The 49,036-nt window shown below is 73.4% G+C and carries 48 protein-coding genes and 1 tRNA gene; 14 read left to right on the top strand and 35 right to left on the bottom strand.

The window, feature by feature from the left end; all coding sequences use genetic code 11:
• Window positions 1-230 precede the first annotated feature (230 nt).
• The 4 genes from ABT299_RS40095 to ABT299_RS40110 all read left to right on the top strand — a co-directional run bounded on the left by ABT299_RS40095 (window position 231) and on the right by ABT299_RS40110 (window position 4,911).
• Window positions 231-914: an LppX_LprAFG lipoprotein gene (locus ABT299_RS40095; RefSeq protein ID WP_433238343.1), complete on the top strand. Its 684-nt coding sequence runs from the start codon at window positions 231-233 to the stop codon at window positions 912-914.
• Window positions 911-2,431, top strand: coding sequence for an MFS transporter (locus ABT299_RS40100; RefSeq protein ID WP_500253952.1), 1,521 nt, complete (start codon window positions 911-913; stop codon window positions 2,429-2,431). The genes ABT299_RS40095 and ABT299_RS40100 overlap by 4 nt, the downstream gene beginning before the upstream one ends.
• Before the next feature lie 221 nt (window positions 2,432-2,652).
• Window positions 2,653-4,053: a WS/DGAT/MGAT family O-acyltransferase gene (locus ABT299_RS40105; protein ID WP_500253953.1), complete on the top strand. Its 1,401-nt coding sequence runs from the start codon at window positions 2,653-2,655 to the stop codon at window positions 4,051-4,053.
• A gap of 255 nt (window positions 4,054-4,308) precedes the next feature.
• Window positions 4,309-4,911 (top strand): Rv1733c family protein, encoded by a 603-nt coding sequence (locus tag ABT299_RS40110; RefSeq protein ID WP_190858625.1) that lies wholly within the window; start codon window positions 4,309-4,311, stop codon window positions 4,909-4,911.
• 7 nt (window positions 4,912-4,918) lie between these two features.
• Here ABT299_RS40110 and ABT299_RS40115 read toward each other — a convergent pair whose 3' ends face one another.
• The 5 genes from ABT299_RS40115 to ABT299_RS40135 form a co-directional block, all read right to left on the bottom strand.
• Complete coding sequence (locus ABT299_RS40115) at window positions 4,919-5,392, bottom strand: MarR family winged helix-turn-helix transcriptional regulator (protein WP_190868827.1); 474 nt, start codon at window positions 5,390-5,392, stop codon at window positions 4,919-4,921.
• Window positions 5,389-6,858: an MFS transporter gene (locus ABT299_RS40120; RefSeq protein ID WP_433138921.1), complete on the bottom strand. Its 1,470-nt coding sequence runs from the start codon at window positions 6,856-6,858 to the stop codon at window positions 5,389-5,391. The genes ABT299_RS40115 and ABT299_RS40120 overlap by 4 nt, the downstream gene beginning before the upstream one ends.
• A 92-nt stretch (window positions 6,859-6,950) precedes the next feature.
• On the bottom strand, window positions 6,951-7,787 hold the full coding sequence (locus ABT299_RS40125; RefSeq protein WP_190868825.1) for an ABC transporter ATP-binding protein: 837 nt from the start codon (window positions 7,785-7,787) through the stop codon (window positions 6,951-6,953).
• Window positions 7,788-8,825, bottom strand: coding sequence for a FecCD family ABC transporter permease (locus ABT299_RS40130; RefSeq protein ID WP_500253954.1), 1,038 nt, complete (start codon window positions 8,823-8,825; stop codon window positions 7,788-7,790).
• The gene (locus ABT299_RS40135; RefSeq protein WP_500253955.1) at window positions 8,822-9,760 is read right to left on the bottom strand and encodes a FecCD family ABC transporter permease; all 939 of its coding nucleotides are present in this window, start codon (window positions 9,758-9,760) and stop codon (window positions 8,822-8,824) included. The genes ABT299_RS40130 and ABT299_RS40135 overlap by 4 nt, the downstream gene beginning before the upstream one ends.
• Window positions 9,761-10,024: 264 nt before the next feature.
• On the opposite strand from ABT299_RS40135, the gene ABT299_RS40140 reads away from it, so the two are divergent.
• Both ABT299_RS40140 and ABT299_RS40145 read left to right on the top strand, forming a co-directional pair.
• Entirely contained in the window at window positions 10,025-11,053 is a 1,029-nt protein-coding gene (locus ABT299_RS40140; protein ID WP_500253956.1) for an ABC transporter substrate-binding protein, read from the top strand.
• A gap of 46 nt (window positions 11,054-11,099) precedes the next feature.
• Window positions 11,100-11,942 carry a siderophore-interacting protein gene (locus ABT299_RS40145; RefSeq protein ID WP_190868821.1) on the top strand — a complete coding sequence of 281 codons (843 nt, stop codon included), beginning with the start codon at window positions 11,100-11,102 and terminating at the stop codon, window positions 11,940-11,942.
• 21 nt (window positions 11,943-11,963) lie between these two features.
• On the opposite strand, the gene ABT299_RS40150 is transcribed toward ABT299_RS40145, so the two are convergent.
• Together ABT299_RS40150 and ABT299_RS40155 are read right to left on the bottom strand one after the other, a co-directional pair.
• Window positions 11,964-12,605 (bottom strand): response regulator, encoded by a 642-nt coding sequence (locus ABT299_RS40150; protein WP_500253957.1) that lies wholly within the window; start codon window positions 12,603-12,605, stop codon window positions 11,964-11,966.
• Window positions 12,593-13,759: a sensor histidine kinase gene (locus ABT299_RS40155; protein WP_190868819.1), complete on the bottom strand. Its 1,167-nt coding sequence runs from the start codon at window positions 13,757-13,759 to the stop codon at window positions 12,593-12,595. The genes ABT299_RS40150 and ABT299_RS40155 overlap by 13 nt, the downstream gene beginning before the upstream one ends.
• 96 nt (window positions 13,760-13,855) lie before the next feature.
• Here ABT299_RS40155 and ABT299_RS40160 point away from each other — a divergent pair, with 96 nt between their 5' ends.
• The gene (locus tag ABT299_RS40160) at window positions 13,856-14,032 is read left to right on the top strand and encodes a hypothetical protein (protein ID WP_190868818.1); all 177 of its coding nucleotides are present in this window, start codon (window positions 13,856-13,858) and stop codon (window positions 14,030-14,032) included.
• Between the two features lie 58 nt (window positions 14,033-14,090).
• Here the strand turns inward: ABT299_RS40160 and ABT299_RS40165 are convergent, their stop codons facing one another.
• Window positions 14,091-14,630 (bottom strand): DUF6939 family protein, encoded by a 540-nt coding sequence (locus ABT299_RS40165; protein WP_500253958.1) that lies wholly within the window; start codon window positions 14,628-14,630, stop codon window positions 14,091-14,093.
• Between the two features lie 161 nt (window positions 14,631-14,791).
• Between ABT299_RS40165 and ABT299_RS40170 the strand changes: the two genes are divergently transcribed.
• Window positions 14,792-15,595, top strand: coding sequence for a hypothetical protein (locus ABT299_RS40170; protein WP_500253959.1), 804 nt, complete (start codon window positions 14,792-14,794; stop codon window positions 15,593-15,595).
• A gap of 4 nt (window positions 15,596-15,599) precedes the next feature.
• Here ABT299_RS40170 and ABT299_RS40175 read toward each other — a convergent pair whose 3' ends face one another.
• Both ABT299_RS40175 and ABT299_RS40180 read right to left on the bottom strand, forming a co-directional pair.
• Window positions 15,600-16,076 carry a hypothetical protein gene (locus tag ABT299_RS40175; protein ID WP_500253960.1) on the bottom strand — a complete coding sequence of 159 codons (477 nt, stop codon included), beginning with the start codon at window positions 16,074-16,076 and terminating at the stop codon, window positions 15,600-15,602.
• A gap of 55 nt (window positions 16,077-16,131) precedes the next feature.
• On the bottom strand, window positions 16,132-16,518 hold the full coding sequence (locus tag ABT299_RS40180; protein ID WP_500253961.1) for a VOC family protein: 387 nt from the start codon (window positions 16,516-16,518) through the stop codon (window positions 16,132-16,134).
• 64 nt (window positions 16,519-16,582) lie between these two features.
• Here ABT299_RS40180 and ABT299_RS40185 point away from each other — a divergent pair, with 64 nt between their 5' ends.
• Window positions 16,583-18,568, top strand: a complete 1,986-nt coding sequence (locus ABT299_RS40185; RefSeq protein ID WP_500253962.1) for a hypothetical protein — start codon at window positions 16,583-16,585, stop codon at window positions 18,566-18,568.
• Between the two features lie 132 nt (window positions 18,569-18,700).
• Here the strand turns inward: ABT299_RS40185 and ABT299_RS40190 are convergent.
• A tRNA-Asn gene (locus ABT299_RS40190) sits at window positions 18,701-18,773 on the bottom strand.
• A gap of 140 nt (window positions 18,774-18,913) precedes the next feature.
• Between ABT299_RS40190 and ABT299_RS40195 the strand changes: the two genes are divergently transcribed.
• On the top strand, window positions 18,914-19,198 hold the full coding sequence (locus ABT299_RS40195; protein ID WP_190867738.1) for a YtxH domain-containing protein: 285 nt from the start codon (window positions 18,914-18,916) through the stop codon (window positions 19,196-19,198).
• Here the strand turns inward: ABT299_RS40195 and ABT299_RS40200 are convergent.
• From ABT299_RS40200 to ABT299_RS40245, 10 genes are all read right to left on the bottom strand, one after another.
• Window positions 19,195-19,689: a hypothetical protein gene (locus ABT299_RS40200; RefSeq protein WP_190867740.1), complete on the bottom strand. Its 495-nt coding sequence runs from the start codon at window positions 19,687-19,689 to the stop codon at window positions 19,195-19,197. The two genes, ABT299_RS40195 and ABT299_RS40200, sit on opposite strands and share 4 nt — an antisense overlap.
• Before the next feature lie 17 nt (window positions 19,690-19,706).
• A complete protein-coding gene (locus ABT299_RS40205; RefSeq protein ID WP_433238388.1) occupies window positions 19,707-21,026 on the bottom strand; it encodes an MGH1-like glycoside hydrolase domain-containing protein in 1,320 nt (439 codons plus the stop codon).
• A 115-nt stretch (window positions 21,027-21,141) separates the two neighbouring features.
• Entirely contained in the window at window positions 21,142-21,951 is an 810-nt protein-coding gene (locus ABT299_RS40210) for an HAD family hydrolase (RefSeq protein ID WP_190867744.1), read from the bottom strand.
• Window positions 21,948-23,060, bottom strand: a complete 1,113-nt coding sequence (locus tag ABT299_RS40215) for a cysteine protease StiP family protein (RefSeq protein ID WP_500253963.1) — start codon at window positions 23,058-23,060, stop codon at window positions 21,948-21,950. Before ABT299_RS40215 ends, ABT299_RS40210 begins: the two co-directional genes overlap by 4 nt.
• Window positions 23,057-24,514, bottom strand: coding sequence for a phosphoribosyltransferase family protein (locus ABT299_RS40220; protein WP_500253964.1), 1,458 nt, complete (start codon window positions 24,512-24,514; stop codon window positions 23,057-23,059). The genes ABT299_RS40215 and ABT299_RS40220 overlap by 4 nt, the downstream gene beginning before the upstream one ends.
• Window positions 24,511-25,716 (bottom strand): HpcH/HpaI aldolase/citrate lyase family protein, encoded by a 1,206-nt coding sequence (locus tag ABT299_RS40225; RefSeq protein ID WP_500195101.1) that lies wholly within the window; start codon window positions 25,714-25,716, stop codon window positions 24,511-24,513. The genes ABT299_RS40220 and ABT299_RS40225 overlap by 4 nt, the downstream gene beginning before the upstream one ends.
• 99 nt (window positions 25,717-25,815) lie before the next feature.
• Window positions 25,816-26,394, bottom strand: a complete 579-nt coding sequence (locus tag ABT299_RS40230) for a TerD family protein (protein WP_190867753.1) — start codon at window positions 26,392-26,394, stop codon at window positions 25,816-25,818.
• 232 nt (window positions 26,395-26,626) lie between these two features.
• On the bottom strand, window positions 26,627-27,748 hold the full coding sequence (locus ABT299_RS40235) for a DUF475 domain-containing protein (RefSeq protein WP_190867755.1): 1,122 nt from the start codon (window positions 27,746-27,748) through the stop codon (window positions 26,627-26,629).
• A gap of 61 nt (window positions 27,749-27,809) precedes the next feature.
• Entirely contained in the window at window positions 27,810-28,388 is a 579-nt protein-coding gene (locus tag ABT299_RS40240; protein ID WP_190867757.1) for a TerD family protein, read from the bottom strand.
• Between the two features lie 35 nt (window positions 28,389-28,423).
• On the bottom strand, window positions 28,424-28,999 hold the full coding sequence (locus ABT299_RS40245) for a TerD family protein (RefSeq protein WP_190867759.1): 576 nt from the start codon (window positions 28,997-28,999) through the stop codon (window positions 28,424-28,426).
• 156 nt (window positions 29,000-29,155) lie between these two features.
• Between ABT299_RS40245 and ABT299_RS40250 the strand changes: the two genes are divergently transcribed.
• Window positions 29,156-30,406, top strand: a complete 1,251-nt coding sequence (locus ABT299_RS40250; protein WP_500253966.1) for a molecular chaperone DnaJ — start codon at window positions 29,156-29,158, stop codon at window positions 30,404-30,406.
• An 84-nt stretch (window positions 30,407-30,490) separates the two neighbouring features.
• On the opposite strand, the gene efeB is transcribed toward ABT299_RS40250, so the two are convergent.
• The 5 genes from efeB to dnaG all read right to left on the bottom strand — a co-directional run bounded on the left by efeB (window position 30,491) and on the right by dnaG (window position 36,814).
• Complete coding sequence (gene efeB / locus ABT299_RS40255) at window positions 30,491-31,765, bottom strand: iron uptake transporter deferrochelatase/peroxidase subunit (RefSeq protein ID WP_190867763.1); 1,275 nt, start codon at window positions 31,763-31,765, stop codon at window positions 30,491-30,493.
• Window positions 31,762-32,889: an iron uptake system protein EfeO gene (gene efeO, locus ABT299_RS40260; RefSeq protein WP_190867766.1), complete on the bottom strand. Its 1,128-nt coding sequence runs from the start codon at window positions 32,887-32,889 to the stop codon at window positions 31,762-31,764. The genes efeB and efeO overlap by 4 nt, the downstream gene beginning before the upstream one ends.
• Before the next feature lie 106 nt (window positions 32,890-32,995).
• Complete coding sequence (locus ABT299_RS40265) at window positions 32,996-33,466, bottom strand: YbjQ family protein (protein ID WP_190867768.1); 471 nt, start codon at window positions 33,464-33,466, stop codon at window positions 32,996-32,998.
• 190 nt (window positions 33,467-33,656) lie between these two features.
• Window positions 33,657-34,802 carry an RNA polymerase sigma factor RpoD gene (gene rpoD, locus ABT299_RS40270; protein WP_208270801.1) on the bottom strand — a complete coding sequence of 382 codons (1,146 nt, stop codon included), beginning with the start codon at window positions 34,800-34,802 and terminating at the stop codon, window positions 33,657-33,659.
• 71 nt (window positions 34,803-34,873) lie between these two features.
• A complete protein-coding gene (gene dnaG, locus ABT299_RS40275) occupies window positions 34,874-36,814 on the bottom strand; it encodes a DNA primase (RefSeq protein WP_500253967.1) in 1,941 nt (646 codons plus the stop codon).
• A gap of 185 nt (window positions 36,815-36,999) precedes the next feature.
• On the opposite strand from dnaG, the gene ABT299_RS40280 reads away from it, so the two are divergent.
• A complete protein-coding gene (locus ABT299_RS40280) occupies window positions 37,000-38,274 on the top strand; it encodes an ABC transporter ATP-binding protein (RefSeq protein ID WP_190867775.1) in 1,275 nt (424 codons plus the stop codon).
• Window positions 38,275-38,311: 37 nt separating this feature from the next.
• Here the strand turns inward: ABT299_RS40280 and ABT299_RS40285 are convergent, their stop codons facing one another.
• The 7 genes from ABT299_RS40285 to pdxR all read right to left on the bottom strand — a co-directional run bounded on the left by ABT299_RS40285 (window position 38,312) and on the right by pdxR (window position 46,141).
• The gene (locus ABT299_RS40285) at window positions 38,312-39,832 is read right to left on the bottom strand and encodes a sulfatase family protein (RefSeq protein WP_347257117.1); all 1,521 of its coding nucleotides are present in this window, start codon (window positions 39,830-39,832) and stop codon (window positions 38,312-38,314) included.
• On the bottom strand, window positions 39,829-40,824 hold the full coding sequence (locus tag ABT299_RS40290; RefSeq protein ID WP_500253974.1) for an aliphatic sulfonate ABC transporter substrate-binding protein: 996 nt from the start codon (window positions 40,822-40,824) through the stop codon (window positions 39,829-39,831). Before ABT299_RS40290 ends, ABT299_RS40285 begins: the two co-directional genes overlap by 4 nt.
• 2 nt (window positions 40,825-40,826) lie before the next feature.
• Window positions 40,827-41,654, bottom strand: a complete 828-nt coding sequence (locus ABT299_RS40295) for an ABC transporter ATP-binding protein (protein WP_500253968.1) — start codon at window positions 41,652-41,654, stop codon at window positions 40,827-40,829.
• Window positions 41,651-42,451 (bottom strand): ABC transporter permease, encoded by an 801-nt coding sequence (locus ABT299_RS40300; protein WP_500253975.1) that lies wholly within the window; start codon window positions 42,449-42,451, stop codon window positions 41,651-41,653. The genes ABT299_RS40295 and ABT299_RS40300 overlap by 4 nt, the downstream gene beginning before the upstream one ends.
• Window positions 42,448-43,419 (bottom strand): hypothetical protein, encoded by a 972-nt coding sequence (locus ABT299_RS40305; RefSeq protein ID WP_500253969.1) that lies wholly within the window; start codon window positions 43,417-43,419, stop codon window positions 42,448-42,450. The genes ABT299_RS40300 and ABT299_RS40305 overlap by 4 nt, the downstream gene beginning before the upstream one ends.
• Entirely contained in the window at window positions 43,416-44,588 is a 1,173-nt protein-coding gene (locus ABT299_RS40310) for an ROK family protein (protein ID WP_500253970.1), read from the bottom strand. The genes ABT299_RS40305 and ABT299_RS40310 overlap by 4 nt, the downstream gene beginning before the upstream one ends.
• A gap of 143 nt (window positions 44,589-44,731) precedes the next feature.
• On the bottom strand, window positions 44,732-46,141 hold the full coding sequence (gene pdxR, locus ABT299_RS40315) for a MocR-like pyridoxine biosynthesis transcription factor PdxR (RefSeq protein ID WP_387033197.1): 1,410 nt from the start codon (window positions 46,139-46,141) through the stop codon (window positions 44,732-44,734).
• An 82-nt stretch (window positions 46,142-46,223) separates the two neighbouring features.
• On the opposite strand from pdxR, the gene ABT299_RS40320 reads away from it, so the two are divergent.
• Together ABT299_RS40320 and ABT299_RS40325 are read left to right on the top strand one after the other, a co-directional pair.
• Window positions 46,224-46,838, top strand: a complete 615-nt coding sequence (locus tag ABT299_RS40320; RefSeq protein WP_500253971.1) for a TIGR03086 family metal-binding protein — start codon at window positions 46,224-46,226, stop codon at window positions 46,836-46,838.
• Window positions 46,835-47,236, top strand: coding sequence for a hypothetical protein (locus ABT299_RS40325; protein ID WP_500253972.1), 402 nt, complete (start codon window positions 46,835-46,837; stop codon window positions 47,234-47,236). The genes ABT299_RS40320 and ABT299_RS40325 overlap by 4 nt, the downstream gene beginning before the upstream one ends.
• Here ABT299_RS40325 and ABT299_RS40330 read toward each other — a convergent pair.
• Complete coding sequence (locus tag ABT299_RS40330; protein WP_190867785.1) at window positions 47,200-47,577, bottom strand: MerR family transcriptional regulator; 378 nt, start codon at window positions 47,575-47,577, stop codon at window positions 47,200-47,202. The genes ABT299_RS40325 and ABT299_RS40330 overlap by 37 nt on opposite strands.
• Before the next feature lie 34 nt (window positions 47,578-47,611).
• Window positions 47,612-48,496, bottom strand: a complete 885-nt coding sequence (locus tag ABT299_RS40335) for an alpha/beta fold hydrolase (RefSeq protein ID WP_500253973.1) — start codon at window positions 48,494-48,496, stop codon at window positions 47,612-47,614.
• Window positions 48,497-49,036 lie beyond the last annotated feature (540 nt).

Raw genomic sequence — 49,036 nt, forward strand, 5'->3', positions numbered from 1 at the left:
CCGTCGCGATCGCGAGCGAAGCCAAGTTCGAGCTTGCGAGAACTTGATCGCGCAGCGAGCCCCCAGGGCGAGTCGGAGCGATGCAGCGATCGCACACATCGCCCGCCGAAGGAAGGCCGTCTAGCGGCCTGACGCCAAGGGCAATGCCGATCAACTCGTACTCCGGGACTAGGGGAAGTCAGACCTGGTGCCGAGTGACTGGCGGGGTGACCGGTCGGTAGGGTCCGCGTATGTCCAGACGATTCCTCGGTCTTGTCCCGCTGTCGCTCGTGCTGCTGGCCGGTGCGTGCGGGGGCGGCGGGTCCGACAAGCCGGCGCCGAAGGCGGACTTCGACGGGGCGCAGACGCTGAAGCGGTCGGCCGGCGCCATGGCGGACCTGAAGAGCGTCGCGTTCACGGTGACGTCGGACGGCAAGACGCCGATCATGGTCAAGGGCGGCGACATGAAGCTGCTCCGGGACGGCGACGCGCAGGGGACGCTGACCCTCGAGCAGTCGGGCCAGAACGTCGAGGCGAAGGTCGTCGCGAAGGGCGACACGTTCTACCTGGACGCGGGGACGGGCGGCTGGCGGAAGCTGCCGAAGTCGATGGCGTCGGCGGTGTACGACCCGTCGGCGGTGCTCGACCCGAACCGGGGCATCGCCAAGCTGCTGGGCTCGCTGCAGGCGCCGAAGGCCGAGGCCGTGGAGAAGGTGGACGGCAAGGAGGCCTACCGGGTCGCGGCGACGCTGCCGCAGGACCAGGTCGGGGGGCTGATCCCGGGGATCGGCGACGATCTCGCCGGGCAGGTGTGGGTGAGCAAGGCCGACGGGCGGCTGCTGAAGGTGCGGGGGGCGTTCCCGAAGGGGCAGGGCGCCGTGGTGATCACGTTCACCGACTTCAACGCCCCCTACAAGATCAGCGCTCCGAAGTGACCGCGCGGCGCGGGATCGCGATCGGGGCCGGCGGCGCGGTGGTGCTGCTGGCCGCGCTGGACGCCTACGTCGTGACGACGATCCTGATGCCGGTGGTGAAGGACCTGGGCGTCCCGGTGAACCGGCTGGAGCGGATCACGCCGGTGCTCACCGGGTTCCTGCTCGGGTACGTGGCGGCGATGCCGCTGCTCGGGCAGCTGTCGGACCGGTTCGGGCGGCGGCCGCTGCTGCAGGCGTGCCTGGTGTTCTTCGCGGCCGGGTCGGTGGTGACGGCGCTGGCGCAGGACGTGCCGGTGCTGACGGCGGGGCGGGTCGTCCAGGGGGTGGCGGGCGGTGCGCTGCTGCCGGTGACGATGGCGCTGGCCGGGGACCTGTGGGACGAGCGGCGGCGTCCGGTGGTGCTGGGCGCGGTGGGCGCGGCGCAGGAGCTGGGGAGCGTGCTCGGACCGCTGTACGGGGCGGGGATCGCGGCGGCGCTGGAGTGGCGCGCGATCTTCTGGATCAACGTGCCGCTGGCGGTGCTCGCGATCGTGGCGGTGCAGCTCACGGTGCCGGGCGGGCGGCCGGAGGGGCCGCGCCCTGGCGTGGACGTGGTGGGCGGGCTGCTGCTGGCGGCGGGCCTCGCCCTGCTGGTCGTGGGGGTCTACAACCCGGATCCGGAGAAGTCGGCGCTGCCGTCGTGGGGGCTGCCCGTGATGGCGGCGGGCGTCGTGGTCCTCGCGGTGTTCGTGCTGTGGGAGGTCAGGGCCCGGACGAGGCTGCTGGACCTCGGCGGTGTGCGGCGCGGGCCGCTGCTGGCGACGCTGGGCGTGAGCTTCCTGTCGGGGGCGGCGCTGATGGTGACGCTGGTGGACGTGGTGCTCGTCGCGCAGACCGTCCTGAACAAGGACGAGACCGAGGGCGCGCTGCTGCTGACGCGGTTCCTGGTGGCGCTGCCGGTCGCGGCGGTGGCGGGCGGGGTCGTCGCGCGGCGCGTCGGCGAGCGGTGGCCGATGGCGGCGGGGATGCTCGTCTCCGCGGTCGGTTACGTGCTGATCGCGGGGTGGCCGGCGGACCTGGCGCACGCGTCGTACGGGCCGCTGCCGCGAATGGACGTCGACCTCGTGGTGACGGGGCTCGGGCTGGGCCTGGTGATCGCTCCGGTGTCGTCGGCGGTGCTGGCGTTCGTGCCGCCGGCGCGGCACGGGGTGGCGTCGGCGGCCGTGGTGGTCGCGCGGATGATGGGGATGCTGCTCGGGATCTCGGCGCTGTCGGCATGGGGCTTCCACCGGTTCCACGTGCTGACGGCGCATCTGCAGCCGCCGCTGCCGTTCCTGATGTCGAAGGCGGAGTTCGCGAAGGAGATGACCGTGTACAAGGCGGCGGTGCGGGACGCGCTGCGGGCGGAGTACCGGGAGATCTTCTGGATCACGGCGGGGATGTGCGTGCTGGGCGCCGTGCTGGCGCTGGTGGCGGGGGCGCGGCGGGACGGCGCGGAGCCCGCGGCGGAGCCGGCGGAGAGCCTGGCCGCGCGCTGACCTCGCGGTTCGCCCGGGACGCAAGAGCCGGAGAAGAAATGGCCGGATCCGGCCATGCTCGGCTGCCACATCGCTCACACCGGGCGCGTTGTTCCCGTGGTTCGCGCGGCGCCTGGTTAGCGTGACTTGCTCCGCCGCCCGCGCCCCGGCGGCCCGGCCGGTGGCGCTTCCCCCCCGACCCCGCGGAACCGCGGCAGAAAGACGGTGAGCCCGTGCATCGGATGAGCGGACTGGACGCCAGCTTCTACCTCCTGGAGGACGAGAACACGCCCCTGCACGTCGCGTCGGTGGTCGTCTTCGAGGGGCCCGCGCCCTCGTACGGCGACGTGGTCAGGACGATCGCCGCGAAGCTGCCCCTCGTCCCCCGGTACCGGCAGCGCGTGCGGGGCGTCCCCCTGCACCTCGGACGGCCCGTCTGGGTGGACGATCCGCATTTCAACATCCTGTACCACGTCCGGCACACCGCCCTCCCGGCGCCGGGCAACGACGAGCAGCTGCGCAACCTGTCCGGCCGGGTCCTCGCGCAGCGCCTCGACCCGGCGAAGCCGCTGTGGGAGATCTGGCTGGTCGAGGGCCTGACCGGCGGGCGCTGGGCGATGATCGCGAAGGTGCACCACTGCATGGTGGACGGCATCGCCGGCATGGACCTCGCGACCGTGCTGTTCGACCTGTCCCCCGAGTTCGAGCAGCCCCGCGAGACCGAGCCGTGGGAGCCGGACGCCGAGCCGTCCGACCTGGCGCTGCTGGCGGACGCCGCGCGCCGCACCGTCACCCGCCCGCTGCGCCAGCTCACGGATGTGGCGCGCAGCGCGGGCGCGGTCCGGGAGGCGCACCGGCTGCGCGAGTTCGCGTCCGGGTTGACCCGCGCGACCGCCCGGTTCGCCAGCCCGTCGGCGGGCTGCCTGAACGGGCCGATCGGCCCGCACCGGCGCTGGTGCTGGCAGCGGGTGCCGCTGGACGAGGTGAAGGCGGCCCGCAAGGCGCTCGGCGGGACGGTCAACGACATCGTGCTGACCGCGGTGTCCGCCGGGTACCGCGACCTGCTGAACGCGCGCGGGCGGCTGGAGGACGACACCGTCGTGCGGACGGCGGTGCCGGTGTCGCACCGCGGCGCGGACGAGCGCGGCGAGCTGAACAACCGGGTCGCGGCCGTGTTCGTGAACCTGCCGGTGGGCGTGGAGGACCCGCTCGAGCGGCTGCGCCGCGTCCGCGAGCAGACCGACGACGTCAAGCGCAGCAACCAGGCCGCCGGGACGCAGGCGATCACCCGGCTCACCGACACGGCCGTGGCGCCGGCGCTGCTGTCGCTGGCCGCGCGGATCCCGGTGCGGCTGCGCCAGGACATCGTGCAGACGGTCACGACGAACGTGCCGGGCCCCGACTTCCCGCTGTACGTGATGGGGCGCCGCGTCCTGGAGATGCACCCGTACGTGCCGCTGACCGGCGGCATCCGGGTCGCGACCGCGATCGTGTCGTACTGCGGGACGCTCCATTTCGGGATCACCGGCGACTTCGACGCGATGCCGGACCTGGACGTGCTGGCGAAGGGCGTGCAGGCCGGGCTGGACGAGCTGGTGCGGGCGGCGGACGGCGCCCGTCCGGCCGGCCCGCGAACCCCCTGAGGAACCGCGGGCGGGCCCGGGGGTTGGGGGGGGGGGGGGGGGCCCCCCCCCCCCAGGAGCGGGGCGCCCCGGGGAGGGGGGGGGGGGCCCCGCCCAGGCGGGGCCCGCATCAGGCCACCGCATCGACGTGCCGGGCCCCACCTGGGAAAGGATTCGGTCACCGATCATGTGCCGATCTTCGAACTCGGGAATATCCTGGGGAATGAGGGTCCAGGACCCCCTGCCGGGTGGGCACGCCCCGGGGAGGTGACGCAGATGCGCGGGTCCCGCGCCGGACGTGGCGGCGGACCGGCCGTCAGGCTGCGCCGCAGGCTCGGCCTGGAGCACAACGAGCTGCGCAGGCACATCGACCGCGTGCAGCGGACGATCGCGCTGGGGCTGCTCCTGCTGATGCTCGCGGTGGCACCGCCGCTGGCGTTCTGGGCCGGAACGTGGTCGTACCACGCCGGCGGCGCCGCCGAGCGCGCCGAGCGGGCGCAGCGGCACCAGGTGGTCGCCACCGTCGTCTCGACGGGCGGCATCGGCTCCTCGGGCGACCGCTACATCCACGAGACCGTGCAGGCGACCTGGCCCGGCGCCGGCGGCGCGACCCGCACCGGGACGCTGCCGAGCTGGAAGAACGCGAAGGTCGGCGCGCACCGGACGATCTGGATCGACGCCAAGGGCGATCCGACGGTCCGCCCGCGCCCGCACAGCCGGACGGTCACCGACGCGGCCTACGCCTCGACGGCCGCGGTCCTCGGCGTGGCGATGCCGATCCTGCTGGCGTACCTGCTGGTCCGCCGCCGCTGCGACCGCCGCCGCGACGAGATGTGGGAGGCCGACTGGGCCCGCATGGACGCGGCCGGCCAGCGGTGAGGACCGGCTAGTCGTCCTCGACCAGCCGGGCGGCCACCCGGTCGAGGACGGCCAGCTCCTCCGGGGAGAGCTCGTAGAGGGCGGCCGGCGGGGTGCTGAGGATCCGCTCGGCCTCGGCGGCGACGGCGCGGCCGGCGGCGGTGACGGTCACGAGCTTGGACCGGCGGTCGGCCGGGTTCGCGGTGCGCTCGACGAGGCCGCGCTCGACCAGGTCGTCCACCACGAGGGTGACGTAGGGGCGGTCGGAGACGAGCCGGTCGGCGAGGCCGCGCAGGGTGAGCGGTTCGGGCGCGGCGGCCAGCCGGCGCAGCGCCTTGACCCGGAAGAAGCTCATGCCGAGCGCCTCGGTGACCTCGGCGCGCCGGTCGCTGCGCTCGTGCATGAGGATGCCGAGGTTGCGCCAGGCGCGGGCGGCCAGGTCCGGCTGGTCGCCCGCCGCGGGGGCGGACGATCTGCCGGACGCGGGGCCGGGCTGCTTCATCGGGTGCTCGCTCCCGTCACGTGGTGTTCGCCGGGGGCCGGCTCGGCGGTCTCGAACAGCGCGGCCGTCCGCTCCGCGCTGCGGGCCGCGCGGCGCCCGGTGGTGAGCACGCCGAGCACCAGCACGACGGCGGCGCAGCCGGCCAGCACCCAGTATGCCGGGCGGGCGGCGTCCACGAAGCCGGTCCCGCCGGAGCGCGCGCCGGACGTGCCGGCGGCGAGGACCGCGCCGATCACCGCGACGCCGAGGGCCTGGCCGACCTGCCGGCTGGTGGACGCGACGGCGGCGGCGACGCCCGCCTGCGCGCGCGGCATCCCGGACACCGCGGTGTTGGTGATCGGCGAGTTGACCATGCCGAACCCGATGCCGAACAGGACGTAGGCGATGAAGAGCGTGACGTCGTGGGTCTCGGCGTCGAACGCGGCGATGAGCACCGCGCTGGCGAGCGTCGCGGCGCCCGCGACGACGAGCGAGGGGCGGGGCCCGCGGCTGCCGACGAGGCGCCCGGACAGCGGCGCGAACACGGCGCTCATCGCGGCCATCGGCAGCAGGTAGAGGCCGGCGTGCAGGGCCGACATCCCCCGCACGTCCTGCAGATAGAGGGCGTTGAGGAACATGAACCCGCCGAGCGCCGCGAACTCCGACACCGCGATGACGGTCGCGCCGGCGAACGGGACGCTGCGGAAGAAGCGCAGGTCGATCAGCGGTTCGGGGGTGCGCAGCGCGTGCCGGACGAACCCGGCGAGGCTGAGCGCGGCGACGGCGGCGGCGCCGAGCACGGCGGGGTCGCCCCAGCCGCGGCCCGGGCCCTCGATGATCGCGTAGGTCAGGGTGCCGAGCAGCGCGATCATGAAGAGCTGGCCGGCCGGGTCGGCGCGGCGCGGCCGCTCGGCGCGGGACTCCGGCACGTACAGCGCGGTCAGCGCGAGCGCGGCCAGCCCGATCGGCACGTTCAGCCAGAAGATGGAGCGCCAGCCGACCGAGTCGACGAGGACGCCGCCGACGAGCGGGCCCATCGCCATGCTGAGCCCGACGACGGCGCCCCACACGCCGATGGCGCGGGCGCGCTCGCGGGGCTCGGTGAACACGTTCGTGATGATCGACATGGCGACCGGGTTGAGCATCGAGCCGCCGACGGCCTGCACGACCCGGGCGCCGACGAGCCAGCCGAGGGACGGGGCGAGGCTGCACAGCACCGAGCCGAGCACGAACAGCGCGAGCCCGGTCTGGAAGACGCGGCGGCGGCCGATCCGGTCGGCGGTGGAGCCGGCGAGGATGAGCAGCGAGGCGAGGACGATGAGGTAGGCGTCGATGGTCCATTGCAGGCCGGACACCGAGCTGTGGAACTCGCGCCGCAGCGTGGGCAGCGCGACGTTCAGGATGGTGTTGTCCAGGCTGACGATGAGCAGGCTCATGCAGCAGATGGCCAGCACCAGGATCCGGCGGCGGGGAGTGAGGTCGGTCAAGCGGACTCCAATCGTTGTACGCGTACAACGGTTATAAGCGTACAACTATTTCCGGGGTCCGCCGCCTGTGTCCCCCATCACCCCGCCGCACCTCAGCCGACCTGGTGGGACTCCGCGCGAGCGGCGCGGGCGGTGCGGGCCGCGCGCGCCGCCGGGACGACGAGCGGCGTCCCGGTCTCCGGGCAGTCGATCACCCGGCACGGCAGCCGGAACACCTCCTCGACCAGCTCCGCCGTGACCACGGCCCCCGGCTCGCCCTCCGCCACGATCGCCCCGTCCCGCATCGCGATCATGTGGGTGGCGTACCGCGCCGCGTGGTTCAGGTCGTGCAGGACGGCGACGACGGTGCGGCCCTCCTCGTGCAGCCGCGCGCACAGGTCCAGCACCTCGATCTGGTGGGCGATGTCGAGGTAGGTGGTCGGCTCGTCCAGCAGCAGCAGCGGCGTCTGCTGCGCGAGCGCCATCGCGATCCACACCCGCTGCCGCTGCCCGCCGGACAGCTCGTCCACCGGGCGGTCCGCCAGCGCGGCGACGCCGGTCGCCTCCATCGACTCGGTGACGACCCGCTCGTCCTCGCGGGACCACTGCCGCAGCAGCCCCTGGTGCGGGTACCGGCCGCGCGAGACCAGGTCGGCGACCGTGATGCCCTCCGGCGCGATCGACGACTGCGGCAGCAGCCCGAGGGTGCGGGCGAGCTTCTTGGCGGGCCATGCCGCGATCGGCTCGCCGTCCAGCACGACGGTGCCGGACGCGGGCTTGAGGATGCGCGCGAGCGCCCGCAGCAGGGTCGACTTGCCGCACGCGTTCGGCCCGACGATCACGGTGAACGAGCCGTCCGGCACCGCGACGTCGAGGTCGCGCGCGATGGTGCGCCTGTCGTAGGCCAGGGTGAGGCCCGTGCCGCTCAGCCGCGCGTTCGCGTCCTTCATTCAGATCCGTCCCGTCTTGCGTTGGGTCACGAGGAGCCAGACCAGGTAGCCGCCGCCGAGCAGCCCGGTCACCACGCCGACCGGGAGCTGGTGGCCGGTGAACGCGCGCTGCGCGGCCCAGTCGGCCGCCACCAGCAGCGCCGCGCCCATGCACATGGACGGCAGCAGGTTGGGCCCGGGCGTGCGGGTCAGCCGGCGGGCGAGCTGCGGCGCGGTCAGCGCCACGAACGACACCGGCCCCGCGGCCGCCGCGGCGAGCGAGGCGAGCAGCACGGCCGCGGCCAGCATGATCAGCCGGACCCGCTCGATCGGGACGCCGAGGCCGTGCGCCGCGTCGTCGCCCATCTCCAGCATCCGCAGCGCGCGCCCGCAGCCGATCACCACCAGCGGCCCGAGCACGGCGAGGGCGGCGAGGACGGGCGCCGCGTCGGCCCAGTCCCGGCCGTCCAGGCTGCCGGTCAGCCACAGCACGGCGCGCGCCGCGTCGGTGATCTTCGCCTGGGTGAGCAGGTAGCCGTTCACACCGGTGAGGATCGCGGCGACGCCGATGCCGACGAGGATCAGCCGCTGCCCGTGCGCGCCGTGCCGGCCGGCCACCGCGTACACGAGGGCGCCGGTGAGCAGCCCGCCGCCGACGGCCCCCGCCGCGACGGCCGCGCTGCCGCCGCCGGTCAGCACGATCACGCCGAGCACGCCGCTCGCCGCGCCCTGGGTGAAGCCGAGCACGTCCGGGCTGCCGAGCGGGTTGCGGGTCAGCGACTGGAAGATCGCGCCGGCCAGCCCGAGCGCGGCGCCGACCGCGAGCCCGGCCGCCGCGCGGGGCAGCCGGATCTCGTTCACGATCAGCGAGTCGGCGGGCGTGCCGTTCCCCAGCAGCGTCCGGACGACGCCGGCGGGGCCCATCGGGAAGTCGCCGCTGCCGATCAGCAGCACGCTGACGCCCAGCGCGACGAGCAGGCAGAGGACGGCGACCGCGAGCGCGCGCGGGCGGAACCGCAGCGACAGCCCGTTCGGCGTCCTGACGACGGCGGGCTTCACGCCGCGACCGCCTTGCTGCGCGGCCGCCGGACGAAGTAGAGGAACACCGGCCCGCCGGCGACCACCATCACGATCCCGACCTGGAGCTCGGACGGCCGGACGACGACGCGTCCGAGCACGTCCGCGGCCAGCATCAGCGCGGGCGCGAGCACCGCGCAGTACGGCAGCAGCCAGCGCAGGTCGGGCCCGGTCAGCGCGCGGACGAGGTGCGGCACCATCAGCCCGACGAAGATGATCGGCCCGCAGGCCGCGGTCGCGGCGCCGCACAGCAGCGTGACGGCGGCGATCGCCAGGATCTTGGCGCGCCCGGGGCGGGCGCCGAGCGCGCGCGCCGCGTCCTCGCCCATCGCCATGGCGTTCAGCGGGCGGGCCAGCAGCAGCGCCAGGACGAGCCCGACCGCGACGAACGGCGCGACCTTCTCGACCGTGGACATCTGCGCGGCGGCGAGGGACCCGACCGTCCAGAACCGCATCCGGTCGAGGGACGCGGTGTCGAGCAGCTGGACGGCGTTGACGTAGGAGTACAGCGCGGCGTTGAGCGCGGACCCGGCGAGCGCGAGCCGCGCGGGCGTCGCGCCGCGCCCGCCGCCGACCGCGTACAGCAGCACGGCCACCGCCCCGGCGCCCGCGAACGCGAACCACACGAACCCGGCGAACGAGACGATGCCGAAGAAGGAGATCGCGGACACGACGGCGGCGGACGCGCCCGCGTTGATGCCGAGGAGGCCGGGGTCAGCGAGCGGGTTCCGGGTGAGCGCCTGCATCACCGCGCCGGCCAGCCCGAGCGCGATGCCCGCGAGGAGCCCGAGCAGGGTGCGCGGCAGGCGCATCTGGTGGACGACGGTGTAGGAGCCCGACCCGCGGTGCAGGAGCCCGTCCCACGCCTGGCCGACCGACAGCGGTCTCGCGCCGACCGCGAGGCTCAGGACGAGCACGGTCAGGAGCAGCAGTACCGCCGCGACCAGCCCTAACGCGCAGGCGGATTGGCGCCGCGCGGGTGCCGGCGGACGTGCGGCGGGCGCGGGCGCTGGGGCCGTCGGTGGCGCGGTTCTGGTCAACGGCACGGGCTGGCTCCGGGGGGACGGACGGGGGCGACGACCCGCCCCCTGCCACTGGACAACGACTTAGGTTAGGTTAACCTAAGCGCCCATCGGGCCGGAATCCGGCCATAGCGTTCGATGAGAGATGAGCAGCCGAAAATGTGGACATCCCCCTCCCCCTCCCTCACCCGCCGCGGCCTTCTCGGCGCCGGCGGCGCCGTCGCCCTCGGCGCCCTGATCAGCGCGTGCGGCGGAGGCGGCGGCGGGAAGAGCGAGGCGTCCCCGTCCGGCGGCGCCTGGACCTTCACCGACGACCGCGGCACCGCCGTGAAGCTCAAGTCGCGCCCGACGCGCGTCGTCGGATACGTCGGCGCCCTCGCCGCCCTCTACGACTTCGGCGTGGACCGGCAGATCGTCGGCGTCTACGGGCCGACGAAGCTGAAGGACGGCAAGCCCGACCCCCAGGCCGGGAACCTGCCCGTCGACCGGCTGACCATCATCGGCAACGCCTACGGCGAGTTCAACATCGAGAAGTACGCCTCGCTCCGCCCCGAACTGCTCGTGGACAACATGTTCATCAAGGACGAGCTGTTCTACGTTCCGGCCGAGAGCAAGGACAAGATCTACGCGCTGGCGCCGCAGGTCGCGATCTCCGCCGGCTCCGTCGCGCTGCCGAAGCCGATCGAGCGGACCGCCGCGCTCGCCGCCGCGCTCGGCGCCGACCTGGGGTCCGCCAAGGTCACCGCCGCCAAGGCCCGCTTCGACAAGGCCGTCGAGTCGCTGCGCGCCGCCGTGAAGGCCAACGCCGGGCTGAAGGTCCTCGCCGCGTCCGCCAGCCCCGACCTGTTCTACGCCTCCAGCCCGAACAAGAACACCGACCTCATCTACTTCAAGGAGCTCGGCCTCGACCTCATCGTGCCGGACAAGCTCGGCCAGGACGGCTACTTCGAGGACCTGAGCTGGGAGAACGCCGACAAGTACAAGGCCGACGTCATCATGCTCGACAGCCGCACGCAGGCCCTGCAGCCGAAGGACCTCCGCTCGAAGCCGTCCTGGAAGGACCTGCCCGCGGTGAAGGCCGGCCAGGTCATCGCCTGGCAGCCCGAGCCCCGCTTCTCCTACGAGGGGTGCGCGCCGATCATCGAGGCCCTCGCCCAGACCGTCCGCACCGCGAAGAAGACCGGCTGACCCAGCGGCCGCGACCGCCGGCCCGCGTCCACCGAAAGGCACAGCGATGAGGACCCCCAGCCACCCGTACGCCTTCTTCGACCTGCACGTCCTGCGGTCCGCGCCGCTCGGCCCCTCGATGGTCCGGGTCACCTTCGGCGGGACGTGCCTGGACGGCCGCCCCGGCGGCTTCGCCGGCGGCGGGCGCGACCAGCGGTTCAAGATCTTCCTGCCGCATCCGCACCAGGACGCGCCCGTCATCCCGGACGACCGGTCGGCCGACACCTGGTTCGCCGACTGGCGCGCGCTCGACCCGGCCGAGCGCGGCATCATGCGGTCCTACACCGTGCGGGCGCAGCGCCCCGGCGAGCTGGACGTCGACTTCGCGCTGCACCCCGGCGGGACGTCCGGCCCGGCGTCCCGCTGGGCGTCGGCGGCCCGCCCCGGCGACCGCGTCGCGGTGCTCGGCCCGACCGGGCCCGACAACGGCGGCTGCGACTTCCGCCCGCCGCCCGGACGGCCCGTCGTGATCGCGGGCGACCTCACCGCGCTCCCCGCCATCGCCGGGAACCTCGCCTGGCTGCCCGCCGGGACGCCCGCGCGGGTGTTCGTCGAGACCCCGCACCCGGGCGACCGGCAGGACCTGCCGAGCGACGCCGACGCGGAGATCGGCTGGGTCTCCGCGGGCGGCCTCCTCGACGCGGTGCGCGGCTCGTCCGTCCCGGACGGCGCGTACGCGTGGATCGCGGGCGAGTCCGCCACCGTGAAGGCGCTGCGCCGGCACCTGGTGAACGAGCGCGGCCTGCACCGCCGCGACGTCACCTTCACCGGCTACTGGCGGCGCGGCGCCACCGAGGAGGACCTGCTCGCCGAGGTCGTCGGGGGCGGCAGCCCCGCCACCGAGGAGTGACCCCGCTTCGGGCGACGGGTGTCAGGGCGGCGGCAGGACGCCCCGCTCGATCGCGGCCATCACCGCCGCCGTCCGGTCCGACACGTCGAGCTTCGCGAACACCCGCAGCAGGTGCGTCTTCACCGTCGCCTGCCCGATGAACAGCCGCGCCCCGATCTCGGCGTTCGTCAGCCCCCGCGCGACCAGCGCGAGGACCTCCGCCTCCCGCGCCGACAGCACGGCGGGCGCGGGCGCCGTACCCGCCTCGCGCTCCTCGCTCGCCCGCGCCGCGTCCAGCCGCGCCGACACCGACGGCGACAGCACCGTCCGGCCCGCCGCGACGTCCCGGATCGCGGCGGCCAGGTCCGTGCGGGACGCGTCCTTCAGCAGGTAGCCCGCCGCCCCCGACCGGACGGCGCGGACGATGTCCGCGTCGTCCTCGAACGTCGTCAGCACCAGCACCCGGTGCCCCGGGCCGAGCCGCTCGATCGCGCTCACCCCGTCGCCGCCGGGCATCCGCAGGTCCATCAGGATCACGTCGGGCCGCACCCGCGGCACCAGCGCGACCGCCTCGTCCCCGCTCGCCGCCTCCGCCGCCACCTCCAGACCGGGCTCGGCCGCCAGCATCCCGCGCAGCCCCTCCCGGACGATCGGATGGTCGTCCACGATCATCACGCGGAGCACGGCAGCACCGCCTCGACCACGGCGCCCTCCCCGGCGCCGCTGCGCACGGCGAGGGCGCCGCCCGCCTGCTCGACGCGCCCGCGCATGCCGCGCAGCCCGAACCCGGACGCGACCGCCTCCGGGTCGAAGCCCCGGCCGTCGTCGGCGACCGTCAGCCGCGCCGCGTCCGGCGCGAACTCCAGCGACATCCACACCGACCGCGCGCCCGCGTGCTTGCGGACGTTCGCGAGCGACTCCTGCGCGACCCGCAGCAGCACCACCTCCGCCGCCGGTCCGAGCGGCCGCTGCTCGCCCTCCACGTCCAGGTCGACGGGCAGCGCGAAGTCCGCGGCGAGCCGCCGCAGCGCCTCCGCCAGCGACCCCGCCGCCAGCGCGGGCGGTGCCAGCGCCGCGACCAGCCCCCGCGTCTCGGCGAGGTTCTCCCGCGCCGTCCGCGCCACCAGCTCCAGGTGCCGGTTCGGCCCGACCTCCGCCTCGGCCGCCTGCACCAGCATCACGATGCTGGTGAACCCCTGCGCGATCGTGTCGTGGATGTCGCGGGCGAGCCGCTCCCGCTCGGCGAGCACGCCCGCCTCCCGGCTCACCTCCGCCAGCTCGTCCCGGGTGCGGTCCAGCTCGTCGATCAGCCGGGCCCGCTCCCGGTTCTGCGCGCTGAGCCGGCCGATGAAGGTGGCGAGCAGCGCGCTGCACGCGATGCCGACCAGCATCATCACCAGCGTCAGCGTCACGCCCGCGCCGGACGCCACCATCGCCGACCCGACCGCGCCGGAGAACAGCACCATCATCAGCACGAACCCGCGGGCCGTGCCGTACACCATGTAGACCTGCGGGGCGAGCGCCGCCAGGCCCGTCGACGTCACCGGCGCCAGCAGCGTCGCCGGCACGAACATCAGCACCAGCGCCGCCGCGTACAGCCGGCAGCCGGGCCGCCGCTCCTCGCGGGACCGCAGCGCCTTCCGCCCGACCGCCACGTACGCCGTGCTCAGCAGCACCAGCAGCAGGATCGCCGCCGACCGCCGCCCCGGCGGCAGCCCGTCCGCCGCCGTCGCCGCGATCGTGCCGACCAGCACCAGCGCGAAGTAGGCGTCCCAGAAGGGATACGACCGGTACCAGACGTCCTCCGCCCGCGCCGCCGCCGGGTCGCCACCGCTCATGTCCTGTCCGCTCCCCCGGCGTGCCGCGCGGCCCGTCCGCCCTGTCCACCGACCGGTGGATAGTACTGCCGCCCCGCCACCGGAAGCATTGCGGGCATGAACAACAACCCCGTCCGGGCCGCCCTGTTCGCCCTCACGATCCTCTACGGGCTCCTCATCGCCCTCCTCGCCGTGCTCGACACCCCCGCCCTCGGCCTCGTCGCCGCGATCGGCGGCGTGCTGCTCGGCCTCGGCTGGGCGTTCGCCGGCCGCTTCACCCGCGGCCGCGCCTGACCCCCGGGCCGGGCGGCCCTCCGCGCGGACGCCATCGCAGGGGCGGCGTCCGCGCCGGTCAGGGCCACCGGCCCTCGGCGTACAGCCCGATCAGCGCCGCGTGCGACAGGGGCTTGGACAGGTCGTCCACGTCCCCGTTGACGGTGTAGTCGAGCAGCACCACCTCGCCGAGCCGCCGCACCTCCTCGACCAGGTCCGCGACCCTGTTCTCCAACACCCACCGGTACGCGGGCAGGTAGATCTCCCGGCGCGCCCGCCCGTACGGCAGCAGCTCGTCGCCGTCGAGCCCCGCCCGGTGCCCGCGCACCGCCCCGTACTTGCGGACCGTCCGCTTGATGCCCTTCATCGACGTGATCGCCAGCCGGGCCGGGTCGACGTCGGTACCCTCGAACACCTTGAGCGCCTGCCAGATCCCCTCGACCGACGCGCCCGTCACCCCGTCCGAGAACGGCACCGGTATGCCGCCGTGCGGGTAGAACGGGCTGAACCGCACCCACGGCTGGGCGCCTCGCGACGTCACGTCCAGCACCACCGCCCCCGGCCACTCCGCCTCCACCGACGCCGGCGCCCGCCGCCGGCTCGCCACATGAATCCCCACGCGCCGCACCCTCCCACCCGCCACCGACATTCCCCGCCGGACGCGGGCGGGCGCCCGCGCTGGACCACCGCCGGCGGGGCGGGCCGCGCGGAGCCGGACCGGCCACAGCCGGACAGCCCCGGCCGCCGAGATCATCGTTACGCTCGGGCGGGGAGGTGCCGGTGGACCCGTTGAACAGCATCCTGGGCGCCGCGAAGGTGGCGCAGGGACGGTTCTCCTTCTACGTCTCCCTCCAGCTCACCAGCGTTCTCGCTCCAGGCGTGTGCGTCGTCGCCGAGGTCGCCTTCCTCGTCTCGCGGACGTCCGGCGCGAAGGTCGTCAAGGGCCTCGGCCAGTCCACCGTGCTCGTCTCGCTCATCGCGGCCCTGGCGGTCCTCGCCATCGGGTACGTGGTCGGCTACGTGTGCCGCGAGCTGGGGTTCAAGTTCGTCGCGCTCCTCGAAAGGCTGCCGCCCTTCCGATCGCGGGACGACCCCTCCGCGGCGCTCGCGGAACTGGTCGGCCCCGTCCGGTACGGGGAGTTCCTTGAGGCGCATCCCTATCTCGCCGCTCTGGACGAGGAGGGCCGGCGCTCCGGTGAGCGCCGGTGGATCGGCGGTTACCACCGGGATTCGCTGACCTACGAGCGTTTCGTCTATGCCAAGACATGGCTCAAGAACCATGCCGCCGGCTTCAGCGTCGACTCCACCGAGTCCGAGATCAACATCCTGACCGCCACGCTGGTCCCGATCGGGCTGGGCGCGGTGGACCTCACGGTGGTGACCGCACCCCGGGCCTGGCTCTTCGCCCTCGCGGCACTACTGGCCGCCGTCCTCTGGACGGTCGTCCTGGGTTCCGTGCTGAGGCTCCGCCGATCCGAGCGGTGGGAGTCGCTGCGGAACCTGCTGCTCGACCACTCCATGCGCCGGGCGATCGCGGAGTACGCGCCGCCGCCGGAGACCACGGGCGGCGGCGCGCCCTCCTGAGCCGTCAGCGGTGGTGCCCGAGGTCCGGGAGCACGCGCGGGTCGAGCGGCCCGTCCAGCACGAAGAGCATGATGCGGACGTCGGCTCCCGACAGGTGCGCCGCGACGGCCCGGTGGGTGCCGTCGAGCAGCACGGCCCCGCCGCCGCCCACCGCGTAGGCCGGTAGGACGAGCTGGACCGGCCGGTCCTCGCCGCTGAAGGCGTCCGCGAACCCGTGGATCCGGTCCCGCCGGTCGGCGGGCCAGATGTCCATCGCGTCCGCGCACTCCGCCACTCGGAGGGGCCGGTCACCGGGATTGCGCCAGTCCCCGTCGGTTCCGTCCGCGGTCTGGTACCAGACGGTGAAGAGGCCGCCCAGAACGTCCGGCGACCGGCTGAACCGCTCGCGGACCGCGCAACCGGCGCCTTCGAGCGCGTCCCAGTCGAGCCAGGCCCGGACACCCCCGTCCCTGAAAACGGTGATGAATTCGCCGATGTCCATCCCCGGACACTAACGGCACCACCTCGGACGGCGACCCGTCCGCAGGGGACGAAGTTCAGCCCGAGCCGGACGGGGCGCGGCTCAGGTCGACGACGCAGAAGGGGTTGCCGTCGGGGTCGGCGAGGACGACGAAGTCGGGGTCCGGCGGGTACAGGTCCCAGTCGACGCGGCTCGCGCCGAGCGCGACCAGCCGCTCGACCTCGGTCTCCTGCTCGGCGGTGCTGTCCACGAACAGGTCGAGGTGCAGGCGCGGGCGGGGTTCGGCGGGCGACCCGCTGCGCATCAGCCCGAGGGCCCGTCCCGACCCGTCCGCGTGGTCCAGCGTCCGCCAGTTCGGGCTCTCCCAGTCCGGGACGGCCACGAGATCCAGCGCCGCCGTCCAGAACGCCACGGCACGCGCGAGGTCGGTCACACCGATCACCGGAAAGCCCAGACGCAGCATGAACGCGAGTCTAGGGCCGGTGGCGTGGCGCCGCCCGCCGCGGCGGTGTATGCATGAGGGCCAAATGGATATCGAGGATCTGTCGGACGCGGAACGAGCGCTCTGGGACGCGTTCCCGAACGCGGGCAAGGTCGATCTGACCGGGACCGGGGAGGCGGTGCGCGGCGAGGTCGTCTCGGCGCTGCTGCTGGGCGCCCGCCCGGCCGACGCGGGGCAGGTCCCGGCGGTGCGGCTCACGGGCGCGCGGATCACCGGCGTGCTCGACCTGTCCTTCGCCGAGGTCCGGTACGCGGTGCTGATGCGCGACTGCGTGTTCGACGAGCCGCCCGCCCTCTACGCCACCCGGATACGGCAGTTCAGCCTGACCGGCTCCCGGCTGCCCGCCCTCTTCGCCTCGGACTCGCAGGTCGACGGCCTGCTGTGGCTGCGCAACTGCCGCCTCGACGGCCCGCTGCAGCTCGTCGGCACCCGGATCGACGGGACGCTGTCGCTACGCGCGGCCCGCCTCGCGGACGTCGAGGCGTACGCGCTGACCGTCGCCCGCAACATCGACGCCGCCGATGCCGAGGTCACCGGCGAGGTCATGCTGCAGGGCGCGCACGTCGGCGGTACCTGCGTCCTCGACGGCGCGCGCCTGTCCAACCCCGGCGCCGTCGCGCTCGACGCCGAGGGGATCGAGCTGCCGTCCGGGCTGCACGCGCGGGGTCTCACCGCCGACGGCGAGGTCCGCCTGCCGGACGCGCGGATCGGGCGGCGCCTCGTTCTGACCGGCGCCCGGCTGTCCAACCCCGGCGGTACCGCCCTCGACGCCGACCGCGCCCGGATCGACGGGGCCGCCGTCCTGGACGGAGGGTTCCGCGCCGAGGGCAAGGTCGGCATGCGCTCCGCGGCGATCGGCGGCACCCTCCTGCTCAGCGGCGCCGAGCTCGACGCCCCCGGCGGCACCGCGCTGAACGCGCGGCTGATCACCGTCGGCAGCAGCCTGCGCGCCGCGAACGGGTTCCGGACGCGCGGCCGGGTCTGCCTGGACTCGGCGACCGTCCAGGGCACGGCCGACTTCGCCGGCGCGCACCTCAGCGACCCCGGTGGGGAAGCGCTCGGCCTGTGCCGCGCCGAGGTCACCGGCGGCCTCGCCGGCGAGGGCCTGCGCACCGAGGGCGAGATCCGCCTGATCGACTCGGTCTTCGGGGCGAGCGTCGAGCTGGACGGCGCGCAGCTGTCCAACCCCGGCGGTCGATCGCTCATCGGTTACGGCCTGACCATCAGCGGCGTCCTGAACTGCCGGAACGGGTTCACCGCGACGGGCCGCATGTCCCTCGCGGGCGCCCGCGTCGGCGAGCTCGGCTTCGACGACGCGACGATCAGCGGCTACGACGACCTCGCGCTCGGCCTCCGGCGCGTACGGGCGGACATGCTCTGGTTCTCGCGCTGCACGCTCACCGAGGGGACGGTCGACCTGCGGCACGCCCGCATCGAGATCCTCCGCGACGACCCCGCCCGCTGGCCCGCCCGCCCTCAGCTGGACGGGTTCGTCTACCAGGCCATCGACAAGCCCGGCCCGCTCGCCGCCCGCCTCGCCTGGCTGGACGCCGCCGACGGCTACCACCCGCAGCCCTACGAGCAGCTCGCGGCCGTCTTCCAGGGCATGGGCCGCGATGCCGAGGCCCGCACCGTCCGCCTGGCCAAGCAACGCCGCCGCCGGCGCACCCTCCCGCCCCTTGCCCGCGCCTGGGGCGTCGCCCAGGACTGGACCGTCGGCTACGGCTACCGTCCGCTCCGCGCGGGAATCCTCCTGGCCGCTCTCCTCGCGATCGGAACCGTGCTGTTCGCCGCGCACCACCCCGTCCCCCTCAAGAAGGACGAGGCGCCCGCCTTCAACCCGTTCCTCTACACCCTCGACCTGCTCCTGCCGATCATCAGCTTCGGCCAGGAGCCGGCCTTCAACCCGCGCGGCCCTTACCAGTGGCTCGCGGCCGCGCTGATCGCCTCGGGCTGGATCCTCGCCACCACGATCGCCGCCGGCATAACCCGCGTCCTCTCCCGCCAGTAACAAAAAGGGTCCCGTCCCAAAGGGACAGGACCACAAGAAGAAAACACCGCCCTCAACCCGGGAGGGGGCGTGGGGGCGAAGCCCCCACATCGGGTGTCCGGGGATCACCCCCGAGCACGCCACCTGCTTCGGCTCCCGCGATTGGACTCGAACCAATAACCTGCCGGTTAACAGCCGGCTGCTCTGCCGATTGAGCTACGCGGGATCGTGCGTCCGGCGGGGCCTCGGCCCCTGCCAGCGCGTCTAGGTTAGCGCATGTGCGGGGCTGTTCGCGCACGCGTCGCGGGTGGGGGCGGCGTTCTCGGGTATGGAGTGTGGACGATCGGCCCCCAAAGGGAGTTGAACATGAAGTCGCGCATGATGTTCATGGCAGGCGCCGCGATCGGCTACGTCCTCGGGACGAAGGCCGGACGGGAACGCTACGAGCAGATCAAGCGCCTCTCGCGGCAGGTGTCGGAGAACCCCAACGTGCAGGAGGCCGCGGGCATGCTGCGCGCCAAGGGCGGCGAGTTCGCCGGTGCGGCGCGGGAGAAGGCCGGCGAGATGGCCTCGACCGCGAAGGAGAAGGTGCCGCAGCAGAAGTCCGGCCGGCACCAGGCCGAGGACGAGCCGAAGGTCTATCCGGGCTAGAGGCCCGTCTGGCGGCGCAGGGCCTCGAGGACCTGCTCGGCCTGGGCGCGCAGGCCCGGGTCGTCGGGGTCGAGGCCCGCGTCGAAGACGAACGTCCAGCGCACGTCCCCGCCGGTGGCGGGGCGCCGGCCCGCTATGCGCACCTTCCCGCCCCCGGGGAGGTGCGCCTGGTGGGTCACCGCGATGGTGGCGGTGACGCGTTCCCGGACGGTCTCGGGGACGGAGCCGGGCTCGGTGAGGCGGACGTGGTGCTCCGCGCCGCCGGAGGTCTCCTCGACGTGCAGCCAGCCGTCCTTCCAGGTGGCCTGGTCGACGCGCTCCCACGGGATGCGGACGAAGCCGCCGGACGGGGCCGGGACGTGCAGGGCGGCGGTGGTGGCGACCACGTGGGAGCCGCCGCGGGTGGGGGCGGACGCGAGGACGCGTTCGCCGCGTTCGATCGTGAGCGCGTCGCGGACCGCGGAGGGCAGGTGGCCCCGGAGTAGGCGCATGCCCCCACGGTAGGCGATCAGGCGGCCTGCGGGGCGCGGCGGGCCCCGAGCAGGTCGAGGACGAGGGCGGCGGACCAGGAGTAGTCGTGGCTGCCGCGCCCGGTGCCGTCGAAGGGGTCGAAGAACTCGCGGAACCCGGACTGGCGGACGAGCCGCATCGTGGAGCCGTACAGCAGGTCGGCGACGACGGGGAGGCCGTGGGCGAGGGCGCCGTACCAGATCAGCCAGTTCGTGCTGACCCAGGTGGGGCCGCGCCAGTAGCCGCCGCGGTCGAAGGCGGGCGCCTGGATGTCGCAGGTGGGGACGGGGTATCCGGCGGCGCCCGCGAACCGGGCGGACAGCAGCAGGTCGACGAGGTTGCGGACGTGCGCGGCGGGCAGCTCGGGGTCGAGGAGGGGGCCGAAGGAGCCGGCGGTGATGACGGGCAGGAGCCGGTCGTCGCGCAGGTCGCGGGCGCGGAAGCAGCCGGTGTCGGCGTCCCAGAGGCGGTCGAGGAGGGCGGCGTGGACGCGCTGCGCGGCCTCCAGGTGCGGGGCGGGGTCGGCGCCGACGATCCGGGCGACCTCGGCGAGGGCGTGCGCGGAGGCGAGGAAGGTGGCGTTGACGAGCGGGTCCTCGACCGCGAACGGGTGGGATTCGCGCAGGTAGTCGGGCCGGTAGCCGGCCTCGCGCATGAGGGCGACGAGCCGGACGTAGCGGTCGTAGTCCTCGCCGGTGGGCAGGGCGCGGGAGCGGTGGGCGGGCGCGTAGGCGCTGGGCGGGAGCTGGAGGGCGCCGAGGGGACGGTCCCAGGCGGGGCTGTTGTCGAGGCCGGACTCCCAGGGGTGGCAGATCGCGATGAGGCCGCTGGAGCCGAGGTCGCGGGCGGTGGTGAGGTAGCGGTGCTGCGCGGCGAGCATCGGGTAGAGGCGGGCGAGGAAGCCGCGGCTGCTCTCCCCGTCGGGGGCGCATTCGTGCAGGCGGAGGGCGACGAGGGCGTGCACGGGCGGCTGGGTGAGCCCGGAGGTCTGGACGCCGCGGGGCGCCGCGCGCTGCTCGGTGCTGCGCCACAGCTCGGGGCCGGGGAAGAACGCGTGCCGGGCGAGGGTCGTGTTGAACACGATGTGCGGGAGCATGCCGTCGGCCCACTGGCCGCGGAAGAGCGACAGCAGCTCGGTCTCGGCGCGCTCGGGGCGGTGCCGGGCCAGGCCGAGGCTGATGAAGGCGGAGTCCCAGCTCCACTGGTGGGGGTAGAGGCCGGGCGACGCGGCGGTCGCGGTCCCGGTCCAGTTCGCGTCCAGGACGCGGGCCGCGGCCTTCCACAGGGCGGTCTCGTCGCCGGTGAGACGGGAGCTCATGCGCTCAGGGGTACCTCCTCGCGACGGCGGGAGCGGGGTCCTAGTGTGATTGTGACCCGCGATCGCGGCCCCGGCGAGCCCCCGGGCGGCGTCGTTTGTCGACGGCCGGGTCCGGTCAGCGGTGATTTTCCACCCGGTGCAGCAGCCAGTCCGTGATCTCCTGGCCGGCGGCGACGCCGCGGGACGCGGTGACGGCCGTGGCCGGGGAGGTCCAGCCGGCGTCGTGGAGTTCGCCGTGCGCGGGGCGGATCGACGCGCGGGCGGCTTCGAGGAGTTCGGCGTCCAGCAGCGAGTCGCCGGCGGCGAGCATCGCGGACGCGCCGGTGCGGCGGGCGACCTCGGCCGCCGCGGCGGCCTTGGTGAGGCAGGCGGGCAGGCAGTAGACCTTGCGGCCCTGCAGGGACGTCCGCCAGCCGCGTTCGGCGCACCAGCCGGCGAGGTCGTCGACCCAGCCGGGCGGGAGGGCCGCGCGGTCGACGACCGTGTAGGCGAAGAGGTCGGACGCGGTACGCCGTTTCAGGACGAACTCACCGCCGGTCCGGACGAGGCGGTCCTGGATCTCGGCGAGCGGCGCGCATCCGTCCGCGATGCGGGCCCGCACGGACGCCGACCATGACGGGTCGTCCTCGCCGTCCACGAGGAGGTGGCCGCCGTTCGCGCAGATCGCGTACGCGGGTGGTTTCTCCAGCAGGTGGACGCGCCGGTACTGCTCGGGTGTCCGCGTCGTCGTGGGGACGAACACGGCGGACGCGGCGAGGGTCTCCAGTGTGCGCGCGGCCGCCTCCGTCATGTAGGAGAGGGGGGCGCCCTGGTAGAACTCAACGCAGACCAGGCGCGGCATGGCCTCGTCCGGGCCGTCCAGCGCGAACGCGGCCTGCGAGTAGATGAGCGTACGGTCCAGGTCCGAGCACACCAGCACGGTCACTGGACGGCCCCCTTGCCGAAGCGCGGGTGGATGAGCCCCATGCACGCGTAGGGGAACGCGTCCGGCTCGACGTCCACGACGGGCACGCCGCGTTCGCTTGCCAGGAGCCTGATGTGCGCCAGTTCGGGGCTCGCGTCCGCGCGCGCGAGGACCTTCCATGGGACGCGGCGCAGCAGCACCCGCGTCGTCTCCCCGATGCCCGGCTTGACCAGGTTGAGGTCGTCGATGCCGTGCTCGGCGGCGACGCCGCGGACCGCCTCCCATCCCGACCAGTCGGGTTCGCGGTCGGACGCCCGCAGGTCCGGCGCATCCTTCGCGACCCGCTCCGCCACGTCCGCGAAGCGCGCGCAGACGGTGTCGAGGAACAGCGCGGACACGTCGCCGGCGGCCAGGTCGGCGTAGAACTTAGCGCCGTGGAAGTCGCCGGGGCCGATCAGCTCGGCGTTCAGAACGGTCCGGCTGACCAGCCCGGACACGGTCGAGTTCAGGCACGCGGACGGGATCAGGAAGTCGTCGCGGGTGCCGTACAGCGGGGTGCAGCGGCCGGGATCGGCGAGGACGGCGAGGTCGGCGGGGAACCCGGTCCCGTCGAGCGCGGCGGTCAGCTCGCGCGTGATGGCGCCCTTGCCCGTCCAGCCGTCCACGAACATGACCGCGGACGGGTCGTGCCGCGCGGCGAGGTACCGCAGCGCGACGGTGTCGATGCCCCGGCCCCGGACGATGCTGATCGCGTAGTGCGGCAGGTCCAGCCCGTGCGCGAACCGTGCCCAGCGCCGCACCAGGATCCCGATGGGGGTGCCCGCGCGCGCGAGCGACACCACGACGGCGTCCGGGCCGCGCTCGGCGATGATCTGCTCGGCGACCAGTCCGGTCGCGTAGGCGAGCCGTTCCGCGGACGCCTCCAGCGCCTCCTCGAACAGCCGCCGGTACTCGGGACCCGGCTGGTACTCGACGGGCAGCGACTCGGCGTAGTGGGCGCGGCCCGCCTGGATTGCGGCCTCGCGCTCCTTCGTGGGCGCCTCCAGCCGCGCGCCCGACAGGTCCTTCAGCAGCCACGCGACGTCCTCGGCCTGGTAGCTGCCGAAGTCCGGCCCGTACAGCGGCCTCACTTGTCACCCCTATGGGACGGCACGGTCACGACCACCACCGGTGCGAGCGCGCGCAGGCGCGCCACCAGCCCACTGGCGAGCGCCTGGGTGTCGCCTACGTCGTCCACCACGAACACGATGCGGTCGAACGGCGGGCTGCCCGTGGCGGGAGCGACGTTGTAGGCGTACCGCTCCCCCGGGCCGTCCGCCGGGTCGTCGTGCGCCGGGAACGCGAGCCGGGTGCGGATCGCGTACCCCGGGTCGTCCACGGCCAGGACGGGCGAGCGGGTCGTCGTGGAGTACCGGACGTCCAGGCCCGGAAACGCTTCGGCGAGCGCCTCCGCCAGCCGCAGCGGCGCGTACATCAGCTCCTCGAACCCGAGCACGAGCACGCGGGACGCGCCGTCCCCGAGTTCCGCGGCCACGGCGTCGGCCAGGCGCGGGAGGTCCTTCTCCAGGGCCGTGCGATGTTCGGGCAGGAACCCGTGGCGGCCGCCGTCGGGCACGCCGTGCGGCCAGTCGAGCCGCACGCGCGCGACACCGAACGCCGCGCCCCCACCCGACGCCGCGTCTCCACCCGACGCCGCGTCCCCACCGGCCGGCGTGGAGTCGGCGGACAGCTCGGAGACGATCCGCGTGCCCCTCTCCAGAACGTCGTCCGGCAGCTCGACCCGTCCTGCGGCCAGGGAGACGGCGTCGATTCGCGTGCCCAGCCGCGCGGCGAGCTCGTCCACGCGCGCGCGGTCGGACGCGCCGCGCAGGTCGACCAGCGCCGCCAGGACGTAGTGCCTCCGTGGACGCAGCGCGTGCAGCGTGGAGATCGTGTTCAGGACCGTCTGGCCTGTGGAAAGCTCGTCGTCCACCAGGACGAGCGGGACGTCCCGGTCGAGCGCCACCGGGTCGGACGGCAGCAGCAGATGGCTCGTCGCGTGGCTGTGTTCCTCCTCGAACCCGCCGTACGCGGCGAAGCCCGGCACCGGACGGCGCGTGGAGTGCAGGTAGTAGGCGCCGCCCAGGGCGTCGGCCACCGAATGCCCCAGGGCGGTCGCGGTCTCCGCATAGCCGAGGACTATGGCGTCCACAGGCGGGCGCGGTTCCCGCAACGCGTCGCGCAACGCTGCGGCGGCGCCCGGCGCGCCCGCCAAGGCGTCCTTGAGCGGCCCCGACGGAACTGACGTCACCTCGTCGCGAAGGCGCGCGCGCACGAGCTCGCCCAGCAGCAGCCCCGATCCGTACACCAGCCGGGGATCGGTCGGGACGTGCTTGCCGAGCACCGCCGAGACCAGCAGATGCGCGCGCCTCGGGTTGCGGCGGACGGCGAGCCCCACCATCGACGCCAGCCCGGCCCCCACCGGACGGTCGCCGTCGACCAGCCGCACGCCGAGCCGTGACGTCACCCACACCCCCGGCCACACCGGTTCCCCGGACCGCACAGCGCCGACGCCCCTCACCGCCTCCTCAAGCCGCTCCGTCATCGGCGGTCCGCCGCTTCCAGGAGCTCGACGAACGTCACGTCCCGCGCGGCGACGCCGAACACGCGCGCGCGCAGCATCAGCCGTTCCGCCCAGGCGCGATGCGGTTTCGCCTCGTTCATCTTGTTCGCGTACGAACTGGCCATCGCGCCGCCGCCCGCGTAGCCCAGGATGTCGGCGGCGTCGCAGTACTCCTCGTGCGTCACGACGGACAGGGCGTGCACGGCCGCCACGTGGGTCGGGTGGATGACCGTCTTGCCCGTCAGGCCGTTGGCCTTGTCCAGATGCACTTCGCGGATCAGCCCGTCCAGGTCGGAGGTGATGAGGCGCTGCCGCAGCGGCGCGGCCCGCAGCGCCTCGAACGGCGACTGCCGCAGCTGCGGCTTGAACATCCGCTCCCCCGCCGAGAAGTACTCCCAGACCGGGCCGGTCACCACGAAGCCGCTGCCGTCCGCGCGGCCGAGCACGTTGACGATGTCGGTGATCGCCGCGGCGACCGGCCGGATGTCGTAGATCGTCAGGTCGGGCGGGCGGCGCAGCCCGTACGCCGCCGACATGTCGGTGGCGCCGATCCGCACCGCGAGGACCCGGTCGCGGTGCTTGGCCAGCAGCCGCGCCACGTCGTGCAGCACCTCGGTGCGGCTCTCGCTGTGCACCGCCTCCGGGCTCTCGAGCACCGGCATCGCCAGCAGCGGCAGCCCGGTGCGGGCCGCCGTGTCCTCCAGCGCGTCGAGGAACGCTCCACCGGACGGCGCCGTGAACTTCGGCAGTACGAACCCGCTGACCAGCTCCGCCGCGGGCCCCAGCCGGGCGGCGATGTCGCCGATCTGCCGGGGATCGCGGACCCGCACGAACAGCAGCGGCACGCCGTCGACGGACCGGCCGCCGTCCCGCTCCCCGCGGCCGTCCCGGTCGTCCGCGCGCCGGGCGTGCAGGTCCCGGAGCTGCGCGACCAGGTTGGCCTCCGCCTCCGGGACCTCGTCGTCGCCGATCGCGTCCTCCAGGCACACGACCATGCTCATCACGCCGCGCCGCGCCGCCTTCTCGATGTCGCCCGCGAGCTCGGGGCGCGTGGCGGGGCAGTACAGGGTCGCGCCGAGCGCCACCGCCAGCACCGCCGGGTCGTCGTGCCGGCCGAACGGGCGGGGATGCCGGTAGAACAGGTGCTTCCGGTAGGCGGCGTCGATGTGATCAAAGTGCCGCATGCCGGCCTCGCGTCAGCACGGGCATCGCGTCATCGCGGCACCGCGGTCATCGGTGCACCGCCGTCACAGGTGCCTCCCACGTCACAGATGCCTTCCGGATCACAGATGAACCGACACGGCCGGCAGCAGGTGCTGGAAGGTGCGGCCCGACGCGGTCGCGCCGATCGCGGTCATCGACCAGCCGTCGCCGTCCCGCGACACCTTCGCCATGATCTGCGCGTTGTGCTGCCCGGCCCCGCTCAGGTCGTACCGCGCGATCTCCTGCCCGGTCGTCTCGTCCACCAGCCGGCAGAACGCGTTCTCGATCTGCGAGAAGTCCTGCCCGGTGAAGGAGTTCACGGTGAACACCAGCTGCGTGACGTTGGCCGGGACGCTCTGCAGGTCGACGTTGACGACCTCGTCGTCGCCCTCGCCCGCGCCGGTCAGGTTGTCGCCGGTGTGCTGGACGGACCCGTCCTTGCTGCGCAGCTGCCGGAACCACACCGCGTCGGCGAGGTTGCCGCTCGCGTCGAACAGCAGGCAGGACGCGTCCAGGTCGATCGACTGGGCCTTGCCCTTGCCGAACAGCCCCTTCTTCGCGACGGCGTCCCAGCCCAGGCCCATCCTGACCCGGGTGAGGGTGCCGCCGCCGGGCTTGGCCAGCGAGACCTTCTGCCCCTTCTGCAGCGAAATCGTCATCGTCGGCTCCTTTGGTGATGATGAGCGGTCGTCGCGGGGTGTAGGCGGTACGGGTGTAGGCGGTACCGGTGCGGGTGCACGGACGGTACGGGTGCGGATGCGTAAGGGTACGGGCGGTCCGGGAGTGAACGGGTAAGGGTGTCGGACGGTCAGGGTGTCGGACGGTATGGGTGCGGACGGTGCACCGTGCGCGGGTGCACCGCCCCGTCGGACCCCGGCCGGGCGGGCCGGATCAGACCTTGCTGGAGTGCAGCGGCTTGTCGCCGCCCGCCGCGGCGGACGCGCCGTCGCCGCCCCGGTTCCGCACCACGGAGCTGATGAACGCGGCGATGATCAGGCCCGCGCCGATCCCGCCGGTGAGCCACTCGGGGACGTGCCGGCCGATGCTGACCAGCATGCACACCGCGAGCGCGCCGATCGCCCAGTGGGCGCCGTGCTCCAGGTAGATGTACTCGTGCAGGGTGCCCTTGCGGACCAGGAACACCGTCAGCGACCGGATGTACATGGCGCCGATGCCGAGGCCCAGCGCGATGATGATCGGGTCGGTGCTGATGGCGAACGCGCCGATGACGCCGTCGAAGCTGAACGAGGCGTCCAGCACCTCCAGGTAGAGGAACAGGAAGAACCCGGCCTTGCCGGTGGCCAGCGCCAGCGAGCTCGGCCCGGACCGGGCCGGCGCCCGCTCCGCGGCGGGCTCGGCGTCCCCGTCCTCGTCCTCGTCGTCCTCCTCGGTCGCCTCGGAGAACAGCTCGCCGAGCCCGTTCACCAGGATGTAGGTGACCATGCCCAGCACGCCGGCGATCATGACCTGGCCGGGCTCGTCGGCGAACAGCCCCGCGGTGAACGCCAGCGCCCCGCCCGCGACGACCACCGAGAGCTGGTCCAGCTTGCCGATCCGCTGCAGCGGCGCCTCCAGCCAGGGCAGCCACTTGTCGGCCCGCTCCTCGAACACGAAGTCCAGGAACAGCATCAGAAGGAACATCCCGCCGAACGCCGCGATCATCGGATACGCGTCGTTCATCAGGTGGTGGTACTTGTGCGGGTCGTTCAGCGCCAGGTCGAACGCCTCGACGGGGTTCAGCTTGGCGGTGATGCCGACGATCAGCAGCGGGAAGACCAGCCGCATGCCGAACACCGCGATCGCGATGCCGACGGTCAGGAAGATCTTCTGCCAGAACGGGCTCATCCGGTCCAGCACCTTGGCGTTGACCACGGCGTTGTCGAACGACAGTGAGATTTCCAGCACTGCGAGGACGGCGACCAGGGCCAGCCCGGTCCCGCCGTCGTAGAGAGCGGCGACCAGCAGGCCGAGGACCGTGATGCCGAAGGCCCATCCGAAGGTGCGAAGAATCATGCGCGTATTTCTCTGAGAGTGGACGGCCGGCCCGGCCGGCCGTCCTGCGGGGCGGCGGCCGTCAGCCGACGTTGACGCCGAAGTCCATGGCGATGCCGGCCAGGCCGGAGGCGTAGCCCTGGCCGACGGCCCGGAACTTCCACTCGGCGCCGTGCCGGTACAGCTCGCCGAAGACCATGGCGGTCTCGGTGGAGGCGTCCTCGGTCAGGTCGAAGCGGGCGAGCTCGCTGCCGTCGGTCCGGTTGACGATCCGGATGAAGGCGTTGCGGACCTGCCCGAAGTTCTGCTGCCGGTTGTCGGCGTCGTAGATCGACACCGGGAACACGATCCGGTCGCAGTCCTGCGGCACGGCGGTCAGGTCGACGTTGATCGACTCGTCGTCGCCCTCGCCCTCGCCGGTCAGGTTGTCGCCGGTGTGCTCGACCGAGCCGTCCGGGCTCTTCAGGTTGTTGAAGAACACGAAGTGCTGGTCGGAGATCACCTTGCCGGACGGGCCGAGCATCAGCGCGGAGGCGTCCAGGTCGAAGTCGGCGCCGGTGGTGGCGCGCACGTCCCAGCCGAGGCCGACGGTGACGGCGGTCAGATTGGGCGCGGCCTTCGTCAGCGAGACGTTGCCGCCCTTGGCGAGTGAGACTCCCATGTTCGGGCCACTCCCTTCCCGGGGGTAGAGGTCGTTCAGATGTTGACGCCGAAGTCCATCGCGATGCCCGCGAGGCCGGACGCGTAGCCCTGCCCGACCGCGCGGAACTTCCAGTCGGCCCCGTTGCGGTACAGCTCGCCGAAGACCATCGCGGTCTCCATGGACGCGTCCTCGGTCAGGTCGTAGCGGGCCATCTCGGACCGGTCGCCCTGGTTGAGGACCCGGATGTAGGCGTTGCGGACCTGGCCGAAGTTCTGGCCGCGGCTGTCGGCGTCGTAGATCGACACGGCGAACGCGACCCGCTCGGCCTCCGCGGGCAGCGCGCCGAAGTTCACGTTGATCTGCTCGTCGTCGCCCTCGCCGGCGCCGGTGGTGTTGTCACCGGTGTGCTCGACGCCGCCGTCCGGGGTCCGCAGGTTGTTGAAGAAGACGAAGTGCTGGTCGGTGAGGATCTTGCCGGAGGCGTCCAGCACCAGCGCCGACGCGTCGAGGTCGAAGTCGGTGCCCGTCGTGGTGCGCAGGTCCCAGCCGAGGCCCACCGTCACGGCCGACAGGCCGGGGGCCTGTTTCGTGAGCGAGACGTTGCCGCCCTTGCTCAGACTGACTCCCACGGCGTTCCTCCAAGATCGCATGACGTACCGGACGCCGGGCAGGCGTCTCGCTATATCGACGCAGCAGCGATGCTATCCGTTCCATCCGTTGTGGACGCATTACGCGAGAACTCCTGGACTGCGCGAGACTGGGCATGAGGACGAAGGGAGGCGGCGTTGCGGGGACCGGGCGACCAGCGGCGGCGCGGCAGGGGCGGTCAGGCCGCCGACGCGGCGATCCAGGCGCGCGAGGCGGCCGCCACCGCCTTCTACGACATGGACCAGGCGCAGAAGTTCCTCGACGGGCGCGTCACCGTGTTCGAGGATCTGGACGCGGGCGCCGCCGCGCCCGTCCGGCGGGAGTTCGCCGGTCTCTCGGAGGCCGCCGACGCCGCCTCCGTGGCCTACATCTCCGTCCTGGACGCGCACGATCTCGACGACCGGGAGCGGTCGCCCGCCGAGTACGACGCGGCCCGCCGCGCGTTCATGGCGTCCACCGAGCGGCTGCAGCAGATCACCCGGAACCTGAACGGGTTCGCCGAGCGGCTCGCGCCGCGGATGGCGCGGCTGGAGGCGGCCCTCGACCAGCTTCCGCCGCGCCTCACCGCCGCCCGGGACGCCGTCGCCGCCGCCGAGACCGCCGTGCAGGCGGCCCGGGCGTCCGGGATGGACGCCTCCGACCCCGAGGCGGAGCTGGCGCGGGCGAAGGAGGCCCTCGCGCTGCTGAGCTCCCAGGGGCTCGGCGGGCTCGGGCTGGACGGGGCGATGCGCAAGGCCGACGAGGTGCGGGTGATCGCCGAGAGCGCCCGCCTGGCGGCCGAGGAGCTGCCGAAGACGGCGGAGAAGGTGCGCAACTCGCTCGCCTCCGTCCGCACCCGCGTGGACGTCGTCGCGAACCGCGTCGGGCCCGTCCGGGAGGCGATGAAGGTGCTGCTGCGCGCCTACTCGCAGGCCTGCTGGCAGGACCTGCGGGGCGCGCCGGAGGCGATCGAGGCGGGCGTCGAGCGGGCGCGCGAGCGGCTGGACGAGGCGATGGCCTTCTCCCGCGCGACCGAGTGGAAGCGGGCGCAGCAGGCGCTGACCGCGGCGCGGACCGAGCTGAACGGGGCCGACCGGCGCGCCGGGCAGGTCACCGGGCGGGTGACGGAGCTGGAGGCGGTCGCCGCCGACCCCGAGAAGCCGGTCGAGAGCGCCCGGTTCGCGGTGCGGGACGCGCAGCGGCTCGCCATGGCGCAGCCCGGTGGCGCCGCACCGCACCAGGCGCGCGCGCTGGACGCCCTGGTGGAACGGCTGGAGCACGCGCCGAAGCGGCTCACCGGCGCGCACCCGGACTACTGGGCCTATCTCCAGGAACTGGAGTCGATCAAGACGGCCGCCGGCGACGTGGTGACGCGCATCCGCTCCGAGCGCGCCGGAGGCGGCTCCTGAGAGCCGCCCACGGCGGGCTGTCAGGCGAGCCGTGGGCGCCCTCAGCGGGTCTCGTGGCTGCATCAGCGGGCCCTAGGCGAACCGTCAGGCGAACAGGGTCTCGCCCCAGTGGCCGCCCTCCTTCACGCCGGGCGGGCACGCGAAGATGCCCGATCCGACGTGCTGGACGTACTCGTTCATCGCGTCGGACGCCAGCGACTCCTGGATCTTGATGAAGCCGGTGCGCGGGTCGCGCTGGAACGCGATGAAGAACAGGCCCGCCTCCAGGCGCCCCAGGCCGTCCGAGCCGTCGGTGAAGGAGTAGCCGCGCCGCAGGATCCGCGCGCCGCCGTTGGAGTCCGGATGCGCCAGCCGGACGTGCGCGTCCGGCTTCATCCGCGCCAGGACGGGCTTGTCGCGCTCCTTCTTCTCCCCCACCGGCGCGCCCTCGGACTTGCTCCGGCCGAAGACGTCCTCCTGCTCGCGCAGGGACGTCCGGTCCCAGGTCTCGATGTGCATCCGGATGCGGCGCGCGACCAGGTACGAGCCGCCCGCCATCCAGTCCGAGCCGTCGCCCTTGCCCGCCCAGACGTGCTTGTCGAGCAGCTCCGTGTCGTTGGTGCCGATGTTGTCCGTGCCGTCCTTGAAGCCGAACAGGTTCCGCGGCGTCTGCGCGTCGGGGGTCGTCGAGGACGTCTTGCCGAACCCGAGCTGCGACCAGCGGACGCCGACGACGCCCATCCCGATCCGCGCCAGGTTGCGGATGGCGTGCACCGCCACCTGCGGGTCGTCCGCGCACGCCTGGACGCAGATGTCGCCGCCGCTGCGGTCCGGGTCGAGGTTCTCGCCGGAGAAGCGCGGCAGGTCCACCAGCGCGGCCGGGCGCCTCGCCTTGATCCCGAACCGGTCCTCGCCGTCCTTCTCGAACAGCGTCGGGCCGAACCCGATCGTCAGCGTCAGCCGGGACGGGGGCAGCCCGAGGGCCTCGCCGGTGTCGTCCGGCGGCGCCACCCCGACCTTCGGGATCGCGCCCTCGCCGATGGCCCGCCCCGCGGTCATGTCGGCCGCGGCCTTCGTCCAGTCCTTCAGCATCTGGACGAGCTTGCCGCGGTCGCCGGTGGTCACGTCGAACGCGGCGAAGTGCAGCCGGTCCTGGACGGCGGTGGCGATGCCCGCCTGGTGCGCGCCGTAGAACGGGACGGCGGCCGCCGTGCCGGAGCCGCCGGTGTCGGCGGAGGCGACCCGGTCCAGGCCGGCCCCCGCGGCGGCGCCGACCAGCAGGCTGGCGCCGGAGAAGCCGAGCATCCGGCGCCGGGACATCCCGGCGCGCGGCGCGTCCGGCGAGGCGGACCCGGGGTCCGACGGACGGGACTGCGTCATTTCGCCACGACCTCCGCGAGCTTGGACAGCGGCTCGCCCAGCGCGTTCACCGCGTCGGCGAGCTTCTTCCGGTCGTCCTTGCCGACCTTGTCGTAGGAGACGTAGCCGTCGCCCTCCTCGTGCTTCTTCAGCAGCGCGTAGACGGCGTCGAAGTTCTCGTCGAGGTCCTTGGCGAGCTGCGCGTCCTTCTCCTGGACGACCGGCTTGAGCAGCTCGTAGGCCTTCTTCGCGCCGTCCACGTTCGCCTTGAAGTCGACGAGGTCGGTGTGGCTGTAGGTCTCCTCCTCACCGGTGACCTTGCCGGTGGCGACCTCGTCCAGCAGGCCCTTCGCGCCCGCGGCCATGTCGTTCACCGGGTCGAGGGTGAGGCCCGGCAGCCGGCCCTTCAGCGTCTCCAGGTCCGCGAGGAGCCGGTCGCCGTACTTCTCCTTGCCCTTGACGGAGCCGTCCTTGAACAGCGCCTTCTCCAGCAGGTGCCAGCCGGACCAGTCCTGCTTCTCGTCCGGCTTGAGGTCGGCCTCGCGGGTGTCGACCTTGCCGTCGATGTCGCTGAACTTCTCCGCGACGGACTCGATCGACTCCCAGCCGACGCGGGACGGCGCGTACAGCTTCTTCGCCTTCTCGACGTCGCCGGCCTTCACCGCCGCCACGAACGGCTTGGTCTGGGCGATGGTGTCGTCCAGCTGGGCGATCACGTACGCCTTGTAGTCGGTGGCGGCCTTGGTGAGCCGCGGGTCGGCGCCGCCACCCTGGCCGGTGACCGTGACCTCCTGCGAGGGGCCCTTGCCGGTCTGCCCGGCACTGCACAGCAGCTTGTACTTGCCCTCCGGCAGGTTCACCACGAAGTTCACGCTGGTGCCGGGGCCGATGTTCTCCCGCTCGGCGAGGATGCTGCCGTCCTGCCTGAGCACCTCGAACTCGTTGACCTCGGAGCCCTTGTTGGTCACCTTGAAGGAGTTCTTGCCGGCGGGCAGCTCGGTCTTGCCGACCTCGCACTTGTCCTTGGACGCCGTCACCGGCACGGCTCCGGCGGCGTCCGCCTTCCCGTCACCGCCGCACGCCGAGAGCAGGGACATCGACACGGCGGCCACACCGCTGAGGGCGAGCACGGAGACAGGACGCATGGGCGGACTCCAGGATGCAATGGTTAGGCTCACCTAAATTAGCCAAGCCTGCCCTCACTACGTCAAGTCGCCCCCGCGACAGTGAGGCATCCCACGGTCCGGACGGTCAGCGCGGGCGGTCGTTGATGCCCATCGTCAGGTTCCGCGCGGCCATCGGCGGGCCCGACTGCGGGTCGCCGTACGGCGGCAGGTGCCCCTGCTGCGAGTGCTGGAGGTGCTGCGACGCCTGGTGGTGCGGCGCCGGCTCGCGCACGGCGGGCTCCGCCCACACGGCCGTCCCGTACGCGCACACCTCGTGGCCCCCGCCGGGCAGCGCCGCGGTGTCGAACCGCATCCCCACCACGGTGTTCGCGCCCTTGCGGCGCGCCTCCTCGCCGAGCCGGTCCACCGCCTCGCGGCGCGCGGCCGCGAGCCCGAGCGCCGGGCGGTCGCCCGTCACCCGGAACGTCGCGCTGCTCCCCGCGTGCCCGGGCTGCTGCATCCCGGCCTGATCGGTCTGGACGGCCGTCCCCAGGACCTCGCCGAGCACGCTGCGGATCTCGTACCCGGCCACGCCATCAGTCGTCACGATCAGCATGGCCATTACGGTAATCCACCATCCGCCCGAAATGCGACGTCAAGCACCGGATCCACGGAACGCGCCGCGCACGGCGAGCGATCGGCGCGCAGGGCGAGCGACCGCCCTCCGGACCGCTCGGGCCCGGAGGGTGGTCGCCCCCTGTCGCTCTCCCCCGCCCGATCCCCCGGTCCGGGCGGTCGGATCGCCGCTACTCGAGGTACTCCCGCAGCATCTGCGCGCGGGACGGGTGCCGGAGCTTGGCCAGGGTCTTGGACTCGATCTGCCGGATCCGCTCCCTGGTCACGCCGAACTCCCGGCCGACCTCCTCCAGCGTGCGCGGATGCCCGTCGGTCAGGCCGAAGCGCAGCTGGATGATGCGCTGCTCCCGTTCCGACAGCGTGCCGAGGATGTCCTCGAGCTGGTCCTGCAGCAGGATGAACGCGGCGGCCTCGATCGGCACGACCGCGTCCGCGTCCTCGATGAAGTCGCCGAGGTCGGAGTCCTCCTCGCCGATCGGCGACTGCAGCGAGACCGGCTCCTGCGCGATCCGCTGGATCTCCACGACCCGGACGGGCGGCAGCCCCATCTCCAGGCCGATCTCCTCGGGGGTGGGTTCGCGGCCGAGGTCCTGGTGCATCTGCCGCTGCACGCGGACCAGTTTGTTGATCGTCTCCACCATGTGCACCGGGATCCGGATGGTCCTGGCCTGGTCGGCGATCGCGCGGGTGATCGCCTGCCGGATCCACCAGGTGGCGTAGGTGGAGAACTTGAACCCCTTCGTGTAGTCGAACTTCTCGACCGCACGGATGAGTCCGAGATTTCCCTCCTGGATGAGGTCGAGGAACAGCATTCCCCGGCCCACGTACCGTTTCGCGATCGAGACCACCAGCCGCAGGTTGGCCTCGATCAGCCGTTGCTTCGCCCGGACGCCGTCGCGGGAGAGCAGTTCGAGGTCGATGCGCTCGGCGTGGGAGAGGACGGCCGTGCGCGCCATCTTCTCCTCGGCGAACAGCCCCGCCTCGATCGATTTCGCCAGTTCTACTTCATCTTCTGCCGTGAGAAGCGGTACGCGACCGATCTCTCTCAGATAGATCCGGACCAGGTCGCTCGTCGGCGCCCGCTTGCCGAGGTCTCCCTCATCCGCTCGCGCGACGTCCTCGGTCTCCTGCTGAGATTCGAGGACCTCTACCCCCTGCTCTGCGAGCATCCGGACGACCCGCTCCAGGGAGTCGTCCGGCAAGTCCGAGCGATCGAGAGCGGCAGCGACGTCTTCGACGGTCACACCGCCGCGCTCTCTGCCGCGTGCGACGAGGTCCGCCACCTGATCAACCGATGGCGCCTCGCTTGGCAGCACCGAAGGGCCCACGGGGACAGTCTGCGACAGATGCGGCCTAGATCACAGGACCCATTTCGCGGTAATACCGGCTACTGGGATCCAAGCCCTCGCTCCCGCAACACCCGTCTCTGCTGCTCAAGCGCGACAAGATCGCCGAAGAGCCGGTTGTACTGTTCGGGGTCCTCGACCGGATTCAGCCGCTGGAGTTTAGATTTGGCGTCGGCGATCATGCGGGTGAGCTGGCGTTCCTGTATTCGGGCCAGCAGTTCCACGGCATAGCGGTCGTCCGATTCCTGTGCGGACCGTACCGGCTCGACTCCGAGCATGGTGATCAGGTCCTTGACCTGGTCGTTCGGCGCCCTCTCCAGCAGCATCAGCGCCCACTCCGAGGCGTTGCCCGCCGCGGTCACGCCGCCCGCCTGCGCGATCACCGCGCGCACCGCGGCGTGCGGCGGCGCGATGAACGCACCCTCCGGGACCTCGTCGAACACCGGCCCGAGCATCGCCGGACGCTGCACCGCCAGCTTCAGCAGCTCGCGCTCGCGCTGCACCTCCGGGTCGTTCGGGTCGTAGGCCGGCCGCCGCGGCACGGCGGCGTTGCCGTTCCCGTTCCCGTTCCCGCCGTTGCCGTTCCCGTCGCCGTTCTGCGGGCCGGCGCCGCGCCCGTTGCCGCGGCCGTTGCGCGCCTGCGCGTGCCGCCGGTTCGCCAGCTCGCGGACCCGGCGCAGCACGAACTGCTCGTCCATGATCCCGAGCCACCGGTCCAGGCTCACCGCGTACATCTGCCGCAGCGCCCGGTCCTTGATGGCCGCGACGACGGGCGCCGCCGCGTCCAGCGCGGCCAGCCGCCCCTCCGCGGTGTCCAGGTCGTGCTGCTGGATCGCGCTGCGCACCGCGAACTCGAACAGCGGGAGCCGCGACGCCACCAGGTCGCGCACCGCCGCGTCGCCGTGCCGGATCCGCAGGTCGCACGGGTCCAGGCCGTCGGGCTGGACCGCCACGAACGTCTGCGTGACGAACTTCTGCTCGTCGGCGAACGCGCGCAGCGCCGCCTTCTGGCCGGCCGAGTCGCCGTCGAAGGTGAAGATCACCTCGCCGCGGAACTCGTCCTGGTCCATGAGGAGCCGGCGGAGGATCTTGATGTGGTCGTCGCCGAACGCCGTCCCGCAGGTGGCGATCGCCGTCTGCACCCCGGACAGGTGGCAGGCCATCACGTCGGTGTAGCCCTCGACCACCACGGCCTGCCGCCGCCGCGCGATCTCCTTCTTCGCCAGGTCCGCCCCGTACAGCACCGAGCTCTTGTGGAACAGCGGCGACTCGGGGGTGTTCAGGTACTTCGGACCGTCGTCGTCCTCGTAGAGGCGGCGCGCGCCGAACCCGATGACGTCGCCGGACAGGTCGCGGATCGGCCACATCAGCCGGCCGCGGAACCGGTCCATGGGGCCGCGCCGCCCCTCCTTGGCCAGGCCGCCGGCGACGATGTCGCGGTCGGCGAACCCGCGCCCGCGCAGGTGCCGGACGAGGCCCTCCCACTCGCGCGGGGCGAACCCGACGCCGAAGTGCGCCGCGTCGGCGGCCTCGAAGCCGCGCTCGGACAGGAACGTGCGGCCGATCGCACCCTCGGGCGAGGCGAGCTGCTCGGCATAGAACTCGGCCGCCGCCTTGTGCGCCTCCAGCAGGCGCGCGCGCTGCCCGGTGTCCTGGCGGGGGCCGCGCCCGCCGCCGTCCTCGTAGCGGAGCTGGATGCCGACCTGCGCGGCGAGCCGCTCGACCGCCTCGGAGAACGACAGGTGCTCGATCTCCTGGACGAACTTGATGACGTCGCCGCCCGCCTCGCAGCCGAAGCAGAAGTACAGCCCGCGCGAGGGGGTCACGTTGAACGACGGCGACTTCTCGTCGTGGAAGGGGCACAGGCCCTTGAGGTTGCCGCCGCCCGCACTGCGCAGCTGCAGGTACTCGCCGATGATGTCGGCGATGGACGACCGCTCGCGTACGAGCGCGATGTCCTCATTGCGAATACGGCCTGCCACAGCGAAGGAGTCTACGGCGCCCCGGCGACATCCAAGGCATCACAACTCGACAGGTATCGCGGGTCGGAGACGTGGCCGGACCCGGCCTTGTTAACGGCTGGTAACCCTGCGCCAGCTATGGACAAACGGATTGTGACGCGATGAGATGGCGCACCGAGTTCTTGCCCCACCCCCCAGGCGGACCGATGACGGATGTTGTGCTGGACGGCGTCGAGAAGGTCTATCCAGGCGGGCAGGTCGCCGTCCGCAAGGTCCGGCTGCGGATCAACGACGGCGAGCTGTTCGTACTGCTCGGGCCGTCCGGGTGCGGGAAGTCCACCATCCTGCGGATGATCGCCGGGCTGGAGGAGATCACCTCCGGCGACCTGTGGCTGAACGGGTCGGTCGCCAACGACCTGCCGCCGCGCGACCGGAACGTGGCGATGGTGTTCCAGGAGGGCGCGCTCTACCCGCACCGCACCGTCAAGGGGAACATGATGTTCCCGCTGGAGGTGTCGGGCGACGACCGCGCGGAGGCGTCCGCGAAGGTCGTCGAGCTGGCGCGCGCGCTCGGCCTCAACACGATGATCGACCGGCTGCCGGGCACGCTGTCGGGCGGCCAGCGGCAGCGCGCCGCGATCGGCCGGGCGCTGATCCGCGAGCCGTCGCTGTTCCTGATGGACGAGCCGCTGTCCAGCCTGGACGCCGGGCTGCGCACCGAGCTGCGGGTGGAGATCGCCGCGCTGGTGCGGTCCAGCCGCACCACCACCGTCTACGTCACGCACGACCAGATCGAGGCCATGACGATGGCCGACCGGATGGCGGTGCTGCGCGACGGCGTCCTGGAGGACGTCGGCACCCCCGAGCAGATCTACGAGGACCCGGCGACGGTGTTCGTCGCGGCGTTCCTCAGCTCCCCGCCGATCAACCTGCTGCAGGCGACGCTGTGGGCGGTCGAGGGCGAGGGGCTGCTGCTCGACCTCGGCCCGCAGCGCCTGACGATCCCGTGGGACGACCCGCGCGCGTCCTCGCTGATCAGCCATCACGGCCGGATGGTGATCGTCGGGATCCGGCCCGACACGCTGATCCCGATCGCGCCGGGCTCGCCCGCCCGGCAGGGGACGGTGCTGTCCGGGCGGGTCCATTCGCTGGAGTTCCACGGCCACGAGTGGCTCGCCTACGCGCAGGCCGGCATCCCGACCGTGGACGCGAACGAGTTCGGGCGGCCCCGTCCCGCGCCGGCGCCCGCGGCCGCGCAGCCGGGCCTGCGCGACCGGCTGCGGGAGATGCTCGGCCGCCCGTCCGGCGAGCCGGGCCGGGCCGAGGAGCACGAGGGCCACCACCGCCGCTCCGACCTAATCTTCCGCGCGAACCCGGGCCAGCGCCCGAACCGCGGCGACCACGTGGCGCTGACGGTGAACCTCGACCGGATGCTGCTGTTCGGCGCGGACGGCCGCCGCGTCACGCCCGTCCAGCGCTGACGGCCGTCCCCCGCCGGGCCGGGCCGGGCCGCGGTCCTCAGGTCTCCTTTCCGTACACGCCGGCGCCGCGTTCGAACGCCGAGAGCGTCGGGTCGTGGTCGAGCGGCCCGGTGTCGGACATCACGCTCATCCAGTGGTGGAAGTTGTCGCCGCGCTCCACCAGCAGCTCGTAGAGCCGGCGCGTGAGGCGGCGCCGGACGTCCGCGAGCTCGGGGTGGTCGACGCGGTTGAGCAGCTCGTGCGGGTCGGCGTCCAGGTCGTACAGCTCGTCGCGGGACTCCGGGTTGACCACGAGCTTGTACCGGCCGTCGTGGATCATCCGCTGCGGGTAGGGGAAGTGGTGGCCGTGGAACTCGGCGACGCACTCCCGCCGCCACGGGACGTCGCGCCCCTCGACCAGCGGCAGGACGCTGCGCCCGTCGACCGCCGGGGACGTGTCCTGCCCGGCGAGGTCGAGGATGGTGGCCGTCAGGTCCATGAGCCCGACGAACTCGCCGCTGACGCGTCCCTCCGGCGCACCGGGGACCCGGACGATGCCGGGCGTGCGGTAGATGTCCTCGTACATGGCCGGGCCCTTGTCGTGCAGCCGGTGCGCCCCCGTGAACTCGCCGTGGTCGGCGGTGAACAGGACGGCCGTCGAGCCGTCGAGACCGAGGTCGGCGAGGGCGGCCAGGATGCGGCCGATCTCGTGGTCGATCATCGCCACGTAGCCCCGGTAGACGGCGATCAGCTCGCGGGACACCTCCTCCGGCAGCGTGTCGTAGGTCCACAGCTCGCTGTACCTGCGCTGCACGGCGGGCTTGCCCTCGAACGTCTCGGCCACCGACGCGGGCAGCTCGACGTCCGCCGGGTCGTAGCGGTCGTAGTACTCGTCCGGGAGCAGGTACGGCAGGTGCGGTCCGAAGAAGTGGGTCGCGAGGAAGAACGGGCGGCGGCCCGTCCTGTAGTCCTCGGCGTACCGCTCCAGGTGCTCGATCGCGCGGGTGGCGAGGTAGTGCTCGAACGTCGCCTCCAGCGGCTGGCTCAGCCGCGCCGCGAGCAGGTTGCCCGGCCTGCGGTTCGGTAGCGTCCCCCGGATCGGGTTCGTGATCGCGAACGGGGGGAGCCCGCGTTCCTCCAGGTAGGCGAGGTAGTCGGGGTGGTCCACCGGGTTGTGCCAGCCGGGCAGGTGCGGGCCGTCGAAGCCGTAGTGGCCCGCGCTCCGCTCGGCGCCGACGTGCCATTTGCCGATGAGGCCGAGGTTGTATCCGGCCTTGGCGAGCGGCTCGGCGAAGGTGAACTGGCCGTCGGCCAGCTCGTCCAGGTAGCCGACGTTGCGCTCCCGGTTGGCGAGCAGCCTGTGCCGGAACGGCGCGTACCCGGTGAGCAGGCTGGCCCGGGCGGGCGCGCAGATCGCGGTCGGCGTGTAGGACCGGTCGAAGCGCGTGCCCGCCGCCGCCAGGGCGTCCAGGTGCGGGGTGCTCACCGAGCCGTCCGCCGCGTAGCAGCCGAGCGTGTCGACCCGGTGCTGGTCGGTCATCAGGAACAGGATGTTGCGGGGCGCGTCCGCTCCGGTCACTTGCCGGCCGCCTTCGCGTACAGGTCGCCCGCGTAGTAGGTGTCGGCCTTCGGCACGGACTTCAGCTTCCCGGACTCGGCGAACAGCGCGGACAGCCCGTCCAGCCACTTGGCGACGGTCCCGTCCTGCGTCTTCGCGACGAGGTCGGCGGTCGCCGGGTACTCGCCGTTCGCGGCGTCCGCCTTGACCTTGTCGACCGGCAGCTTCATGAACGCCGCGGTCAGCTTGACCGTCTCGTCCAGGTGCGCGGCGCGGTAGTCGGCGGCCTCCTGGAGCACCCGGTCCAGCTTGGTGACCAGCTCGGGCTTGTCGCTCGGCAGGTCGGGGGCGCTGACGAACGCGTTCGGGAAGCTCATCGCCGGGTAGAAGTCGCGGTCGCCGGCGAGGTCGACCAGGTCCGGCTTGCGCTGCTTGATCGTGTCGATCAGGGGGTACCAGATGCCGGCCGCGTCGATCTGGCCGGAGGCGAACGCGGACACGATCGTCGTCGGGTCCATCGCGACCTTCTTCACGTCCTTGGCGGTCAGCCCGGCCCGCTTCAGCGCGAGCGACAGGATCATGTCGCCGGACGTGCCCTCCGGCACCCCGACCTTCTTGCCCTTCAGGTCGGCGACCGTGCGGATCCCGCGGCCCGGCTGGGCGATCACGTGGTCGGCGAACCCGAGCCCGTTGATCGCGATGATCTTCGCCTTGCCGGACGCGGGCAGCCAGAACGCCCCGGGGCCGATGTAGCCGGCGTCCAGGTCCCCGGCGCCGAGCGCCTGGATCTGCAGCGGGCCGTTGGTGAACACCTTCGTCTCGGGCTTGAGGCCCTGCTTCTTCCACAGCCCCTGCTTCTCGGCGATCGCGAGCAGGCTGGAGCCGTTGAAGTCGGCGATGTAGCCGAACCGGACCTTCTCCGACCCGCCGGACCCGGCCTTCGCGTCGCCGCCGCAGCCGGCCGACGACAGGGCCAGCACGGCCGCGGCGAGTCCCGCCAGCGCGGTGCGCATCCTCACGTGGTGTTCCCTTCCTGGTGGTAGACCGCATGCCAGATGCGGTTGCGGATCTCCGCGAACTCCGGGGACAGCCGCACCTCCTCGGTGCGGGGGCGCGGCAGGCCGACGTCCACGACCTCCTGGACGCGGCCCGGCGAGGCCATGACGACGACCCGGCCGCCGAGGTAGACGGCCTCGTCCACGTCGTGGGTGATGAACAGGACCGTGCGGCGCTCCCGGCCCCAGATGTCGAGGAGCCGGTCCTGCATGCGGACGCGGGTCAGCGCGTCGAGGGCGCCGAACGGCTCGTCCATCAGCAGGATCCGCGGCTCGGCGGCGTAGGCGCGGGCGAGCGCGCAGCGCTGCCGCATGCCGCCCGACAGCGTCCGCGGATGGGCGTCGGCGAAGTCGCCGAGCCCGACGAGGTCGATGAAGTGCTCGGCCCGCGCCCGGCGCTCCCGCCGCGGCACCCCGGCGACCTTCAGCCCGAACTCGACGTTCCCCCGCACGGTCAGCCAGGGGAACAGCGCGTACTGCTGGAAGATCACGCCGCGTTCCGGGCCCGGTCCGGTGACCGGGCGGCCGTCCACCAGCACCTCGCCGGAGGTCGGCGGGACGAGCCCGGCCGCGACGCCGAGCAGCGTGCTCTTGCCGCAGCCGGACGGGCCGACGACGGTGACGAACTCCTCGTCGGCGATGCCGAGGTCCACCCGGCCGAGCGCGGTGACGGCGGTCCCGCCGCCGGCGGCCGGGTAGACCTTCCCCACCGCGCGGAACTCGATCTTGGCGGCGTCCGGCGGGGCCGCCTTCGCCGCTCGCGCGCCCTCCGGGCGCGTCCCGCTCACCGGCGGTCCTGCCAGCCGCCGAGCCGCCGCTCCGCGAGCAGCAGCAGCTGGTCCATGAGCAGGCCGAGCACGCCGATCGTGATCAGCCCGACGAAGATCGTGGGGAGGTCGTAGTAGACCTGGGCCTGCTGCATCCGGAAGCCGAGCCCCTGCTGCGCGGCGATCAGCTCGGCCGCCACCAGGGTGGCCCACGCCGAGCCGAGCCCGATCCGCATCCCGACGACGATGAACGGCGTCGAGGCCGGGACGACGACGCGGGTGAAGATGACCCGGTCCCCGGCGCCGAGCACCCGTGCCGCGTTGACCAGCGTTGGGTCCACCCCGATCACGCCCTGAAAAGTAGAGATCACGCACGACAGGAACGCGCCCAGCGCGATCACCAGGATCTTCGGCGTCTCGCCGATGCCGAGCACGACGATGGCCAGCGGGATGATCGCCAGCGGCGGGATCGTCCGGAAGAACTGCACCCACGGCTCCAGCAGCCCGCGCGCGACGCCGTACCAGCCCATCAGGAAGCCGGCCGGGACCGCCAGGGCCGTCCCCAGCGCGAACCCGAGGAGCACCCGGCGCAGGCTGGCCAGCGCGTCGCCCTCCAGCGTCCCGTCGCCGAGCAGTTCGGCCGCGCGGTGCGCCACCCGGACCGGGCCGGGCAGCCCCTGGACGCCGAGGCCCGCGAGGAGCGCCCAGAGCCCGATGCCGAGCAGCAGCGCGATGAGGTTGAGGCCGAGTCCGCGCGCGCGGGACGGCACCCTCCGGCGCCGGGCCTCGCGCACCGGCTGCGGTGCCGGTGCGGTCACGGTGCCCAACGCCCCACCTCCTCGGACGAGAGCTCCAGGGTGCGCAGCTCGTGGGCGCCGTCCGCCCGGGTCATCTCGTAGTAGAGGCGCACGCGCCCGCCGTCCTGCGGGACCGCGTCCACGTACCGCACCGATCCCGTCCCGGACGCGGACGCGACCGCCGGCCCGTCCGGCGTCAGCCGCTTCCAGCCGAGCAGGTCGGACGACCAGGCGAGCCCGGTCTTCTCCTCGTAGTTGCGGGTGTGGTCGGCCTCGCCGTCGTAGAAGCCGAGGTATCCGCCGCCGGTCTCCACGATGCTGTTGAGGCGGGCGGCCCAGCGGTCCCAGCCGGTTCCCGGCGCGAAGACGGTCCCGCGCCACTTCCACGTCGTCCCGTCGTCGGCGCTCTCGGCGAGCGCCGACACCGAGTCCGACAGGCCCGTGTTGTGAATGTCGGCGGTGGCGTGGGCGCGCTCGCGGTCCTCGTCCGAGAGCGCGGCCCGCGCGGCGCTGACCAGCATCACCAGGCGCCCGTCCGCGGTGCGCACGACCCGCGGGTCCTTGACGCCCTCCGTGCCGGTGGCCGCCGCGGTGAACACCGGGCGCCGCGCCGCCACGTCGAACCCGTCGGGCGCCGCCGCCTCGGCCACGTCGATCCGCCACCGGCCGTCGGCCGGGTCCACGTAGCTCAGGTACAGCTGGTACACGCCGTCCAGCCGCCGGTACAGGCTGAAGCGCTCCATCGAGGGCGTGCCCAGCTCGCCCTTCTCCACGGCCCAGACGTCCTCGAACGCCAGCCCGTCGTCGCTCACCGCGATCGCGCAGCGCCAGCCGCGCTCCGTGCCGGCGGCGCCGCGCGGCCGCCGGCGCCGGTACGTCAGCAGGTGGCGGCCCTCGTCGCGCAGGACGCCGGGACAGCCCACCCAGTAACCGGGCTCGGCCCGCTCGGGCTCGAACACCGTGACGCCCGCCTCGGGGTCGAAACTCATACGGGGGTCCCTCCTGCCATCAGAAACGGATAGCCCGCCAGGAGCGGGGAGTCATGGGCCACCAGGGCGATCGCGCCGAGCGCGCCCGCCCCGGGGCCGAGTGCCGCCGGGCTCAGCCGCAGGTCGCCGCGGACCATCGGGAGCGCGTGCCGCCGCAGCGCCTCCTCCGCCGGGCCGAGCAGCGCTTCGCCGGCGGCCGCCAGCTCGCCGCCCACCACGACCCGCTCGGGGGCCACGGTGTTGCAGACCCCGGCGAGGACGAGGCCGAGCGCCCGCCCGGCCCGCTCGAACGCCGCCCGCGCCGCGGCGTCCCCCGCCTCCAGCGCGGCGAGCGCGCCGGGCAGGTCGTCGCTGCCGCTCGCGTCCAGGACGGCGGGGATCGACGCGTAGGTCTCCAGGCAGCCGCGGCCGCCGCACCCGCACGGCGGTCCCGCAGCGTCCACCGGCACGTGCCCCACCTCCCCGGCCGTGCCATCGGCGCCGCGCAGCAGCCGCCCGTCCGCCACGATGCCGCCGCCGACGCCGTCCGAGAGCCGCACGTAGACCAGGTCGGACGAGCCCGCCCCGGCACCCCGCACGGCCTCCGCCAGCGCCGCCAGCCGGGTGTTGTTGTCGGCGGCGACCGGCACCCCGAAGTGCTCGCCGACCGCCTCCGCGACCTCCCGCGCCGCGCCGCCCGGACGCCCGTCGCGGCCCCGCGGCACGGGCCCGGTCACGCCGACGCCGACGCCCGTCAGGGGCCCGAGGTCGACCCGGAACGACTCGATCAGGGCGCAGGCGATCCGGACCCGCCGCGCCCACGGAGTCGACCGGGCGTACGAGCGCGTCCCGGTGGCGGCCACCTGCTGCGCGGCGTCCGCGACGGCCACGTGCACGCGGCGGTGCCCGAAGTCCATCCCGAGCGTCCGGCCGGCGGCGGGGTTCAGCGTGATGAGCTCGGCCGGACGCCCCGGGGCGCGCCGCCCGGTGGCCGCCGCCGTGGTGGTGACCACGGCGCCGCGCTCCTGGAGCGCGCCGACGATGTCCGACAGCGTCGACCGGGACAGCCCCGACAGCCGGGCGATCTCGGCCCGGCTCAGCGGGCCGCGGGCGCGCAGCAGCGCGAGGATCCGCTCCTCGTGCCCGCGCCGGACCAGTCCGAGGACCCCGGGCTCCGCACCGGACGCCATGCCGCTCCCCGTTCTGTCGAGACTCCGGACAAAATCTCCGCTGGTGAGAGAGGAGGCTAACAGCCTCTAAATCGGTTTTCCATACGGATTTAGTGGACTATTGGGTGAAGCGGGTCACAGCGGCCGCGGCGCGCGCGCTCCAGCTAGCCGAGGACGCGCCGCAGCCGGCGCAAGCCCTCGCCGATCTCCGGCAGCGTGACGGCGCCGTAGCCGAACACCAGCCCCGGCACCGCCGGCCCGTCGACGGCGAACTCCGACAGCGCGAACAGCCCGACGCCCTCCGCCAGCGCCTCGCGGACGACGGCGGCGTCGTCCGCCCCGTCCGGCAGCGTCGCGCTCAGATGCAGGCCCGCCGCCGACGGCACCACCTCCAGCCGTCCCGCGAACAGCGTCCCGAGCAGCTCCGCGACCCGCTCGTGCCGGGCCTGGTACTCCCGCCGCGACCTGCGGATGTGCCGCGCCAGCAGGCCCTCGTCGATGAACCGGGCGAGCGCCGCCTGCGTCGGCAGCTCCGCGTGCCACGACGACACGTACCGCGCCATCCGGAACGCGCGGTGCAGCGACGGCGGCGCGACGAGGAACCCGATCCGCAGCACCGGACGCATGATCTTGGAGAAGGTGCCCATGTAGAGCACGCGGCCCCCGTCGTCCAGGCTCTGCAGCGGCTCGATCGGCCGCCCGCCGTACCGGTACTCGGTGTCGTAGTCGTCCTCGACGATCACCACGTCCCGGCGCCGCGCCCACTCCAGCAGCGCGCGGCGGCGCGGCAGCGACATCGGCATCCCCAGCGGGAACTGGTGCGACGGCGTCACGTAGACGGCCCGCGCGTCGTCCGGCAGCGCGTCCACCCGCAGGCCCTCCGCGTCCACCGGGACGCCCCGCACCCGCATCCCCGCCGCGTGCAGCAGCATCCGCACCGGCGGATACCCGGGGTCCTCGACCGCCACCACGTCCCCCGGCTCCAGCAGCACCCGGACCACCAGGTCCAGCGCCTGCTGGATCCCCGACGTCACCACCACGTCCGCCGCCGACGCCCGCACCGACCGCGACACCCCGGCGTGCCGGGCGATCGCCTCCCGCAGCTCCGCCAGCCCCGCCGGGTCCCCGGCCGCCGCCGGATCGCCGAGCGCGGACGGCCGCAGCCGCCCCGCCATGATCCGCCGCCACGACTCGTACGGGAACAGCCGCACGTCCGGCAGCCCGGCCCGGAAGTCCCAGGTGATGCCGGGCATCCGGTGCGGCCACACGCCCACCTCGTCCCAGACCCGGCGGGGCCGCAGCGGCGACGCCACCGGACGCTCCCGCTCCTGGAAACCGGCGTCCCGGACGAACGTCCCCGCCCCCACCCGGCTCTCCAGGAACCCCTCCGCCGCGAGCCGGTCGTAGGCGACCGCCACCGTGTTCCGCGAGATCGCCAGCCGGCGCGCCAGCTCCCGCGTCGGCGGCGCCGCCTCCCCCGCGCGCAGCCGCCCGTCCAGGATCGCGGCCCGCAGCTGCCGGTAGATCTGGCCCGCCAGATCCTTCCGCCCGACGAGGCTCACGTGCAGGTCCACGCGTCCGACCCTAGACCGGCTCAGCCGTTTTCCGCGTTTTTGGCCCTGTACCTGAGCCACTCGCCGTTCCTACGGTGGCCGTATGGACCCGCTGACCGAACTCCTCACCACCGACTTCCGGCCCCTGGACCGCCAGGCCGCCGACCTCTACCTCGCGGCCGTCGCCCAGGTGAAACCCGACGCGCTCGCCCTGCCGACGCCGTGCCCCGACTGGACCCTGCACGGCCTGCTCCGCCACCAGGTCAGCCAGGACCAGGGCTTCGCGGCCGCCGTGCGCGGCGACGGCGCTCGCCTGTCCAACTGGCACGGCGGCGACCTCGGCGACGACCCCTACGCCGCCGCCGCGGCCTCCCTCGACCTCGTCACCGAGGCGTTCGCCGGGACGGCCCTCGACGCCGGGCTCGTCCTCCCCGAGATCCGCGACGGCGGCCCCTTCCCCGCCTCGCTCGCGATCAGCTTCCACTTCGTCGACCTCGTCGTCCACGCCTGGGACGTCGCCGCGACGATCGGCGCGCCCTGGGAACCCGGCGACGACCTGGTCACCGCGTCCCTCCAGGTCGCCGCGATCGTCCCGGCCGGCGCCGACGACCGGGGCCCGGGGACGTCCTTCGCGCCCGTCGTCCCGTCCGCGGACGGCGCGTCCCCCCGGGACCGCCTCCTCGCCCTCCTCGGCCGCTCCCCCTCGTGGACCCGATGAAGAGCTGGCGGCCGGGCCTCGCAGGCGGCCACGGACCGGTGCTGGTGAGCGTCACCGACTTCACCTGCGCCCACGCCTCCGACCTCCCGAAGGTCTACCGGGCCGGCCTGACCCTGCGCCGGGCCTGGCCCGACCTCCAGGGCGCCGTCGGCCTCTGGCTGTGGACGAAGCCGCTGGAACTGCGCAGCGGCTCCGTCTCCGTCTGGGAGTCCGCCGAGGACCTGCACCGCTTCGTCGCCTGGCCCCCGCACGTCGCCATCATGCGCCGCTTCCGGGACCGCGGGACCGTCCGCGCCCACACCTGGACCGCGGACGGCTTCGACCCCGCCGGGACCTGGACGCGCGCCGCCCGCCTGCTGGCTCAGGCCGGGGAGCCCTCGCAGACCGCGCCCCGATAGAAGCCGATCTTGAACTTGACGTGCTCCTGCTGCTCCCGCAGCCGGGCGATCTGCTCCTCCACGCGGCGGTCGTGCGCCTGCAGCAGCTCCAGCCGCTCCCGCACGGTCTCCGCGCCGCCCCGCGCGAGCTCGGAGTACCGGAGCATCTCCGCGATCGGCATCCCCGTCTCGCGCAGGCACCGCAGCATCCCGAGCCACTGCAGGTCGCTGTCGCTGAACACGCGCCGCCCCGAGGCGTTCCGCGCGATCCCCTCGAGCAGCCCGATCTTCTCGTAGTAACGCAACGTGTCGATGCTGAAACCGCTTTTCTCGGCGGTCTCGGCCGGAGAATAGGAGCTCACGCACTCCAGGATCCCACCTGGAGCCCACTCCAGGTCAATCCCCGCCGGCCCGCCGCTCCAGGAACCCCGCCACGGCCTCGGCGAACCACCGGGGGTCGTCGAGCCAGGGAAAATGCCCGGCCCCCGGCTGCACGACCGCCGTCCCCCGCGGGAACATCCCCGCGATCTCTTCCGCGACCCGAGGCGACGGCCCGCCGTCCAGCTCACCGGCCAGGACCAGGACCCGCGCCTCCAGCCCCGCGACGACCTCCCGCGCCGCCTCCGGCGCGAACGCCTCCGGAGACGCGTACAGCTCCGCCGCCTCCTCGTTCGTCTCCGCGACCTCCCGCGCCGCATGCGCGCGCGCCGCCGCGTCCCAACGCCCATAGAAGAACGGCACCACCGCCTCCCAGTCGGCCTCCGACGCACTCCCCGCCCAGACCGCCTCGAACGCGTCACGCCCCGCCGCGAACCAGGGCTCGGCCTTCCGCAACGCCGCCGCCTCCCGGCGATGCTCCACCGTGAAGTCGACCCCCAAGGCGCGCGCCCGCCCCGCGACCAGGACCAACGAGCGCACCCGCTGCGGATGTGCCACCGCATACAGAATCGCGAGGTCGCCACCCGCCGAATGCGCGAGCAGGTCAACCCGCTCCAGCCCCAGATGCCGCCGCAGGGCCTCCACATCGTCGACCTGCCGATCACACCGGTACGTCGTCGTGTCCGCTGGCCTGTCCGAACCGCCGGTGCCGCGCAGATCCAACATGACGAGCCTGCGGCGTCCGGCCAGCCCGCCGAGATCCCCGAGATAGGCGGAGGCCCGCATCGGCCCACCCGGAATGCACAGCAGCGGTTCTCCGCCTGCGTCGCCTGGGCGGTCGGCTTCTCTGGCCATCACGCTGTAGGCGAGACGCGTCCCGTCCTGACTCCTAAAAATCGGCATCCTGCATCTTCGCAGTCAGTGTCGGACGTCGTTCGGCCTTGAGCTTGTTCTCCTCGCGGTGTTCGGGTGCGGGGTGCGGGGGTCAACGTGCCAACGGCTTCTCGAGAGGCACCTGGGTTGGTTCTCGGACGTGGTGCTCGGCCTTTGTGATGGGTGTTCTTGACGATGGAGCGATGGAGCGATGGAGCGATGGAGCGATGGAGCGATGGAGCGATGAGGGCGGAGTGAGGCGGCCGGGCGAGGCGGCCGGGCGAGGCGGCCGGGCGAGGCGGCCGGGCGAGGCGGCCGGGCGAGGCGGCCGGGCGAGGCGGCCGGGCGAGGCGGCCGGGTGTTCGGAGATGGGTGTTCGGAGATGGGTGTTCGGAGATGGGTGTTCGGAGATGGGTGTTCGGAGATGGGTGTTCGGAGATGGGTGTTCGGAGATGGGTGTTCGGGAGAATCGGCGAGAGGGGTGTTCGGGTGGTGGGGTGGCGCTTGCGTACGGGGCCGCCCCTCCAAAGTCAAGGGCGCCTTCGGCGTCGCTTCGCGATGGACTTCGTC

Origin of the sequence: Spirillospora sp. NPDC000708 (assembly GCF_040299565.1) — a bacterium.
Taxonomy (GTDB): Bacteria; Actinomycetota; Actinomycetes; order Streptosporangiales; family Streptosporangiaceae; genus Spirillospora.

Excerpts from the sequence above, each read along its gene's own strand:
- ABT299_RS40220 (WP_500253964.1), bottom strand. The coding sequence starts at position 24,514 with ATGACGGAGCGGCTTGAGGAGGCGGTGAGGGGCGTCGGCGCTGTGCGG.
- ABT299_RS40235 (WP_190867755.1), bottom strand. The coding sequence starts at position 27,748 with ATGATTCTTCGCACCTTCGGATGGGCCTTCGGCATCACGGTCCTCGGC.
- ABT299_RS40125 (WP_190868825.1), bottom strand. The coding sequence starts at position 7,787 with ATGAAGGACGCGAACGCGCGGCTGAGCGGCACGGGCCTCACCCTGGCC.
- ABT299_RS40325 (WP_500253972.1), top strand. The coding sequence starts at position 46,835 with ATGAAGAGCTGGCGGCCGGGCCTCGCAGGCGGCCACGGACCGGTGCTG.
- ABT299_RS40310 (WP_500253970.1), bottom strand. The coding sequence starts at position 44,588 with ATGGCGTCCGGTGCGGAGCCCGGGGTCCTCGGACTGGTCCGGCGCGGG.
- ABT299_RS40160 (WP_190868818.1), top strand. The coding sequence starts at position 13,856 with ATGAACAACAACCCCGTCCGGGCCGCCCTGTTCGCCCTCACGATCCTC.
- ABT299_RS40205 (WP_433238388.1), bottom strand. The coding sequence starts at position 21,026 with ATGAGCTCCCGTCTCACCGGCGACGAGACCGCCCTGTGGAAGGCCGCG.
- ABT299_RS40280 (WP_190867775.1), top strand. The coding sequence starts at position 37,000 with ATGACGGATGTTGTGCTGGACGGCGTCGAGAAGGTCTATCCAGGCGGG.
- ABT299_RS40335 (WP_500253973.1), bottom strand. The coding sequence starts at position 48,496 with ATGCCGATTTTTAGGAGTCAGGACGGGACGCGTCTCGCCTACAGCGTG.
- ABT299_RS40115 (WP_190868827.1), bottom strand. The coding sequence starts at position 5,392 with ATGAAGCAGCCCGGCCCCGCGTCCGGCAGATCGTCCGCCCCCGCGGCG.
- ABT299_RS40155 (WP_190868819.1), bottom strand. The coding sequence starts at position 13,759 with ATGAGCGGTGGCGACCCGGCGGCGGCGCGGGCGGAGGACGTCTGGTAC.
- efeO (WP_190867766.1), bottom strand. The coding sequence starts at position 32,889 with ATGCGTCCTGTCTCCGTGCTCGCCCTCAGCGGTGTGGCCGCCGTGTCG.
- ABT299_RS40200 (WP_190867740.1), bottom strand. The coding sequence starts at position 19,689 with ATGCGCCTACTCCGGGGCCACCTGCCCTCCGCGGTCCGCGACGCGCTC.
- ABT299_RS40230 (WP_190867753.1), bottom strand. The coding sequence starts at position 26,394 with ATGACGATTTCGCTGCAGAAGGGGCAGAAGGTCTCGCTGGCCAAGCCC.
- ABT299_RS40140 (WP_500253956.1), top strand. The coding sequence starts at position 10,025 with ATGTGGACATCCCCCTCCCCCTCCCTCACCCGCCGCGGCCTTCTCGGC.
- ABT299_RS40305 (WP_500253969.1), bottom strand. The coding sequence starts at position 43,419 with ATGAGTTTCGACCCCGAGGCGGGCGTCACGGTGTTCGAGCCCGAGCGG.
- ABT299_RS40105 (WP_500253953.1), top strand. The coding sequence starts at position 2,653 with ATGAGCGGACTGGACGCCAGCTTCTACCTCCTGGAGGACGAGAACACG.
- ABT299_RS40290 (WP_500253974.1), bottom strand. The coding sequence starts at position 40,824 with ATGCGCACCGCGCTGGCGGGACTCGCCGCGGCCGTGCTGGCCCTGTCG.
- ABT299_RS40145 (WP_190868821.1), top strand. The coding sequence starts at position 11,100 with ATGAGGACCCCCAGCCACCCGTACGCCTTCTTCGACCTGCACGTCCTG.
- ABT299_RS40095 (WP_433238343.1), top strand. The coding sequence starts at position 231 with ATGTCCAGACGATTCCTCGGTCTTGTCCCGCTGTCGCTCGTGCTGCTG.
- ABT299_RS40110 (WP_190858625.1), top strand. The coding sequence starts at position 4,309 with ATGCGCGGGTCCCGCGCCGGACGTGGCGGCGGACCGGCCGTCAGGCTG.
- ABT299_RS40195 (WP_190867738.1), top strand. The coding sequence starts at position 18,914 with ATGAAGTCGCGCATGATGTTCATGGCAGGCGCCGCGATCGGCTACGTC.
- ABT299_RS40240 (WP_190867757.1), bottom strand. The coding sequence starts at position 28,388 with ATGGGAGTCTCACTCGCCAAGGGCGGCAACGTCTCGCTGACGAAGGCC.
- ABT299_RS40265 (WP_190867768.1), bottom strand. The coding sequence starts at position 33,466 with ATGCTGATCGTGACGACTGATGGCGTGGCCGGGTACGAGATCCGCAGC.
- ABT299_RS40225 (WP_500195101.1), bottom strand. The coding sequence starts at position 25,716 with ATGCGGCACTTTGATCACATCGACGCCGCCTACCGGAAGCACCTGTTC.
- ABT299_RS40180 (WP_500253961.1), bottom strand. The coding sequence starts at position 16,518 with ATGCTGCGTCTGGGCTTTCCGGTGATCGGTGTGACCGACCTCGCGCGT.
- efeB (WP_190867763.1), bottom strand. The coding sequence starts at position 31,765 with ATGACGCAGTCCCGTCCGTCGGACCCCGGGTCCGCCTCGCCGGACGCG.
- ABT299_RS40185 (WP_500253962.1), top strand. The coding sequence starts at position 16,583 with ATGGATATCGAGGATCTGTCGGACGCGGAACGAGCGCTCTGGGACGCG.
- ABT299_RS40175 (WP_500253960.1), bottom strand. The coding sequence starts at position 16,076 with ATGGACATCGGCGAATTCATCACCGTTTTCAGGGACGGGGGTGTCCGG.
- ABT299_RS40320 (WP_500253971.1), top strand. The coding sequence starts at position 46,224 with ATGGACCCGCTGACCGAACTCCTCACCACCGACTTCCGGCCCCTGGAC.